The following is a 41,217-nucleotide window of genomic DNA, read 5'->3' on the forward strand; positions in this document are numbered from 1 at the left end:
GGTTCACCAGTGAGGGGAGGGTATAATACCAACCAGCATAAGTCTTTAATCATTCTTGCTGATTAAAATCGCTGATAACGTTGTTGCAGATTTTGTAATTAGAATAACTAGTTAGCGGCAATCTGCGCCTAGTTCTAAGCGATTTTCCTTGCGCAATTTTCTGACCACTTACTTATCCTGACGCATACCAGGTTGAGCACCTTCGTGTGGCTCAAGTAGCCATAGATCAGCGCCGCCAGGGCCTGCTGCTAGGATCATACCTTCAGACATACCAAACTTCATTTTACGAGGCTTAAGGTTTGCCACAACAACCGTTAGCTTACCTACTAGGTCTTCAGGGTTGTAAGCAGATTTGATGCCTGAGAATACTTGGCGCATTTCACCACCGATATCCAATTGGAATTTCAGTAGTTTGTCTGCTTTTGGTACGGCTTCACAAGAAACAATCTTAGCGATACGTAGGTCAACTTTTGCAAATGCATCAAACTCAATTTCTTCTGCAATTGGGTCTTTGCTTAGTTCAGTTTCACCTGCTGATTTTGCCGCTTCTGCTTTCTCTTTTGCTGCCATTTCAGCGGCTGCATCTTCTTTAGAGGCTTCGATCATCGCTTCGATGTTCTTAGGATCGATGCGGCTGAATAGCGCTTTAAATGCCGTGATTTCGTGAGCTGTTAGCGGAGCCGCGATGCCTTCCCAAGTCAGTTCTTGGTTTAGGAATGCTTCTGTACGCGCCGCAAGTGCAGGCATTACAGGCTTCAAGTAAGTCATCAGAACGCGGAACAGGTTGATACCTACAGAACAGATTTCTTGTAGTTCCTGATCTTTGCCTTCTTCTTTAGCAACTACCCAAGGTGCTTTTTCGTCCACGTATTGGTTTGCTTTGTCAGCAAGCGCTGTGATTTCACGGATTGCTCGACCAAATTCGCGAGTTTCGAAAAGCTCAGCAATACGATCAGCAGCCGATACAAATTCATTGTATAGCTCAGGCTCTGCGAAGTTTTCAGCCAGTTTGCCTTCAAAACGTTTAGTAATGAAGCCAGCGTTACGTGATGCTAGGTTAACAATCTTGTTTACTACGTCAGCGTTTACACGTTGAGAGAAGTCTTCAAGGTTAAGGTCTAGGTCATCAATACGGCTATTTAGTTTCGCCGCGTAGTAGTAACGTAGACATTCTGGGTCTAGGTGATTTAGGTATGTGCTTGCTTTAACAAACGTACCTTTTGACTTAGACATTTTCGCGCCGTTTACCGTTACGTAGCCGTGAACGAATACGTTGTTTGGTTTGCGGAAACCAGAGCCTTCTAGCATTGCTGGCCAGAATAGGCTGTGGAAGTAAACGATGTCTTTACCGATGAAGTGGTACAGCTCAGTTGTGCTGTCTTTTTTCCAGTATTCGTCGAAGTCTAGACCTTCTGTCTTATCACATAGGTTCTTGAATGAAGCCATGTAACCAACAGGTGCATCTAGCCAAACGTAGAAGAATTTGTTCTCTTCACCAGGGATCTCGAAACCGAAGTAAGGTGCATCACGTGAGATATCCCACTGTTGTAGACCTGACTCGAACCACTCTTGCATCTTGTTCGCTGTTTCAGATTGTAGCGAGCCAGAGCGAGTCCACTCTTTTAGCATGCTTTCAAACTGAGGTAGATCGAAGAAGAAATGCTCAGAATCTTTCATGATCGGTGTTGCGCCAGACACTGCTGATTTTGGATCAATCAGTTCAGTTGGGCTGTATGTTTCACCACAGTTGTCACAGTTGTCGCCATATTGATCTTCAGACTTACACTTAGGGCAAGTACCTTTAACAAAACGGTCAGGTAGGAACATCTCTTTTTCTGGGTCAAACAGCTGAGAGATAGTGCGGCTAGAAATAAAGCCATTTTTCTTCAGTTGTAGATAGATGTGAGATGCCAACTCGCGGTTCTCGTCAGAATGCGTGCTGTGGTAGTTATCAAAGCTGATATCGAAGCCAGCGAAGTCTTTCTGGTGTTCTTCACTTACTGCTGCGATCATCTCTTCAGGAGAGATACCCATCTGTTGAGCTTTAAGCATGATCGGTGTGCCGTGAGCGTCGTCAGCACAGATGAAGTTTACAGTGTTGCCACGTAGGCGTTGGTAACGAACCCAGATGTCAGCTTGGATATGCTCAAGCATATGACCTAGGTGGATCGAACCGTTAGCGTACGGAAGGGCACAAGTTACCAGCATTTTCCTTGCAGGAAAGTTTCTTGGATCGTTTGCCATACTTAATATTCGCTTTTCTCGATAGGTACAAAAAATAGAGACTAATACTACCCGATTCAAACAGCGACTCCAAGGTGTCAAATCGGCAATCCCCTAGTTTTTTCAGGGTTCTGTATCGGCGATTCGAGTGCTAGGATGGGAGGGATAAAGGAGGACCTATGCGTCAGTTCAATTCCAAACAAGATTTTTGCGATTGGTTAAGCCAATACGAGCACCATTCTGTGATTCAAAACTGGGCATCCACACCGGGTATTGTCAGTGTCGATGCGGAAGGTTTTTTTGATATTAAACTCCCGTACGCTGCGAATCAGCTGGTGGCTGATATCGACCAATGGATTCAAGCTCAGCAACAGAGTCAAGTAGTGGCTAAGTTTAACTACCGAGTGGGCGTGCAGGTGAAGACGCTAGTGAATCACCTTGGCAGTACAGTAAAAGGCGTGAAAAACATTATTGCTGTCACGTCAGCGAAAGGTGGCGTTGGTAAGTCGACAACCTCAGTCAACTTAGCGTTAGCCATCTCGCGCAGCGGTGCCAAAGTAGGCCTACTTGATGCCGATATCTATGGTCCTTCAGTGCCAATGATGATTGGTCAGGTTGAGGCGCAACCAACGGTACGTGATAATAAGTGGATGCAGCCAGTTGAAGCCCATGGTATCTACACCCACTCGATTGGTTATCTTGTGTCTAAAGATGAAGCCACCATTTGGCGTGGTCCGATGGCATCGAAAGCGCTGGCTCAATTACTCAATGAAACGGATTGGCCTGAATTGGATTATCTTGTGATTGATATGCCGCCAGGTACGGGTGATATTCAATTGAGTCTCGCGCAGCAAATTCCAGTTACAGGCGCCGTGATTGTCACTACTCCGCAAGATCTTGCTTTAGCTGATGCGCGCAAAGGTGCCGCGATGTTCGATAAAGTGGGGATCCCTTTGGTCGGTTTGGTTGAGAACATGAGTTATCACATCTGTAGCAATTGTGGTCACCAAGAACATATCTTTGGTACGGGTGGCGCGGAGAAGATGTCGGCGGAGTACAATTTGGACTTATTGGGACAAATTCCACTCGATATTCATGTTCGTGAAGATATCGATGCTGGTTGCCCAACCGTGGCCGCACGACCAGATTCTGAACATACCAAGCAGTACCTAGAACTGGCAGAGGCCGTCTGTGCACGCCTCTACTGGCGAGGTGATGTTCAACCAGATGCTATAAACATCACCATGTTGTGAGTGCTGTTGTATATCTAGATTTAGCTGGTGTTATGCCAGCTAAACGTTTGCTTTGTCTTTTCTTATTCCATTTTGTATAGAAAGACGATTTAGTCTATTACTTTCTGGTATCTCACTAATGAACTCCCTATAATCAGGCAGTTTAATTTGGCTCTGCTAACCTTTCCATGCCACACTATTAGCAGGTCACAGCTCACCAATCAATTCATCGGGTGCAAGAATAATGTCTGATAATAATCAATGTGTAATCGTCGGTATTGCTGGCGCGTCAGCTTCTGGTAAAAGCTTAATCGCAAGCACTATTTATAATGAACTTCGCGAGAAGGTAGGCGATCATCAAATTGGTGTAATTACGGAAGATTGCTACTACAACGACCAGACTCATCTGAGCATGGAAGAACGTGTAAAAACTAACTATGACCACCCGAGTGCACTAGATCACGATCTACTGTGTGATCACCTAGAGAAACTAGTTAAAGGTGAAGCGGTTGAAGTGCCTGAGTACAGCTACTCAGAGCATACTCGTACAGAGAACACCACAACAATGACACCAAAGAAAGTGATCATTCTTGAAGGTATTCTACTTCTAACAGATCCACGTCTACGTAAACTGTGTCATGCGACAGTATTTATGGATACTCCGCTTGATATCTGTCTATTGCGCCGTGTTAAGCGTGACGTAGAAGAGCGTGGTCGTACAATGGAATCGGTACTTAAACAGTACCAAGAGACTGTACGTCCAATGTTTATGCAGTTTATTGAACCATCAAAGCAATACGCAGACATCATCGTTCCTCGCGGTGGTAAAAACCGTATCGCGATCGATGTGCTTAAAGCGCACATTGCTAAGCTTCTGAAATCTTAACCTAATTCTGATTTTAGAGACTTTATTTTTTTCTCGATAAGTGGCACTTTAAGTGCCACTTTCTTTTTGCTGCAAGATAATCGTTTTTGTACTAATTTTGCGCTAAACCATTATACTTTCAGTAAACTTTTCCCACATCGCCGCTAGGCAGTTAAGCAAGGACTCTGCTGATGAAGAAAATCGCGTTAGTGCTCGCCATTCCTATCGTGGCAATCATCGCCGCCATCTTGGCATTGGTGTTGCTCGTAAATCCTAACCAATTTAAGCCCCTTATCGTTGAGCAAGCTAAACAGCAAACTGGTTTAGATCTTGTGATTGAAGGCGACATTGATTGGCAATTCTTCCCTTCGGTTGGTTTTACGTTAGGCAAAACTGAACTGAAGAACCCACAAGGTTTTAGTCAGCCTAATCTGTTTAAAGTCGAACAGGTCGGTATCGATGTTTCAGTGATGCCTCTGTTTAGTCAGCAGCTAGAAATTGGCAATGTGACGCTTGATGGCGCGGAGTTCTACCTTGAAACCCGTAAAGATGGCGTGAAAAACTTAGATGCGCTCCAAGCAAATAAACCACAAGCGGCTTCTGAGCCAGCATCATCTACGCCGGAAAATGCGCCAGCGACAGAGCAGAGTGAACAGCCAGCATCAGCTTGGACTATCAGCCTAGCGGGTATTTCGATTACCAATGCACTACTTGATATTCAAGATGATCAGGCGGGTACGCATACCAAATTGTACGACGTGTCGCTGACGTTAACCGAGTTCGCTCTGGATGCTTGGAGCAAAGCAGATTTTGCGATGAAAGGTGAAACCAATCAGCAAAAATTTGCAGCGCAAGGCACCGCAGAGTTGAAATTGATGACAGGTTTTACTCAATATGAGCTAAAAAACATCAGTTTTGATGCGAGTTATAGCGATGCAAGTAACAAGATAGAGTCTGCTTCAATTCAATTGGATACCTTTGCGTTCGATCAAGCCAACAACCTCAAGTATGCAGTTAAGGGAACCGTGGCAGATTTAGCGCTTGATCTTAAAGGCGGTGCACAGCTGACGGTAGATAAAGCGATCAGTAAAGTGACCATGAAGCAGCTGGGGCTCGATGCTACATTTGAAGGTGCAGCATTGCCGCAATCGCCAATGAAAGTGGATATGGCATCGGACTTAACGTTTGATTTAACTAAAAACCACTTAAGTTTTGTATTGGAAAAACTGACCGCCAATGCTTTGCAGTTTGATGGTAAGTTAGATGTGACACTCGCAGACATTCCAAAGATTATCTTTAATCTTCACAGTCCTGAAATTGATGTTGATGCATTCTTAGGCACAGACAAAGATACTCAAGAAAAATCGGGTAAACAAACGAGTGAAGGTGAAGCTAAGTCTGAACAACAGAGTCAAGTTGCCAAGGCTGAGAAAGAGCAGGAGCCAGATCTAACGGCGTTAAAAGCGCTGGATGTGACCGGTGCAATCACGATTGATAAGTTCAAGGCAGGCAATGCGAAAATGCAAAACGTTGCGGCTAAGTTCAGCGTTAATCGTGGCCTAGTCAAACTCACCTCATTTAGCTCAAATCTCTACGATGGTTCTATCAAAGCGACCGCAACGTTAGATGCACGTAAATCGCCAGCGACCTACAGTGCTAAAAAACAGATCAAAGGCGTGAAAGTGCTACCGTTACTGATTGATGTGGCGCAAAACGATAAGTTAGAAGGCACTGGCAATATTGATGTTGACGTTAAAGGTAAAGGTTTAGCGCCAACTACAATGAAGCAAAATCTTGCCGGTACAATTAAGATCAACTTTGCGGATGGTGCGGTTAATGGTATCAACGTCGCGCAGTTAATCCGAGAGAACTACGCGAAGTTTAAAGGCGAGTCTGTAGAAGGACAGGACCAAGCTAAGAAGACCGACTTCAGCGCGATGACAGCCACGCTAAACTTGAAAAATGGCGTGGTATCGACCAATAACCTTCATGCTCAATCGCCATTGCTGCGTGTTCGTGGTGAAGGTAGTGCTAATTACCTCAATGAGACCGCAGATTTTACTATTAGCACCTCGATCGTTGGTTCGCTAGAAGGGCAGGGTGGTAAGGACATCGACGAGCTAAAAGATCTCACCATTCCAATTAATGTGTCAGGCAAATGGTCTGATCCGAAGTTCAAATTGGTCTTTGATGATGTGTTGAAACAGAAAGCACAAAAAGAGATCGATCGTGGTCTTGAAAAGCTTGATGAAAAGTTGGGCGAAAAAATCAAAGATGAAAAAACCCGAGATGCGGTAAATAGCATTATTAAAGGTTTGTTTAACTAACATTATTGATATTGAAATGAAAGCCCTCAGTTTGAGGGCTTTTTTTATGATTCTATTTGCTTAGCTTGAAGTTGAAGAACTCACTGGTGCCATCGTCGTTGTCACTGGCAAGTACGCCTTCTAACTTGGTTGGCGTTTCGCTGGTAAAGGCGACTGACTCAACTTTGGTGATGACTCTTTGGTTGTTGTTCATCAATGGAATGAGATTGTCACTGAGATCGACTGTCTGGCTTTGTGATAACGTATTGAGTGGAACAACGCCGACATAACTTCCTAAGATTTCACCATCATTGTAAGCATCTCCTGTTGCTTCAATTGATGCCGTTACCACTAAGCTTTGTGTATCACTCCAATATTCAGCGCCTGATAGGCCAGCTTCAAAACCTTCTACGACCGTTAGGTTGACGTGGTAGGCTCTGATGTCTTCTAGCAGTTCATCTTCACCCGCAAGGTAGTCTTGGAAATCGTCTAGGTCAATTTCAAAAATGACGTTTGAACCACCATTGCCACGGTTGATAATGTACGCATAATCTTCAGATGAGGCTAAACCTTCGATATTAATTTCTTGATCCGCGCTATAACCTGCGGCCTGTCGCAGAGCGATGTACAATGGCTTTAAAGAGCGTTCAATTCTAAGTTGACGATCTTGGCTGATCACGATTGCCCACTCGCGGACATCAAGCTTACTGCCGGAACCTAACATAACAAAAGCAGGCTTATCACTGACTGTTAGGGCATCAAGCGCTTCAAAGTCGGGTTTGACTTTTTTAATGATACGGCCGTTATCGCCAACCGGATAGTCCTTGATGAGTTCTTTTTCTGCGATAGTGAAATCGGCATTCATCTGGTGGAACCAGGGTGAATCATCACCCACTGCGTAAATCTTATTCTGCTCGACGACAACACCGGATGCTGAAGGAAAGTTATAGTTAGTGGTACGATCTGAAAACTCAAGGGTGAGTGATTGAGCGGCTAGAGAGCCAGTAAATAGCGCACCGATACAAAGGGTTAAGATTGTTCGCTTCATGTGAGTATGTCCTTATATGTAACAAATTATTAAGACGCTAACACAGAGGAACATAACGAGAAGGTGCAATCGGAGGAAATTAGAGCTGACTTCCAGTGAAAGCCGTAACAATGAAGAGAGATTTTATAAATCTTGGGGTGACTTAGCAGTTTCACTACGCTTCAGGTATTGGGTGGTAATGAGAGCTATCAAGTAGATAGCTCTAAATACGATTAATTCTATCTACCAATCGACACCTTTGAGCGCTTTGACGCCGGATTCGAAAGCGTGTTTGACGTTTTTTACTTCAGATACGGTATCAGCCATCTCAATTAGAGTACGATGCGCCGCACGTCCGGTGATAACGACAGATTGCATTTTCGGACGATTATTGAGTGCTTCAACCACTTCATCAAGATCAATGTAGCCGTAAGTCACCATGTAAGTCAGTTCATCAAACAAAATGACATCAATAGACTCATCTTGCAGCATGCGTTTGCACTCTTGCCAAACCAACTGAGCCGCTTCAGTATCGGCTTGTTTATTTTGAGTTTCCCAAGTAAAACCGGTCGCCATGACTTGAAATTCAACCCCTAATTTTTCTAGCAGGTTGCGCTCACCGTTGTCCCAAGTACCTTTAATAAACTGAGCTACTGCGCATTTTTGACCATGACCAACAGCACGAGCGATAGTGCCAAAACCTGAAGTAGATTTGCCTTTACCGTTACCAGTGATGACCAAAATTAAACCTTTAACTTCGGTTGCAGCAGCAACTTTGGCATCTACCTGCTGTTTCACTTTCTCTTGTCGCGCTTTATGACGTTGTTGTTTGTCGTTTTCTGTCATGTTGCTAATTCCTTTTTTCGATTCGCTATTCTCGCTATGATAGACCAACCTAAGGTTAAGAAAAACCATTGATAATTCAGGGGAACGAATGAAAAGGATATTGGTTGTCTGCATGGGAAATATCTGCCGTTCACCAACGGGTGAAGCGGTATTGCGTGCGAAAGCAAAGCAAATGGGGATTGATGTGGAAGTAGACTCAGCGGGTACGATTGGTTATTACCAAGGTAACCCACCCGATGAACGTTCGCGACAAGCGGGCGAGCGTCGTGGTTATTCATTTAAAGGCATTCGTTCTCGCAAAGTCGAACTACAAGATTTCGCCTACTTTGATTTAATTCTGGCGGCGGATAATGACAATTTAAGTGATCTCCAAACAATCTGCCCTGCAGAGCATCAGTTTAAATTAAAACTCTATCTGAGTTTTGGCGATTCGGAGCATCAAGAAATACCGGACCCATATTATGGTGGTGAGCAAGGATTCGAATTGGTATTAGACTTGTTGGAAGACGCAGCGGAGAGCGTACTGCGTCAGTTATAACTGGGATAATTAGGCAGCCATGATCCGGCCATTGAAATAGTCATTCGTAACAATGTATTCAGTGTTACGGATGACTTCATCTTGTACTTCTGCCCAATTTTGTCCGTTTGCCTCGCCGCAAGGCACCACGCCACCAACGCGGATATTAAAAGGGCCGAGTTCTTTTGCCCAACTTTGGGTAAACCCGGATACAAATGAGGAAGCATTATCAAAACCTGCCATATCCTCATAGTTGGTGTAGCCAATCACATTTACAATCACACCGCACTTATTCTCTTGTCTCATTCTATCGGCAGATACCTGCCCAAAGCCAAACAATGTACTTGCCATTGAAGATAAATTCATAGCAAAAGTATCGTAAGCCGAATGCTCAAATATGTTCGGGATTGCTTTGGTAGTAAAAGTATTGATTAAAACATCAGGCGAGCGTCCTAATGAACTCTCTATAGATTGGAATAGGTGTCGAATAGATGAAATGGAGTAGTCTCTAACTTCAAATCTATGCACATTATCATTGGTAGTACGGCAACGTTTATAGGTTTCATCTAGCAGGCGTTTGTCACTATCACATAGAATAATGTGCGCACCAAGAGATGAAAAATGAGCGGCGAGCGTACTTCCAACTCTAGAACCAGCAGAGGTCACTAACACAACTGCATTGTCTACTTTCATACCTTTACTCTCCATCTATTGGTGACAAAAATTTCTGTCCACAAAGAATGGTTGATTTATTGTTATTTAGATGTGAATAACATCAAATAAGCTGTGAGTATGTTGTACGAGTTGTCGATTTTTTGCGTCCATTCACAAACTCGGAAACCTAAAGATAGAATGGATAAATATGTGCTAGAGGTCGCAATTAGTTAGGCTTGCGTTTGAATTTGAAAGGTTCTTTTTGCTTCAACTAATTGATTATAAAGATCAAAAGGCATGAGTTTTTTCGGCTCTTTCTCACCAAGTTGCCGCTGTTGATGTAAAGACAGGTTGTGGTAAACCTCTTCTGGGAGTGTGTGAGTTTGTTCCGGAAGGTAAACCAGAGCCTCTGGCATTAAATAGTGGGCAAGTTTTGCGCTCGCTAAGCCGCCTTGATGAAATTGGTGCGCTTGTTGTGCCGATATTTGATATGAGCTTTGATCGGCCTGTAGCTGCTGGGGAAGTTGTAAATCAAAACGTTGACGTAGGGCTTGGTCAGTAATCTCGATATTATCAATTTGTTCTACAGGTGTGTTATCACGCACATCACTTGAGAACATAGAAAGCAACAAAGCGAAGTCAGCACGACGCCCTTCGTGAACGGCATGGTTAATTCCCGTACCGAACTTAAGTTCGTTAATAGCACTGATGTTATTGATCGCGTCGATTTGCATTGCGTCCCTCACTTTCCAGTTAAGTTAACGGCTAAGTGTTGGGAAACTTTAAGTAAATTTTGCCTATAAACGAAAAAAGCCTGCTGGATGCAGGCTTTTGAAATTTTGCGTAACCGCTGGATTACTTAGCTAGGTTCTCTGCTACGAAATCCCAGTTAACTAGAGCCCAGAAACCGTTCATGTAGTCTGGACGAACGTTACGGTAGTCGATGTAGTACGCGTGTTCCCATAGGTCAACAGTTAGAAGCGGAGTTACGCCTTCTTCTGTTAGAGGAGTAGCCGCATTTGAAGTGTTAACGATTTCTAGAGAACCGTCAGCTTTCTTAACTAGCCAAGTCCAAGATGAACCAAAGTTGTTGATTGCTGAGTCAGTAAACTTAGCTTTGAACTCTTCGAAAGAACCAAATGCAGCGTTGATTGCATCTGCTACAGCACCTGTTGGCTCACCACCAGCATTTGGCGCAAGACAGTGCCAGTAGAACGTGTGGTTCCAGATTTGAGCTGCGTTGTTAAATACACCGCCAGTAGAAGTTTTAACGATCTCTTCTAGAGTCTTACCTTCAAACTCAGTACCTGGGATCAGGCCATTTAGTTTTACAACGTAAGTGTTGTGATGTTTGCCGTGGTGGAAATCTAGCGTTTCAGCTGAGATGTGTGGTTCTAATGCGTCTTTTGCATAAGGCAGAGCTGGTAGTTCAAATGCCATTGCTCGTTTCTCCATTGATATAGAAAGAGGTAACACTCTTTCAATTGCTTCCAGATGTTTATTGTTTTATCCGACCCGCGACCTTGCGTGTCGTTGTCAATTTGACTGACTTGTTGCTAGTTTATCAAGTTTTTACGTGATTAAAAGCACACGGGAGTAAATAGTTTTAGAAAAAATTCGTTTCTAACTGTTTATTTAAGCACATAAAAAACGTGGTTTTAGCGAAAATTCAGTGAAATCAGCTTGAGATTACTCATAGGTAGATAACGTGTTAAGATAGCGTGAAAACACCTTTAGTAATACCCGCAATAATTCTGTGCTTTTTATTCTTCGACAATGGTTTAAAATGTGCTGATATCTTGCAGTAACTCCATCAGAGGAAGCAATGGAAACTATTGAAAAAATCAAACAGCAAATCGCAGAGAACTCAATCCTACTTTACATGAAGGGTTCACCTAAACTACCTAGCTGCGGTTTCTCTTCACAAGCGGCTCAAGCACTAATGGCTTGTGGTGAAAAATTCGCTTACGTAGATATTCTACAAAACCCGGATATCCGTGCTGAGCTTCCAGCATACGCGCAATGGCCAACATTCCCACAACTTTGGGTTGAAGGCGAGCTAATTGGTGGTTGCGATATCATTATCGAGATGTTCCAAAAGGGCGAACTTCAGCCACTAGTTAAAGAAGCGGCTGCACGTGCGCAAGGCGACGCTGAATAATACTGTTTAAATTCACAGTTTTTCTTGATTTATAAGGGTCACATTCGATAATGTGGCCCTTATTTATTTGTGCGACTGATAGAGATCGCTAGGTACGTTATGTCACGTTTATTTATTGCTGAGAAACCAAGTTTAGGGCGAGCAATTGCTGCGGCACTTCCAGGGCCGAAAAAGAACGAACAAGGGTTTATTCGCTGTGGCAATGGTGATGTAGTGACTTGGTGTATCGGACATCTGCTTGAACAGGTAGAACCTGATGTCTATGACGAGCGCTATAAGAAATGGAATCTCAATGATTTACCGATTGTGCCAGAGCAGTGGCAGTTAAGACCGCGTAAATCAGCCAGTAAGCAATTGACGGTCGTTCGCAAATTACTCAAAGAGAGTGCGCAAATCATTCATGCCGGTGATCCAGATAGAGAAGGACAACTCTTAGTCGATGAGGTGCTGGATTACTGCAAGGTCTCTCAAAGTAAAAAGCAGAGCGCTCAGCGCCTGCTGATCAGTGACCTTAACTTACCCGCAGTGAAACGAGCAATTAGCTCAATGCGTAGCAATCGTGATTTTATTCCGTTATCTGTATCGGCATTAGCGCGCTCACGCGCAGACTGGCTTTACGGAATGAATATGTCCCGTGCTTATACTCTTTTAGGTCAGAAGGCCGGTTATCAAGGCGTGTTATCAGTGGGACGTGTGCAAACCCCCGTCTTAGGCTTAGTGGTCCGTCGCGATGAAGAAATCGAAAATTTTGTCCCACGTGACTATTTCAGTCTCCATGCACTGATCCCTTATCAAGGAGAATTTGGTGCGTTTGATATCCGTGCGAAATGGCAACCAAGTGATGCTTGTAAGCCTTGGCAAGATGAAGAAGGGCGAGTACAGAATCGTAAGCTGGTGGAAAATGTTGCCAGTCGTATAGCCAATCAACCCGCTAAGGTAACGGAGTCACAGCAAAAACAAACGAAACAAGCTGCGCCACTGCCGTACTCGCTGTCTGCGCTGCAGATCGATGTTGCCAAACGCTATGGAATGAGTGCGCAACAAGTGCTGGACACGTGTCAGTCATTGTATGAAAAACACAAGTTGATTACCTATCCTCGTTCGGATTGTCGCTACTTGCCGCAAGAACATTACGCGCAAGCGGGTAGTGTTTGTCAGGCGATTGCCCATAACGCTAAAGAGATGAGTGCTGCGGTGAATGGTGCTGATTTAGCGCTTAAGTCAAAAGCATGGAATGATAAAAAAGTCGACGCTCACCACGCAATTATACCCACGCCAAAGCAGGCTTCAGTCAATGGGTTGTCGGGCAATGAAATGAAAGTGTATCAGATGATAGCTCGTCAGTATTTGATGCAATTTTATCCGCCAGCTGTCTATGCAGAAGCTAAATTGGTGTTTGATATTGCCGGTGGCATGTTTGTGGCAAAAGGTCGTCAATTGGTTGCCGCAGGTTGGAAAGCCTTGATGGGTAAAGCGGACGATGAAGATGCCGGTGTCGATAACGTGCCGCCTCTAGCGGAAGGGACAGTGCTGACTTGCCGTGAAGGGGAAATTAAGCAGCACCAAACTGAGCCGCCGAAACACTTTACCGAAGCAACGCTGCTGCAAGCGATGACGGGGATTGCTCGTTTTGTTGAAGATAAAGAGCTGAAAAAAATTCTACGCGAAACAGATGGCCTCGGTACGGAAGCGACGCGTGCAGGTATATTAGATACGCTATTTAAACGCCAACTTTTAACTAGACAAGGCAAGAGCATTCTTAGTTCGCCAGCAGGAAGAGGTTTAATTCATGCATTGCCGAATGAGTCTACTTACCCTGATATGACCGCTAATTGGGAACATCAACTGCAGGGTATGGCAGAGCGAAATCAAGCCTACCAGCCGTTTATGCAAGCATTGCATGATCGCATTAGTGGTTTGATGACCCAAGTGAAAAGTGGTGAAGTGCCAGAGTCATTACGTCATCTGCCAAAAGTTGAACGACCAGCATTTAAACGCAAGAAGCGAACATTTGCGAAATCAGGTGCAAAAAAGCCGTCGGCGACGAAAAGTAAAGCGAGTAAGTAACAGAGGCGGCTACGTCACAAAGCCGCGCTCGAACTAATCAAATAGGTTGCCATTATCAGCGATCGCTCCGCGTACGTCATTTTGCGTTAGTACACGTTTACCAAGCTCGCTTTTCACCTGCTTGCCCAAGTCAATCAAAGCATCTCGATTGGCTTGAGTTTGGCGTTTGCCAGCACTTCGTAGGCAGTAATTCAACTCATGCGCTTCACTGAAATTCACTAGATGTCTATCCGCCATCAATACTCTCCTTATTGAGTAAAACCTCTTTAATTTTGGAAGTCGGAAGCGAATTTTCAAGCGCGTTTGATAAGTTTATAAACTCGCTTGTATAGGGAATTTCATAGCTAATTGATCACCAAGGAATTTGGCTACCATCGAAATTGATAAACTGTCCGGATTGCGCTTGGGTAAAATTAGCAATTACCTGTGTTAAGCCGTTCACTGACGTTGCAACATCAATCAGCGCATTAGGTCCACCCATCTCGGTTTGTACCCAACCCGGGTGCAGTGCCACGACGGTAAACCCTTGTGGTGAAAGGTCATTGCTTAAGCTTTTGACCACCGAGTTTAGCGCCGCTTTCGATGAACGATAGATATAACCCCCGCCTGAGGTATTCTCGGTCATACTGCCGACTTTCGATGATAAACAAGCAATGGTTGGAGAATCGCTTTGAGTGAGATTGAAATGCAGTGCTTCGACTAATTTAAGTGGCGCTATTGCATTGATTTCAAATACCTTACGCCATTCGTTGATATCCGTATTGCCAAAACCATAGCCTTTAGGACCATAGTAGCCTGCATTATTGATCAGCAGATCGAGTCGTCCAATCGTCGCACTGAGCTGTTCGAACTTGTCATAGTCGGTGATGTCGAGACAATGGCAATGCAGATTAGTATGTTTATGGGCAAGTGCGAGCAGTGGTTCGGCACTGTTGATATTACGGTAAGTGGCGTGAACTGTCGCTCCTTGTGCTAGGTAGTGATGAACAAACCCTAAGCCAATACCGCGGTTTGCACCGGTGATCAGTATCGTTTTCATTGCCTCTCCTTGGAATAGTTAAAATGGTCTAGGTCATATTGTGTTAGGGCATAATAATAAAATCAATCATGAACCATGCGGTGAGTACCATCGTGATAAACGCCAACATTGCGCCCAAGGTTCCGGCGGCAATGCCCAGCCAAAAATAGAGAGTAGAAGAGTACATAAGATTTAATTGAAAATGATAATTAATATCAATTAAATCTTTTTTGCAGCACAATTTCAAGCTGTTAACATACAGAGATACTTTGTTATTGCGATTGTCTCTATGCTTCCTATTGTTTACCACTCTATCTATTCGCAGCTTGAGCTGCCAGCAGAACACCGCTACCCAATCAGTAAATATCAGCGTTTGTATCAAGCTCTAGTAGAGAAACAGCAACAGGACTCCAATTGGCTGAGCTTGTTTGAGATTGCCCAGCCTACACCGCTAACTATTGCTCAGGTACAGCAGGTACATCGCCCTGACTACATCGAGGCGCTGTTCAATAACCAATTGCCTGCAGCGAAAATGCGCCGAATTGGTTTTCCTTGGAGTGAGCAATTAATTGAACGTACGTTAACGTCCGCTGGTGGTACTTGCCTCAGTGCGGAGCTGGCGATAGAGCATGGCTTATCTATTCATTTAAGTGGCGGTTATCATCATGCCCACTATGATTTTGGCTCGGGATTTTGTTTGATTAACGACTTGGTCTTGGCGGCTAAACGCGCACTGGAATTTCCCCACATAGACAAAGTGCTGATTATTGACAGTGATGTTCACCATGGGGATGGCACCGCGACTTTGTGCGCAGGTGAGGAGGATATCATCACGCTTTCCTTCCATTGCGATAAAAACTTTCCAGCCAAGAAGCCGGATTCCGATATCGACATCGCGTTGAGCCGAGAAACGGGTGACCAAGAATTTCTCGACCATTTCTGTAGTGTGGTGCAAACCGCAGTCAATCTACATCGTCCTGATTTGATTGTTTATGATGCGGGTGTTGATATTCATCGTGACGATGAGTTGGGCTACTTTAACGTCTCGACACAAGCGCTATTTCAGAGAGACAGTTTTTTAATCCAGTTGGCGAAAGAGAAAAGCATTCCCATGGCTTGTGTGGTTGGAGGTGGGTATCGTAGCGATCACCAAACGTTGGTCCCACTGCATATGCAGTTATTGGAAGCCGCATTTGCAAACTATACCTAAGTTGAGCTGTGTGAATCTTTGACAAAAAAGCCAGTGACGAGAATCACTGGCTTGTGTCTGAGTAAGATTGGTATTAGTTGAGCATTGAGAACCCACAAATGGTAAATAGGACGGTAGCAATTAGCCCTGTTGTGATCGCGTATGGGAACTGAGTACGAATATGGTCAATATGGTCGTTCTTAGTGGCCATTGAAGAGACAATACTGGTATCGCTGATTGGCGAAGTCATGTCACCAAAAATTGCCCCTGAAATCGCTGCGCCAATCATAAGCTGAGGGTCAATGCCAACAGCTGCACCCACTTGAACACCAATAGGGATCATAATCGAAAACGTTCCCCATGAGGTTCCAGTCGAAATTGCCATCAGAACGGAAATCAAGAATACAAACGCTGCAGAAAAACCCGATGGAATAATGCCGTCAATCGATTGAGTGATAAATGCACCAGTGTTGAGCTCACCAGAAACGTTACCCATCAAAAACGCCAGCGTCATGATTGCGCTAAGAGGAATCATCGACGCATAGCCGGCAAATAAGTGCTTAAAAAACGCATCGACGTTTAGGATTTTTCGGCTAGTGAAGTAAACAAAAGAACAGGCAGTTCCGAGCATTACTCCCCAGAATACCGAGGTTGAACCAGAACCGTTAGCGAGATCACCATTACCAGTAATGTAGAGACCGACTGGCACCATGATCGTTGTCGGAACTAGTGGGATCAAAAAGTTAAGAATTGACTCTTTGTGGTGTGCACTTTCTACCACTTCAACGTCTTCTTCTGAAGTGATCGGAAACGCGCCTTCACGCAGTTCTTGTCCTGTGAGTGCTCGGCGCTCGGCTTCACCCATCGAACCCCATTTAACGCCACTAAAGATGTAGAACAACACCGAGGCGAGAGTGAGCCAAGCCATAAAGTTGTAAACCATCGAACCCGCCAAAATACTGAAAGGTTCGCCATCGATGAAACCTTTGCTCACTTGCACACCAATCACGCCCATCATTGCCGCACCCCAGCCGTTAATCATCACGCTAGAGCAGACTGAAACACAGGACGCTTGGATCACGTAAGCCATTTTCTCACGCGCAACACCATAGCGTTTGGCTAACTCATTGGTTGAGGTACCCGCCGCCATGATGGAGATTGAGGATTCAATAAAGATAATGCTAGTGATCAGCATTGCCAACAACTGAACCGCTTTCGGATTGTTGATAATATGCGCTTTTTCTGTCAGGTAACGGACCAGTGCTTTGGTACCACCGGTCACTTGGATTAAGCGAATTAGACCGCCCACCATAAAACAGAACAAAATGGTGCGGGTTGATCCTGCCGAAGAAAAGACATCGATGATGCCATCTAAGGTTGCCGCAATGCCAGAAAAAGGGTTGAAACTATGGATAACCGTAAAGCCAACAAAAATACCCGCAAGTAGCGATAGGATGACTTGACGAGTCCAAATAGCCAGACCGATTGTGACCAAAGGTGTAATGATGGTCCAAATACCATAATCAGTCATGGATTAAGCCTCTAATGCTTGCTTAAGATCGTCAATAAGATCATCAGCATCTTCAATGCCAATCGAAAGACGTAGAGTTTCAAAGTAGATCCCCATTGCTTCGCGTTCCTCTTTTGGTACCGAACCATGCGACATAGATGCGGTGTGATTAATCATGCTTTCTACACCACCTAATGATTCCGCCAGAACGAAATAACGCAACTTACCAATGAATTGACGAACCTCAGCCTCTCCGCCAGCAAGACGAATCGTTACCACCGCACCACCAGTCTTCATTTGACGTTGACACAGTTCGTGCTGTGGGTGTGAAGCTAAGCCAGGGTAGTGAACTTCGATGACTTTGTCGTGTGTCTCAAGAAATTGTGCCACTTTCAACGCATTGGCACAGTGGCGCTCCATGCGAACGTCTAGTGTTTTTAATCCACGTAGGGATAGATAGGAATCGAAAGGCGAGGCAATGGCTCCGACTGTGGTTTTAAATGCATTCAGTTGAGCCGCGAGCTCTGAGTTGTTGGTGATAAGCGCCCCCCCAATCACATCTGAGTGACCGCCAATGTACTTGCTGGTTGAAAGCATCACCATGTCAGCGCCCAGAGCGAGCGGGCGTTGGTTCCATGCAGTTGAGAACGTATTGTCCACGCACGTCGTGATGCCGTTTGTTTTGGCTAAATCACACACCGCTTTGATATCAACCAGTTCTAGAAGAGGGTTGGTTGGTGTTTCAATCCAAATCAACGCGGTTTGCGCGGTGATCGCTGCCTCAACAGCCGCCAAATCATTGAGGTTCACATAGCTAAATGTCAGCCCCGAAGTGCGTTTGCGCAGGCTTTCAAACAGTCGATAAGTCCCACCATAGACGCTCGACATCACAATCACGTGTGCATCTTGGTTTAGGATCTCCAAAGCGAGCGTAGTTGCCGCCATGCCAGAAGCCGTGGCAGTAGCGTAAATGCCACCTTCTAATTCGGCTAATGCGGTTTCGTAAGCATGACGAGTTGGGTTACCACAGCGAGAGTAAAAGAACTCACCACTTTCCCCTAAGTTTGGCTGGACAAAAGTGCTCGCAGTAACAATTGGTGGAAAGATCGCGTTATTGCCCTTATCAGTTTGATTGCCACCGTGGATGGCAATTGTGGCAATTTTATTGCTTTTCATAGGAGATCCTATTGGGTTTCGACGTTGAGGACGATGAATATCGCATAATGTAAAGCTGAGTGAGGGGGGAACTCAATCAATTTAGAGTCAAATTTGTGAAAAGGTATCGGGGCGAATGTTTCGTTATAAGAACTATCGTCGATTCGCTGAATAATTTCAGATGGTTACTTACGAGCATGCAGCTATATAGCTGCTGCTCGGTGTTTGTTGTTTTGTTGATATGACTGATGGAAAACTAGGTTTGGCTTGAATCATCGATACAATCGAGAATCACCACACAGCCTTTGCCCGCAGCTTTCGCTTGATACATGGCGATATCCGCTTTATGGATTAAATCATCACTATCGCAGCAGGAGTCTTGGCAGTAGTGTCCGCCAATACTGGTGCTGACTTGGATTTTGACGTCAGGTTCTACTTCAAATGGGCGCTTCACCACATCCAGTAACTCATCAGCATATTGCTGCGCTTGTTCAAAAATCAGCGATTGGTGCAACAGCACCGCAAACTCATCACCCCCAATTCGCCCAATGATCGCTTGTTCGCCATAAACGGATTGAATGGCTTTTGCTACGTGTTGCAAAGCGATATCCCCACCGCGGTGGCTATAGCTGTCATTAATTGATTTGAAATCATCCAGATCGATGAATACTAAGCACACTGGATTACCCTCTTTATTGGCTTTTTTCACCGCTTCAAGGGATTTTGCCTGGAATGCGCCGCGGTTATATAGGCCAGTTAAGTTGTCATAATGGGCTAAGTAGTGAATACGGCGATCGTCGCGATTCAGTCTCAGTTGATAGGTTGCAATGCAAAGTGCTAATACAATGCTGAGTAATACGCCCAGTTGGATCATCGAACCGTGGAATGCTGTCGGATGTTGTACATCAATACGTTTTTCAAAATCCGCATAAGAAACCAATTTCCACGAAGTGGTATCATTGTTTGATACATGGAAGTCTTGGAAACAGTAGGGATTGACTCTGTCTATCGCACCGACGGATTCAACCGTCATAATGCCAGTTTCAGATTCAAGTTGACCTGAAACAGTGGTTTTGATTCGCTCGGCTAATTCGGGAAACATGGTATAAACAGTTTGATCTTGTTTGTCTTCAAACATAAAGGCAAATTCAAGATCCGGTCTTTCATCATTAAATAGGAAGTAGCCACTGTTGTTGATCAGCATGTAGTTGGTGCCGCTGTCTAGGTTAAACAGACGCAGGCCATCCATAAGATATTTTGCTAAATAGTTGATGATCACGATACCGCGCTTCTGACCTTGTTCGTCTACAACAGGGGTGGCCATACGTATCATTGGCTTGTGCGGCACTTCGATCATGCCATGTTCCATGTTCAAATCGATAGGGGAGACATAGACTTGATTGCACCCTAGTGCCAATGCCTTTTGAAAGTAGTAGCGGTGGGCTTTGTTTTGCAGTTCATCTTTGGCAATAAGGTGTGCTTTGCCATCGTAGAAATTGACGCGCACAATTTCATTACCCTCAAGATCGAGATAACGAATCTGGTCATAGATCTCTTTACGTTGACTCATTGCCAAAAGGGCATTGCTGGTATGCTGCAGCAATTGACTTTTGGTTTGTTCATCCAGTTCAGTCCCGGATTTATAGATTTTTTGCTGGCCAAGAAGATCGGCCAATAGAGCTGTTTCCTTAACGACCGAACCAATTACCCATTCGATGTAGTTTTTCTTACCTTCAAGAAGCGCGTTTTGCTCCACTTTCATATTGCTTTTTACAGATGCAAGCTCTTGCTTAGAGTGATAAGTAAAAATGCCTAGAAACAACAAAATAAACACGCTGAATAAGACGAGAAATCGGGTAAAGAAAAACTTAAAGTCAGAGGAGTTCATGGCTGCGGACAAATCGAGATAATTCAAACGCGCGTATTATAGTGATACGTGTCACATATTGGTAGCAGTAAAGCGAATTGTTTTCACGACAAAAATCTATTGAGTGTTGAACGAAGTTTACACATTTTGTTTACGCGATCAGCGGATATTGCTTAAGGTCTAGATGATTGAATTTATGGGGAGTATGCGATGGACTTTTGGCGTAAAAAAAAACGCTCGGCAAAGATCCGAGCGCATTTCAAAGCCGTTGTTATGCACTTGCTTGGCTAGCAAGACGACCTAATTCGGTGAAGGTGGTGATGTTTTGTTTGGACTCAAAACGAGCGCGTTCACCATCGCCGCAGATGATCGCTTCGACAATGCCTTTATGGCTCACCGCACTCTGCGACAAGTCATAATCGGTGTGAGTAAGCTTGATATAGCTCTTAAGTAGATTCGCGATTTGGTCGTAAATCTTAAGAAACTTAGGGCTAGTACTGATCTCAACCACTTTTCGATGCAGTTCGAAGTCCTTTTGACAGACCATCACTAACTCTAATGGTCCATTTTGGCACAACTGGCAAAACTCATCATAAACCTGACGCAGAGCCAATTTGTCTTCAGCGGTTGCTTTTTCAGCCGCCATTACCGCCGCTTGCGACTCAATTGCCACACGAAGGTGGTACAACTCCCATAAATCTTCATCAGAAAGATCGAACACTTGCCAACCCACATAGGGTTTTTGCACCACTAAACCTTCATGGGCGAGGGTATTGAGTGCCATTCGTACCGTACTACGAGAAAGTTCTAGCTGTTTTGATAAAGAACTTTCAACGATCTTTTCTCCTAGCGAAAGCTCACCACTGACGATCATATGTTTAATAAATTCAGTAGCTTGGTCTTCTAGGCTTTGTTTATTTATTTTCATTTCCCAGACTCATTAGTCACACGCATTTCAGAATATTCAAAAATATTACACCAAGTTGTGACTTTAGTCATATTTTGTCGTTTGTTTAACTGTATAATGCCGATTGTCGGACAATGGACAATTAACTGTTTAACGATAAGACAGAGTACATACAATGAAAGCAATAAAACTTTCTTCTACAGACAACGTAGCAACGCTACTTGGTGATGTAGAAAAGCACGAATTAGTTGAGATCATTTCAGCAGATAACGAAGTAATCGCAGAAATCAAAGCGCTACAAAAGATCACTTTTGGCAACAAAATTGCGCTTGGCGATATCGCAAACGATGAGCACATTTTGAAATGTGGTCACTCTATCGGTAAATCGATTGTTGAAATTCCACTCGGTCAACTTGTTCATGTCCAAAACGTTCGCAGCGAACGCCTAGACATTCCAGAAGCAATTATTGAAGAAATCATTAAGCAAATGGGGATCGAAAAATAATGACTAGCACATTTAAAGGTTACCCACGTCCAAACGGTACATTTGGTATCCGTAACAGCGTAATGATTGTTGCTATTGATGAATGTTGTGAAGGTATCGCACGTAACATCAGTAAAGAGATTGATGACTCAGTTGTTGTAACTAACCACTACACCTGTATGTATGGTGGTAACGAAGAGATGATCGATACCATCATCCACACAGCAACTAACCCGAACATCGCAGGCGTACTGGTTATCGCAATGGGTTGTGGTTCAATCGACCCACAAATGGTTGCAGAACCAGTGCGTAAAGAAGGTCTACCGGTTCATACGCTAACGGTTATTAAGAACAAAGGTACTATCGAAACAATTAAAGATGGTATTGAACTAGCAAAAGAGCTAAAAGCATACGCGGATAGCGTAGAGCGTGTTGATGCACCAGTTTCTGCACTGCGCATTGGTATCAAATGTGGCGGTTCAGACACATCAAGCGGTCTAGCTTCTAACCCATCAGTTGGCGCGGCATCTGACAAGCTAATCGATATGGGTGCAACCACAATGGCAGGCGAACTGCTTGAGCTATTAGGTTGTGAAGAGATCTTGAAAGAACGTTCTGTGACACCTGAAGTCGGTGAGAAAATCGAACGTCTTATCGCTGAAGATCTAAAACGTTGGCACGTAATCGAAGGCACTGAAACCATGTCTATCGGTAACAGCGTTGGTGGTTTAACAACTATCGATGAAAAATCTCAAGGTGCAATGCACAAGACAGGTACTCGTCCGATTCAAGACTGTTTACGTATTAGCCATGTTCACCGTGAGAAGCCAACGACGCCAGGTTTCTACCTAACGGAAACAACCATGCTATGTGGTGGTGCAGCAATGCACTTTGCTTCTCTTGGTTGTCAGCTAATTCTATGGACTGCAGGTGCTGCAGGTTTCAACAACTCAATCGTTCCAGTAATTCGAGTGTCTGGTAACAGCTCTCTAATTACGGCTGATATGGATATCAACGCTTGTGGAATCATGGACGCAACAGACACTATCGACAATGTATCGAACAAGATCATTGAGCGTGTGTTTGATGTTGCAAATGGTGAGCCGACCAACCTAGAAGGTGTTGGTTTTGCTTACGCTTCTCTGTACCAAAAAGATCAACGTCTAGAACACGTTATCGGTATTTGCCCACAATAATCACTAAGTTGTTTACCCAAGTAAGTCTTGAGTTACACAACTTAAGATTACTTGGGGATATCCCAAAGGAGTTAGTACAACTCCTTTATATGAGAATAAAAAAATGAGTAAACCTGCTCCTAATAAATCACTTGGTTTGACCATCGCTCTTGTTTGTGCTGCTCTATGGGGTGCATCGTTCCCACTTGGCGGTGTACTAGCTGGTAAGCTAGATCCTGTTGTTCTAGCGGTTGCGCGTTACGCGATTGCTACGCTAGGTTTTGTTGTGCTATTCATGTTCTCTAAGAAGCATACGCTTAAGAAAATCCAAAACAAAAAAGACGGTTTTCTATTGGCAGCGGCAGGTGTTTCTGCGCAAGCGGTATTCTTCTACTTTACTATCCTAGCTTACGAATACACTTCATCTGGTGAGATCGGCGTTATTAACGGTATGGCTCCGTTCCTAACCATGCTAGCGGTATTTGTTATCGATAAAATTAAGCCATCTGCACCTAAAGTATTTGCAGTTGTGCTATCTCTAGTGGGTGCTGGCGTTATTGCTTACGACCCATCGAACAAAATTCAAGGTCTTAACCTAGGTCACCTGTTTGCACTATTCGGCGTACTTGGCTTCGTAACTTACAACTACATTCTTGGTAAGTTCGGTTCTGATCTAAACTCTCGTTACGACACATTCTCTAGCTGTTTCTACCAATTCGGTGCAGCAACAATTGCTCTACTTGTTCTTGGTGTAGTAACGGGTGCAGACTTCGCTTCAGCTTCAGTATTGGTTGAAAATGGCAAGCACATCGGCAGTATCCTAGCGCTTGGCCTGCTATGTTCTGGTATCGCATACGCTCTATGGGAAATTGCAACACTAAAAACTCAAGACGCAGTTATCACGACAATGGCTCTAAACGTTCTACCGTTATTCGCGATGATCGTAGCTTACTTCCTACTAGGTGAGCTAATGACTCTGCAAAAACTTGCTGGTGTTGTGACTGTAGTTATCGCGCTATGTATCTACACAGTGGGTGACCGTTTCACTAAGAAAAAACCAGCTGTTCAAGAAGAAAAAGCAGCGGCTTAATTCTTAACTCAACCACGAGTTATGGCTGTCGGCATCGGGACTGACAGCCAATTCCCCCAAGAAATCAAATCGCTCCACAATTTGATTAACCCTGAAAGAACTTATTTATCTGAGTCACCTCAATATCGCTGCGCCTAGAGCGTGAGGTGACTTGGCTATCAACTGAATTATTATCAATAGTAGAGAATTACCATGCTATTTAACGAATTAAAAATTACTGAAGTAGAAGTTATCCACCTACGCGTTCCAGCTGTTGATGAAGCGTGTGAATGGGGTGAAGATGGCGTACTAATCCGCGTTCACACTAACGCAGGTATTACGGGTGTCGGTGAATCTGACAGCTCACCAATGATGATCGAAGCTTGTATCAAAGCAACACAAAGTCACGGTTCTTCTCAAGGTCTTGAGCGTCTTCTAATTGGTGAAAACCCACTAGAAATCGAACGTCTATACACTAAGATGTACAACGGCACGCACTACGCAGGTCGTCGCTCTACAATGATCCACGCTATCTCAGCAATCGATATGGCGCTTTGGGATATCGCAGGTCAGTTTTACAAAGTACCAGTATGGCAACTTCTAGGCGGTAAATTCCGTGAGAAGATCCGTGCATACGGTACATTTATCCCGTCAGCAGTGAAAGAAGAGAACGTTGCTCGTACAACTGAGTTACTGGCTCAAGGTTTCACTTCGCTAAAATTCGGTGGTGGTCCTCTAGGTAAAAACGCAGAAACTGACTACGAAATCATCAAGACAGTGTGTGAAACTGCTCGCGCTATCAACAAAGACGTTGAAATCGCAATCGACCTAGCAAGCGCATGGCGCACAGCTGGCCACACGATTGAGATGGCTAAGAAGCTAGAAGAGTTCAACCTACTATGGATTGAAGAGCCAATCACAGATGACGTACTAGCGGGTTACCGTAAAGTGTCTCAATCTACTTCGCAAAAACTTGCTGGTGGTGAGACGCTAACAACGCGTTACGAGTTCGCTAACTTCATCGAAAAATCAGGCGCAGACTTTGTTCAACCAGACGTAACACGTTGTGGTGGTATCACTGAAATGGTGAAGATCTACGACATGGCACACATGGCTGGTATGAAGCTAGTTCCACACGGTTTCTCAACCGGTATCCTGATTGCAGCAACGGTACACTTCCTAGCTTCGCGTGAGCACGGCGACCTAATTGAGTACTCTCAAAGCACAAGCCCACTGTTTACTTCACTAGTGAAAAACCAAATCGCATTTGAAGACGGTTACGTAGCAGTACCAAACACTCCAGGATTGGGTGTTGAGCTTGACGAAGAGATCATCGCTAAGTACCGCGTAAACTAATTGACGCGTCAGGATAGGAATTTGGGTCTTATCCTGGTTTATCGTCATAGTCAGCTTTGACGAAAAATTGGAACAGAAATAACGACAAAGAGGCAGCCAATGGTTGCCTCTTTTTTATAACTGAAGTTAGTTGGCGTATTGTAGCAGCAAGTTAAGATAAGCCTGCTTAGCTTGCTCAAATTGGCCAAAGTTAAACTGAGTGACTTGTCTGTCTGCCTCTTTACTTGGCTTGTCATAAACCAGTGCCATTAGCTCACTATCAAAGCTCTCTTGCTCGAGGCATAACTCCGCTTTTTGTCCTTGAGTGTTCTTATAAGAGATATAGGTTTGCAGGTAAACATCACCTCTTAGACGACCACCACCAGTCTTGACATGACTACCAAGCTTATTGCCTGAGAGGTCTAACTCACATTGTGTTAGCACTTGTTCAAGTAATGCAATCACCTCTTTATCTTTAGCGCCAAAGATGCGGTTTGCCGCTCTTGGAAATCTATCTCTTAGTTGCTGTTCGATAGCTCGAGTCAGCTCAGTTAACTCATCATCGCTGAACGTATCTTTAGCTGTTCTTAATTTATCGTAAAGCGAAATTAATTGTTTATCGGTTTTCGTTCCGCTTTTAATAATGGATAGGTACTTATCTTTCATATGCCTAGCTCTGACAAAAATGGCGATTTTAGAGGGTCTCAAGATGTGCCGCTAATCAAGAGTTTTTGTGGAGATGAACAACTAAATTAGGGCTATTAAACGAGAATGACACCGCTAAATTCAAAAGTCTGAACGTTAGTTGGATGGAAGGTTGAGGCTGCCTGACTCATCTATACTTATAAGGTAACAACAAGTATTAGGAGGGACAGAATATGGACTTTACTGAGAAACTCCGTTTACGTGGCAAAGTAGAAGAGGACCGCTATTTTGCAGAACTAGACCGCCAACTGATTAAAGCGATGCATGAACAGCATAAGATTGATGATGGCGAGTGGGAAGCCTTTCAATCCGACTCTGAAGGTATTGATGAACGAGATGGTGGAAAGTAAATAAGGCGCTTTCCAGATGTGTTTCAGTTAACTGAATCTGATGAAGTGCGAGGTCGCCTTCGACGAGGGATCTGAATCCTTCATGAGTTTTTAGCGTTTTAAAACGAGAAAACCCCAGTCTTTCGACTAGGGTTTTGAATGTGGCGGAGAGATAGGGATTTGAACCCTAGGTACGCTATTAACGTACGCCGGTTTTCAAGACCGGTGCTTTCAACCACTCAGCCATCTCTCCGTGTGGTGCGCATAATATAAGGCTCTGATCCGCTTGTAAACCCCTAGAATTACTGTTTGATTTATTTGTGAGCTATTTTGGCTGTTTTTTTTGTTTGGCACCAAATAAAGAGCATTTTTGAACAAAAAAAGCACTCGGAATGAGTGCTTTGAATGACTAACTCGGTATTAGTACTGAACTGGCGTACTTAAGTACAGAGTCTTATTAAGTGTGGTTGTGTTCGGCTCTAACTCAAAATTCCAGTTACCCACGATTGGCTTGTGATAGCCACCTTCAACAACGAACTCAACGGTTTTGTTGGTCTTCTTCCAAATGCGAACCATGCCTTCAATATTACTGGTGCGGATAATGCTGTGTGCGATAGGGTCTGCGCAACCTGGTAGGAACTCACCTTCGTTTAAGGTGATTTTGTAAAGAGTACGGTTTGAGTCCACTAGGAAGTCTTCTGCATGCACACCATCGACATTGAGTGTCGCAACCGTGTTTGCAAGTGCATGTGGGGTATCTGGTGGTGTTACATCGATATCAACTGGAATACGAATAGTTAAGTCGTGATCAGTTGAAAGTACGCTTTTATCTAGAGTGAAATCAATGAAGTTAACCGCGCGGTGGTCAAATTCACCAGAGATGCGGTAGCTAACTTTGTTTGCTGTTGCACGGTAAGGGCGAACAACGTTGTGAGTCGAAATTGTTGTCGCCGCTTTTAGTGTGTTGACGTTGGTTGTGTTTAACGTCGCGCCTTCAAGCTCAACGTGTAGCTGGAAGCCAAATAGGATGTGCTGGTAAGGAAGTACATCGTAGTTAACTTTGATTTTTGGCACTTCGATACCGTAGCGCTCTGCATCTTCAACTGAAAGCGTATATTCGTGAGCCATAGCAGGTTGAACTGCCAAACCTAGCGACAACGCAGAAGCCAAGAATAAGGCGGTAAGTGATTTATTGGTTTTCATTATTACACCGTTGTTTTTCATTGAAAAAAGAAATGAGAAATTGGAGGTGGAAATTGCTGGAAAAAGACAGTGTTGGCAATAAATAAGATAAACGTGGGTTTAGAATTGAGATCTTGGTGCAAGGTGTTGATTTATAAGTGATTATACTTTGCTCGCCTTTTGCTTAGGCGAGAAGGTTTACAGGTAGCGCCACGAGGATTTGGTAATAGCCGGATGATGGCTAATTCGTTATCAGAGGCTCACTCAAATACAGCTAGGGGATGGGGTAAGTTTTAGGTGCCTAAAACGACGAAAGCCCGCAAATTTCTTTGCGGGCTTTCTAAATGTGGCTGAGTGCGGGGACGCCTAGTCTGGGGTCGCACACGACTAGGGATTTAAATCCCTTCGCAAATTTTTTTGGTATTTTAAAACGAGAAAACTCGGGGGCGCCCAGTCGGGGACGCCTAGTCCAGTCTTGCGACTCAATAATTTATAGGCTTAGAAACGACGAAAGCCCGCAAATTTCTTTGCAGGCTTTCTAAATGTGGCGGAGAGATAGGGATTTGAACCCTAGGTACGCTATTAACGTACGCCGGTTTTCAAGACCGGTGCTTTCAACCACTCAGCCATCTCTCCGTGTGGTGCGCATAATATAAGGGAAGGGGAGGCTTGTAAACCCCTGTTTTTACTGTTTGATTTAATTGTGAGCGTTTTTAGCGTTATTTCTTGTAAAACGAATGGTTTCTAACTCTTTGCTCATTTTCAGGTAACAAAAAAGAGAGCCGAAGCTCTCTTTTTTTAGGTGTATGGTCGGACTGAGAGGATTTGAACCTCCGACCCCCGACACCCCATGACGGTGCGCTACCAAGCTGCGCTACAGTCCGATGTGGATAATTTATCGTCAATTTTTGTGTCGGTCAAACATAACATTATGATTTATTGGCTTTTTGTGTAGAAGCGTTGCAATTCAGTTAATCCTTGCATGATTACAGGCAAAGCTGGGTTCTCATCACGCAGTCGCTTGTACTCGCTATCATAAAGCTTGTAGTTACCGTATTTATCAATAACGGTTGTATTGTCGTTGGTAATAAGCGCTAATTCGTGATAATCACCGGCCAAAATCCACTTACGTGAACGCTCATCAAATAGGTTGCGACCGCTACTGTAGTCTGTTGGATTTGAAGATACACCCATTAAGTCTTGTAAGATGGTAACGGATAAATCAAGGTGACTGGTACGGTGGCTGTATTGACCTGCAACCTTACCAGGCCAGTGGATAACCATAGGTACTTCAAGTTGATATCGGCTGTAATTAGAGCTAGAACCCCAGCTATTAGTGCGGGTTTCGTTAAATTCAGTTCCGTGATTTGACGTAATAACCACAACGGTTGAGTCGGACAAATTAAGCTCGGTGATCTGTTTATAGAGCAGTGCCAGTTCGTTGTCCGCAGACATGACAGATTGCTCATAATTGCTCTTGAGATCAGCAACCGTATTACCAGATTTCGTGTTGTACTGAGTAAAATCGTCAAGCGTTGTCAACTCGATAAAGCCAAACCAAGGTTGTTTACCTTGCGCTTGCACCCAGTTACTCCACGCATTAATCGCTTTCTGATCGCCAGTGTCACCTTCATCTTCAGTAACCGCCGTCACTTCTAGACCATTGAAAACGATATCGCTGTATAGTGGGTCACTAAAATTGTCGCCACTAAATAGACCAATTTGATAATCGTTGTCTTTCAGCGTTTTCAGCATGATTGGCAATGATTCTTGTGTCTTGATGCTGCTAGCATAGCTAGTCGGTAGACCATAAAACAAACCAAATACACCATTACTATCATTGCTTGAGCTGAAGTGATTATTAAAGCTCAAATTATCCAGAGAGTATTGGAAGGTGTTTGGCATGTTGGTTGAATTCAACGCATCAGCTCGTAGGTTGTTTACACTGACAACCAGTACGTTAAGAGGGTTAGAGCGGCGGCTAAACTCAAGTTTCTCGAGAGGGTAGCGTACAAGTTCCGCTTCACCTAAGTTCTCTTGTTGGCGTTTTAAGTATTCTTCACGATCAAGTAGCCCGTGCTTTTCCATAAATGACTTCGCAGTCATTGGGTATGACAGTGGGAAGTTGGATTGCTGTGACGTGATCGGATTATAAAAGTACGCGTCTGCCCAAACATAAATTAAGTGGCTTGAGATAAAGCAGAGGAAAAATACCCCAGCAATTGGTCGACCGATGTGTTTATGAGAAAGCTTACGTTGTTTACGCCAAACCCACTCTGAGAGAGCCAATTCGACGAAGAAAATCAATGGAAGTACAACAAAGAGGTGTTGTAAGTCAGCACTTACCCCAGAGATATTTTTGCTGTTATCAGTAAACAGCACTTCCCATACAACAGGGTTGAGGTGCAAGTTGATCGACTGATACGCCTGAGTATCAATCAGAAGTAGAGTCAAACCTAAGGTCGTTAAACATACCGTCACTAAGCGGAACAGCTTACGTGACGGTATCACGAAGGTTAACGGGAAAAGAACCAGCAGATAGACAGCAAAAACCAAAAAGCCGAAATGGCCAACCCAAGAAACTGCAAGGTACAGTTGCCCAAGTAGCGTTTCAGGCCACGGTGATTGAGTAATATATCGTGTACCGATAAGCATGGCTGCGATAATGTTGAAAAAGGCGAACCAGTGTCCCCAACCAACTAGACGCGAAACTCTCTCAGCGTATGTATTTCCGTTATCTACCATGAACAGTTCTATTATCCGGTTAAATTAGTGTGCTTTGTCGTCGATTGAAGACAGCAGCGCTTGCGCAAACTTCTCCGCGATTGCTTTGCGTTGAGTAACACCCACACGCTCGTTGATCACGTTAGTTGCAATGTTGCCAGCGATCATTAGTGATAGATCAGGACCAGCACCATGCTTTTCGAGCACGGCAGCAACTTCCGTCAAAATGTTTTCGTATTTTTCGTCGCTGTATTTAGATGTAATCGGCATAAAGACTCTAATGAACAATAGTAAAGCGGCTTATGATAACCTACAATGCCGAGCAACTGAATCCTAGAAAGACGATAAATTTAACATGAGCCTACACCTTTCAAACGTAATTTTACATCAATTGCAAAAAAACGATTCTGATGAGCTTGTGGTTAACTTTCGCGCCGAAGCATTAGCGAACGATAGCTCAACAGAAAACCTTGTCGCTGAACTACATAGAGTTTTCAACTCCAAAGCAGGCAAAGGGTTCGGATCATTTAAGTCTGACAGTGAATTCCAAATCTGGTTGCAAGAGTTACGTAAAAATGAGCGTGACTTCTACGATTTCTCACAAGTGAGCGCCAATCGTTTAAAAGATGAACTGGCGAAATACCCATTTGCGGATGAAGGTATTTTGGTTCTGGCTGAGTATCAATCACTGGCGACGGATTACCTGTTCGTAGGTATTATCCCATCAAATCAAAGCCTAAAAGTCACCGAAGGTTTAGACATCAGTGCGACGGAATACCTTGATTTAAGTAAGATGGATATCGTGGCGCGTATCGATCTTTCGAGCTACGAAACAGACAAAGATTCAAATCGTTACCTTACATACATTAAAGGTCGCGTTGGCCGCAAGGTTGCTGACTTCTTCCTGGATTTTCTGCAGGCAGAAATTGGCCTTGATACTAAACAGCAAAACCAAGTGCTAATGCAGGCAGTAGAAGACTTCTGTACAGATTCTAAGCTTGAGAAAGATGAAGCAATTAGTTACAAAAAGCAGGTCTACGATTACTGCAATGACCAGCTGAAATCGGGTGATGAAGTTTATATTAAAGAGCTGTCAGGCGAACTACCGGCAGCGCAAGATGGCACTAGCTTCTTAGATTACACACAAGACCATGGCTATGAGCTTGAAGAGAGCTTCCCAGCCGATCGTTCTACCGTACGTAAGTTGACCAAATACGTTGGTGCAGGTGGTGGTATGACTATCAATTTCGATAGTCTGCTACTGGGTGAGCGTGTGTTCTATGATCCAGAAACCGACACGTTAACTATTAAAGGCACACCGCCAAACTTACGTGATCAGCTAACACGTAATCGTTAATTCCTTTTGGGATTATTAAGCCTCGCTCTGACAGCGGGGCTTTTTTGTAGGTTGTCGACAAAATAGTCAATCAGTTCTACCGTTCTGCTTTTTTCCGTATATGCTTGTATAGTGGACAATAAAGGTGAATAGACAGCATATGGATAAGCGTCAGTTGAAGCTAGGTTGGTCTCTAGTATTGGTTTGGTTTTTCGTCATCGCCGCTACTGCATTTAATTATCAAAATGCTGAAAAACGCGTGCAAAAAATAGAGCAGATGGGTGACCATATTCAAGAGTTTCGTAACTCACTCTATTTTGATAAGTCTTATCAAGCGGGGATGACTGAGCAGCAAACGCAATTGTTGAATCAAATTGCCATTTTATGCGGAGAGCTGAAAAGCCCGCTTAAACTTGCGTGGTTCCAACCAGACGTACAACATCTGCTGTTTACCACTGAGCGATTTGTTGAACTCAGCAATGCTTATGTGGGCACTGAATTGGAGTTAAAAGAGCTCATCACTGATATTCAAGATAAAAGACAGCAGTTTACCGAAGATTTGGCAGTGCAAACCTACTACTATCGATTAAGCGCTTATATCTTTGAAGCGCTGTTCTCTCCTCAAGCTTCCAATGCCGTCGCTTATCGTTCATTGGATGATCTTTATAGTCAATCTCTTGCACTAGAAGACCAGTCGCGCACTTACTTACAATCGACCCTTGCACAGACTTCGAGTGTTATGGGGAGTTTTGCTAAAGGTGGGTATTTAGTCGAGCAGCTGGTTAATCACTCGGTACATACCGAGTTGCATCAAGTCAAAGTTCAGTACCATTCTAGTTTAGAGAAGATTCTTATTTTTGGCGCGCTGGTAAGTGGCGCATTGATTGTGTACTTAATGGGTACGTTACATCGCAATCTAGTCACTCACAGCCCGCAACCAAGCAATGAGCAGAATGAGGATCCATCAGTAACGACTTTTCGAGAGAGCATTCATCCTGCAAAAGAGCAGGAAGTTCACGATACAGTCGAACCATCCTCCCAGCCAGAGTCAAAGCCTCAAGTGGATTTTAATGTCATGCTCGACTCTTTAGATGGCGATAAAGAGTCACTGTGCATGTTGCTAGAAGTGTTTATCGAAGATCATCAAAATGATGTTACTCAATTGACGCAATTATTAAACGACGCTCCGGATGAAGCGATGCGTAAAGCACACAGTTTAAAAGGCGTGGGTGGCAATCTCGGCGCATTTCAATTGCGTGACATCGCGTCGAAAATTGAAATTGCTATTCAACAAGATATTACCCAAGTCCCCGACTTGTTGCCGGAGCTTGACTGTGAGCTGAATATCGCAATAACAGAGGCAAAAGCGTTTATCGAAAACGCCCAACAGACTGATCAGGAAAAAGCGTCGTAATCTATCGGACTTACTTTCTGATAAATTGCTCAGAACATTGAAAATTCTCTGACCAAAATAGTGATAACTTGATGTATAAATAGACGTTTGTACCAGTTGTTTTGTCTTATGCGATGATTAATTCATCAAGACAAGCCTCTCGGCAGACTAAATCGATCTATTGTGTTGTCAGGTTGGATTATGTTTATTTCTCGCTATATTTCTATGGTTGCGATATTTATCGCTCTTTCGCTCTCAGGTTGTTCACTTCTTGAAGTGAAAATTGATAGCCAAACCGTTCCCCTTACCAAGCAAGAACTCAATATGCGTATCATGACTCGAGAATACGCACAGCAGTTTTTTGCTCAAGTCGAGCAAGCGGCTGATGTGTTGCACGCTCAATATGACTCACGTGATCAAATCAATCAGTCATATGTCTTACTTTGGAAAATAAATGCTGAAGAAGGGCTACAAGCGGCGGCTTATCAAGTCTCGCCAATGGCAGGCTTGATTGACTCTTGGGTATTTACCGAGCAGATGAATCAATTCTACTCACAAGGCAGTGGGAAAAGCCTGTTTAGCCATAATGCAGCCCAATTGGTGTCTGCTCATCTAGCTAATGAGATTGATGAACTCGCCAGAGCACTGTTAAAAGGGAATTCCTATCAAACATCGCGTCAGTTTGTGATGGAATTTGCCAAGCAGCATCCATTCAGTGATTTAAGCTTTATTCGTACGCCCGCTTATCGTGCATGGCTAGCGGCCAATCAGATCAGCGAAGAAGATGCGGTAACGACTTTAGGTACTATGCCTGAAGCGATCGGTGATGTATCTGACCGTTTAAGCTTGGTCTCAGAGCAGACGCCAAAGATCATGACATGGAAAGCACAACTACTGGCAATTAACAGCACCGCAAGCATCGAGCAAGTGAATCAAGCCTTAGACAGTTTGAAAGTGACCTCAGATGCACTGAATGATTTCATCATTAATAACCCGCAATATATGAGTGACTTGGCTGAAAAGATGGCGATTGAGTTACAGCCGCTAGTCGAAGATATCGATAGCAAAACTGAGCTGCGCCTAAATCAGTTAAGTGAAGAGCGTAAAGCTTTAGAAGCGATGGTGGCAAGAGAGCGGCAAGAGGTTGCGGCGATTATTTCCCATGAGCGCGAGCAACTGACCCGAGATTTAGACCATGTGTCGCAGCAAGTGGTTAATCTTGCAATGGATAAGCTGATTGAGCTGATCAAAAGTACCGTTTTGTATTTTGTATTGTTTATCCTAGTGATCTTCTTTGCGCCATTAGGGCTTGGCTACATGCTGGGTAAACGCTCGGCGGTAAGAAACAAGACCGCAGCTTAATCCAATAGGCTAATTTTATTAGATAGCAAAAGATAGATATAAAAAGAGCGCCCCACTGTTTGTATATAGTCACTTACAGTGGGGTGCTCTTCTATTTCTAATGAACTTTTTCTAAAGCTTGTTTACGCTGTTTGCTGATTCAACTCAGCTTGCTCATCACCCGTGGTTTGAGCTTGTGGCTCGCATGGGTCAACAAACCAACCCATGTATGAACAGGTGATGGTAACGATAATACACACGAAGCTTAACCACATAAACGGCGCGTACGATAGGGTAGCAACACCAAGGATGCTCGCCATGTAGATACCGTTATCACTCCAAGGCACCATACCAGATGTCAAAGTACCGCCGAACTCGGCGTTACGTGATAGATTTTTACGTTTGAAGCCCAAACGGTCGTAGTTCTTCGCGCAGATTTTTGGCGTTAAGATCAGTGATACATACATCGCTGAGCCAAATACGTTACCCATAAAGGCGGTTGCGATAGTTGATGTCGCAAGAGAGCCTGCGCTCTTAACACGGCGCTCGAACAGTTTTGCAATCGTTTCTAAAACACCGACTTTGTCGAGTAGACCACCAAAACCTAAACCAAACACGATGACCGCAACTGAGCCAAGCATTGAAGACATACCGCCACGGTTTAGAATTGAGTCAATAAAGTCGACACCCGATGAAATCGCAAATGGTGCCCATGCGGTGTTAAATGCGGTTAGGAAGTCAACGTCTTGAACCGTCACCGCCCAGATAATGCCGAGTAGTGAGCCAAAGCTGATCACTGGGAATGAAGGCATACGCATCGCCAGTAGCACCAGCACAACCACGACAGGCACAAATGAAAGTGGAGTGATGTAGAACTGGTTGTCCATCGCCGCAATGACGTTTTGTACCTGTGACATATCCACATTACCTGCGTAGTGGAAGCCAAACAGAGTGAAAAGAATCCCGGTAATGATGTAACTGATCAGCGCGATTGGTAGCATACCTTTAATATGCTCCATCACTTCAACGTTAGACATTGAAGATGCCAGAATCACTGAGTCTGATAGCGGTGACATTTTGTCACCAAAGTAACAACCCGAAAGTACTGCACCAGCCGTAATCGGTGCAGGAACACCAAGACCTTGACCAATCCCCATCATCGCAATACCGGCAGTACCAGCTGCGCCCCAAGAGGTGCCAGTTGCAAGCGCCGTTAGCGAGCAGATTACCATGGTAGCCAAAAGGAAGATTGAAGGGTGGATAGCTTTAAGACCATAGTAGATGATGGTTGGTACGATGCCGCCAGAAATCCAGGTACCGACTAGAGCACCGACCGCAAGCAGGATCAATACTGCACCGAGGCCGTTTGAAATACCGTTTAAGGCTGCTTGTTCAAGATCTTTATATTTGTGACCAAGTCTTAGACCTAAGGTAATGATGATGAACCAACCGATATAAAGTGCTAGCTGAATTGGTAGATTTAACTGGGCAGTAAATGAAAATGCCATCAGTAGAAATAAACCAAGTGAAACAATAACTTGTGTCAGGCTTGGCAATCGAGGGGTAAGTTGCGTCATAGCGAGCCTCTTTGCTATTAAAATCGAACTCTTCACGCGGTTTAACCCGATTATTCTGTGAATAATCATAGGTTGAGCTGTTTCTACTCATTAGTGCGGGTTTTTTATAAGAAATCTCGCTGTAGAGTATGAAATTAGGTGAAGAACTTGAGTGTTAACTCCTTTTTATTCGGCGAAACCATACATTAGCTGGGTGAATATTTCGAGATTTTGTCTCTCTTTTGTAGGAAAAAACTTCAAACCAGTAAATGTCTGGTTAATTTGGTTAATGGCGTGTGATGGCGGGGTGGTTTTAGGGTGTTCTTGATGTGCTACAAATGTTTTTTTTGAGCTGATGGTTGTTTGTTCGCTTAACAACGCTTGTTTAGCAAAAATGTCGCTTAAAAATGCCCTTTAACAACATTAATTTAAAAATAACCAATTAAAATTCAATTTTAGCTTGAGATTTTTGTACGAAAAATGAAAGATGATGGGAATACCTTTTTAATTGAATACATGGAGAGTTGATGATGAGAGTAGGTTTAGTTGGGTGGCGCGGCATGGTTGGTTCCGTGCTGATGCAACGAATGGTAGAAGAAGGCGATTTCGACCTTATTGAACCCGTATTTTACAGCACATCACAAATTGGTATTCCAGCCCCTTTCTTAGGTAAAGATGCCGGTGATTTACAAGATGCTTTTGATATTGAAAGTTTAAAACAGCTTGATGCGGTGATTACCTGTCAAGGTGGCAGCTACACCGAAAAAGTTTACCCAGCGCTTCGCCAAGCAGGTTGGAAAGGTTATTGGATTGATGCAGCATCAACGCTGCGTATGGCAGAAGACTCAATTATTACCCTTGATCCAGTGAACCACCTGCAAATTCAGCAGGGCATTCATGGTGGTACTAATACCTTTGTTGGTGGTAACTGTACCGTAAGCTTGATGCTAATGGGTCTAGGTGGCCTATTTGAAAAAGGCCTAGTGGAATGGACCAGCGCTATGACTTACCAAGCTGCATCAGGTGCAGGCGCGCAAAACATGCGTGAATTGATCTCACAAATGGGTGTGATTAATGACGCAGTAAGTTCAGAGCTTGCGAACCCAGCCAGTTCAATCCTTGATATTGATAAAAAAGTTGCCGACACAATGCGCAGCAGCTCGTTCCCAACCGATAAATTCGGTGTACCACTTGCCGGTTCTTTGATCCCATGGATCGACGTTAAGCGTGATAATGGACAGAGCAAAGAAGAATGGAAAGCGGGCGTTGAAGCGAACAAGATCCTTGGTTTCCAAAATGCACCAGTACCAATTGATGGGACTTGTGTCCGTATCGGCGCAATGCGTTGTCACTCTCAAGCATTAACCATCAAGCTAAAACAAAATGTGCCAATGGATGAGATTGAAGAGATCATCGCAACTCATAATGATTGGGTTAAAGTGATCCCGAACGATCGTGACATTACCGCGCAAGAACTGACGCCAGCGAAAGTAACAGGCACGCTATCAATTCCAGTCGGTCGTCTACGTAAGATGGCAATGGGTGATGACTTCCTTAACGCTTTCACTGTTGGTGATCAATTGCTTTGGGGCGCGGCAGAGCCACTACGTCGCACACTGCGCATCATCCTAGCTGAAAAGAAATAAGCTTAAATAAGCGATTATTTGAAGGCTACAGCACATGCTGTAGCCTTTTGCGTTTATTCTGGTTGAATTTAATGCAATGCTGAGCATATTTAGAGCATACAGTTGTTAATGCGACGTTATTAGTTCGGTGCTCCGATAGAATTTGGTATGATGGACCAAACATGGAAGGGATGTCGCAATCGGAACCGAGCGACGTATGCAAAAAACAAACACTATTCGTAACAATGAAAATCAATAAACAGAGCTTAGAAGAACAAGCAGCAGACTACCTGAGAGACAAAATCGTTAAAGGCGAGATGGATCAGGGTGAGAAAATTGTCGAAAGCACACTAGCAAAAGACTTAGATCTTTCGCGCAGTACGGTGCGGATGGCATTAAACACACTGTCTCATGAAGGTCTGGTTGTGCAGAAACCTTATGCTGGCTGGCACATCTTCTCTTTAGATGATGAAGATTTGTGGGAGTTGTATAACCTACGCGTGGCATTAGAAAGCCAAGCGGCAGCGATGGCAGCAGAAAAAGCGACTGAAGAAGATAAGCAAAAGCTACGCACAGTATTTCAAGAGTATTGCGATTTTTGTTCTCGTCCTGATAGTGATATTCAAATCATTAGTGAGGCTGATTTCAATTTGCACCGCTGTATTATTGAAATTAGTGGCAGTAAGCGCATGGAAAAAGCGTTTAGCCAGATAGCCAATCAACTGCAAGGCTACTTGTGCATGACTCATGAAGACTATGATTTGGCTCAGAGTGCGCTAAGTCATGCGCCAATGATTGAGGCGATTTGTGCTGGTGACGCAGATAAAGCATGGACTGAAGCGAAAGCGAACATCACACCTGTCACGCAGCAGTGTCAGTCATTAAAAGACAGCCAATAAGTCACGCTTAATTAGATTTGTTACAGATACCCACTTCTCGTGGGTATTTTTGTATCTGCCAAGCGGAAAATTGAAAGAATGACTGTAACCCTGATCAAAAAGAGCGCCATGCGGCGCTCTTTTCAGTATTAATCCACCGGAACCACTCGTTCGTCTGGTTCGGCTAAATCACTACCACAGTGTTTGCAGTACATCGCATCCGATTCATGCCCAGCTTTGGAGCAGTTAGGGCATTTGACTAATGTGCGGTGCGACTTCATCTCATTATTCAGCTCGGCGGTAATGATGCCAGTGGGTACCGCAAGAATTGAGTAACCCAGCAGCATAGTCAAAGATGCAATACCTTTACCCAGTGCTGTTTGTGGCACCAAATCCCCATATCCAACCGTAGTAATGGTGACGATGGCCCAGTAAATACTTTGGGGAATACTGGTAAAACCATTCGCAGGTCCTTCGATTACATAAATCAATGACCCTAATATCGTGACGAGAATTGCGACGGTATTGAAGAAGATAAAAATCTTACGTTTTGCCATCAATAGAGAGCGTAGCAAGATATTCGAATCTTGAAGGTAACGCACCAATTTGAGTACGCGGAAAATACGCATCACACGCAGCAAGCGCACCACACCCATAAAGGCAACCGATGGGAAGAATATCGCGATGTAGGTTGGCAAGATCGCCAGTAAATCAATAACGCCGTAGAAGCTGGTGGCGTAAGAGCGAGGCTTTGGTGAGCAATAAAGTCTTAATAGGTATTCAATCGTAAATAGCGCAGTAAAGAAATACTCGCAGTAACGCAGCTGAGTGCTCCATTCAACCATCACCGATGGCAGCGACTCTAACACCAGAATTACAAGTGAGGTGAGGATGGCAAAAATCAGCGCGATATCAAAGGCGCGCCCGGCTTTGGTGTGGGTGCCGAAGATAACAACATATAGCTGATGCTTTAAGGATGTTTTAGGCATGATGTATCAAAGTGATTTTATATATCTGACATCATACCAGAAAGGGGAGGCGAGGCTAACCGCCCTAAAGCGGTTAGCTTATAATTAGCCAGTTAGCCCATCAGTGCCGGGAATAATCCGCGCAGACCGTTGGCAATAAATTCGATGCCAAGTGCACCAAGGATAAGACCCATGATACGCGTGATGATGTTGATCCCGGTTTGACCAAGGAAGCGCACGATAAATGGCGCTGAACGGTATAAAAGCCAAGAGCAGAAACAGAATGCCACGATCGTTAGTGCAATACCGACGGTATCCACCATGTTTGGATAACGCGCACCGTAAACAATGGTCGAACTTATTGCACCAGGGCCCGCCAGTAGAGGCATTGCCAGTGGCACGACACCGATTTGTTCGCGGCTGATTGATTCGGTTCTTTCTTGGTTGTTTTGCTTATCTTCACCAAGCTTACCGCTCATCATCGAAAATGCGATGCTTAGGATCAGCAAACCACCCACCACGCGGAATGAATCAAGCGAGATACTGAACATATCGAGCAGTACCTGACCACCAATCAAAGAGATGATCAAAATACTCGCAATCGCAATGTGCGCCGTCAGTGCGGTTTTACGCTTTTCTTCTAAGGTCATGTGACCCGTTAAAGAAACGAAGATTGGCATGATGCCAAGCGGGTTCACCGCAGCAACCAGTCCTAAAAAGAACTGTAGGAAAATAGCGAGCTCGATAGTCTGCATAGGGCACTCAAAGATTCACAGAGTTGAAAAACAGTAGGGGTAAAATTGCGCGCATAATGTAGTGCAAAACGGCTAAGTAAACGAATGAAAAAAACTAACGTATAAAGGTCGCTACGAGTGAGAAAATCTTATCCTTGGAGAATGTTGTAACGACAGGGGAGGTTAAATGTTAACCAGAATGCTGTTTTGACACTTGGCGAGCTTCACAAACGTTAACATTCGCACACTTTCAACAAAATTTATGTCGAATTATAGAGAGATAATGTGGTTGAGATATACTCCTAGTAGCACAATTTTCAGGAGCTACATGAAAGTGTGTGGCGAAAAAATGAAACTTTTTTACAGATTATTGTCGTTTTTTATGTTTCTTGGTTCGATTGCTACTTTTTTGTTCAGTTTTTGTTTTGAGTGAAATTATATATTTTTCAATTGTTTATGTGAAAATTCCCGAGCAAGGCACCACTTTAGGGTTAATTAAATTGCGAGAACTGATCCAGGTCAATTTTTTTCACAACTTGAAATAATATACTCAGCCCTGAAAGCAATTTACTAAGCTTGTTGGAAGTCGGACCACGAGATGTGATTTGAAGCAACACAGAGCAACAGACTTAATAAAAAGTTTTTAATATTTATTAAATTTAGGAGATTCCCTATGCCTGTAACTAACTTAGCTGAACTAGATGCTCTAGTAGAACGCGTAAAAGCGGCTCAAGCTGAATTTGCTACTTACTCTCAAGAGCAAGTAGACAAAATCTTCCGCGCAGCATCTTTAGCAGCTAACCAAGCTCGTATCCCGCTAGCACAACAAGCGGTTGCTG

At 44.0% G+C, this 41,217-nt stretch carries 37 protein-coding genes and 3 tRNA genes; 17 read left to right on the forward strand and 23 right to left on the reverse strand.

The window, feature by feature from the left end; all coding sequences use genetic code 11:
- Positions 1 to 168: 168 nt before the first annotated feature.
- Complete coding sequence (gene metG, locus IRQ95_RS18775; protein WP_194438754.1) at positions 169 to 2,244, reverse strand: methionine--tRNA ligase; 2,076 nt, start codon at positions 2,242 to 2,244, stop codon at positions 169 to 171.
- Between the two features lie 158 nt (positions 2,245 to 2,402).
- Between metG and apbC the strand changes: the two genes are divergently transcribed.
- From apbC to IRQ95_RS18790, 3 genes are all read left to right on the forward strand, one after another.
- Entirely contained in the window at positions 2,403 to 3,476 is a 1,074-nt protein-coding gene (gene apbC, locus IRQ95_RS18780) for an iron-sulfur cluster carrier protein ApbC (protein WP_194438757.1), read from the forward strand.
- 223 nt (positions 3,477 to 3,699) lie between these two features.
- Complete coding sequence (gene udk, locus IRQ95_RS18785; RefSeq protein ID WP_075650370.1) at positions 3,700 to 4,341, forward strand: uridine kinase; 642 nt, start codon at positions 3,700 to 3,702, stop codon at positions 4,339 to 4,341.
- Between the two features lie 170 nt (positions 4,342 to 4,511).
- Complete coding sequence (locus IRQ95_RS18790) at positions 4,512 to 6,647, forward strand: AsmA family protein (protein WP_194438759.1); 2,136 nt, start codon at positions 4,512 to 4,514, stop codon at positions 6,645 to 6,647.
- Positions 6,648 to 6,699: 52 nt separating this feature from the next.
- Here the strand turns inward: IRQ95_RS18790 and IRQ95_RS18795 are convergent, their stop codons facing one another.
- Both IRQ95_RS18795 and cobO read right to left on the reverse strand, forming a co-directional pair.
- A complete protein-coding gene (locus IRQ95_RS18795) occupies positions 6,700 to 7,674 on the reverse strand; it encodes a DUF6929 family protein (RefSeq protein ID WP_194438761.1) in 975 nt (324 codons plus the stop codon).
- Between the two features lie 222 nt (positions 7,675 to 7,896).
- On the reverse strand, positions 7,897 to 8,568 hold the full coding sequence (gene cobO / locus IRQ95_RS18800) for a cob(I)yrinic acid a,c-diamide adenosyltransferase (RefSeq protein WP_194438763.1): 672 nt from the start codon (positions 8,566 to 8,568) through the stop codon (positions 7,897 to 7,899).
- 19 nt (positions 8,569 to 8,587) lie between these two features.
- Here cobO and IRQ95_RS18805 point away from each other — a divergent pair, with 19 nt between their 5' ends.
- A complete protein-coding gene (locus IRQ95_RS18805; RefSeq protein WP_194438765.1) occupies positions 8,588 to 9,037 on the forward strand; it encodes a low molecular weight protein-tyrosine-phosphatase in 450 nt (149 codons plus the stop codon).
- A 9-nt stretch (positions 9,038 to 9,046) separates the two neighbouring features.
- Here the strand turns inward: IRQ95_RS18805 and IRQ95_RS18810 are convergent, their stop codons facing one another.
- The 3 genes from IRQ95_RS18810 to sodB all read right to left on the reverse strand — a co-directional run bounded on the left by IRQ95_RS18810 (position 9,047) and on the right by sodB (position 11,110).
- Complete coding sequence (locus tag IRQ95_RS18810) at positions 9,047 to 9,709, reverse strand: SDR family oxidoreductase (RefSeq protein ID WP_194438767.1); 663 nt, start codon at positions 9,707 to 9,709, stop codon at positions 9,047 to 9,049.
- A 191-nt stretch (positions 9,710 to 9,900) separates the two neighbouring features.
- Positions 9,901 to 10,404, reverse strand: a complete 504-nt coding sequence (locus IRQ95_RS18815) for a VC2046/SO_2500 family protein (RefSeq protein WP_194438790.1) — start codon at positions 10,402 to 10,404, stop codon at positions 9,901 to 9,903.
- Positions 10,405 to 10,525: 121 nt separating this feature from the next.
- Positions 10,526 to 11,110, reverse strand: a complete 585-nt coding sequence (gene sodB / locus IRQ95_RS18820; RefSeq protein WP_075650358.1) for a superoxide dismutase [Fe] — start codon at positions 11,108 to 11,110, stop codon at positions 10,526 to 10,528.
- Between the two features lie 385 nt (positions 11,111 to 11,495).
- Between sodB and IRQ95_RS18825 the strand changes: the two genes are divergently transcribed.
- The gene (locus IRQ95_RS18825) at positions 11,496 to 11,831 is read left to right on the forward strand and encodes a Grx4 family monothiol glutaredoxin (RefSeq protein ID WP_075650356.1); all 336 of its coding nucleotides are present in this window, start codon (positions 11,496 to 11,498) and stop codon (positions 11,829 to 11,831) included.
- A gap of 99 nt (positions 11,832 to 11,930) precedes the next feature.
- Complete coding sequence (locus IRQ95_RS18830; protein WP_194438792.1) at positions 11,931 to 13,898, forward strand: DNA topoisomerase III; 1,968 nt, start codon at positions 11,931 to 11,933, stop codon at positions 13,896 to 13,898.
- 33 nt (positions 13,899 to 13,931) lie between these two features.
- Here the strand turns inward: IRQ95_RS18830 and IRQ95_RS18835 are convergent, their stop codons facing one another.
- The 3 genes from IRQ95_RS18835 to IRQ95_RS22315 form a co-directional block, all read right to left on the reverse strand.
- On the reverse strand, positions 13,932 to 14,138 hold the full coding sequence (locus IRQ95_RS18835) for a hypothetical protein (protein WP_194438795.1): 207 nt from the start codon (positions 14,136 to 14,138) through the stop codon (positions 13,932 to 13,934).
- Positions 14,139 to 14,250: 112 nt separating this feature from the next.
- Positions 14,251 to 14,937, reverse strand: coding sequence for an SDR family oxidoreductase (locus IRQ95_RS18840; protein WP_194438797.1), 687 nt, complete (start codon positions 14,935 to 14,937; stop codon positions 14,251 to 14,253).
- Positions 14,938 to 14,980: 43 nt separating this feature from the next.
- A complete protein-coding gene (locus tag IRQ95_RS22315; RefSeq protein ID WP_267254620.1) occupies positions 14,981 to 15,103 on the reverse strand; it encodes a hypothetical protein in 123 nt (40 codons plus the stop codon).
- 102 nt (positions 15,104 to 15,205) lie between these two features.
- Here IRQ95_RS22315 and IRQ95_RS18845 point away from each other — a divergent pair, with 102 nt between their 5' ends.
- Entirely contained in the window at positions 15,206 to 16,126 is a 921-nt protein-coding gene (locus tag IRQ95_RS18845) for a histone deacetylase family protein (protein ID WP_194438799.1), read from the forward strand.
- A 73-nt stretch (positions 16,127 to 16,199) separates the two neighbouring features.
- Here the strand turns inward: IRQ95_RS18845 and IRQ95_RS18850 are convergent, their stop codons facing one another.
- The 4 genes from IRQ95_RS18850 to IRQ95_RS18865 form a co-directional block, all read right to left on the reverse strand.
- Positions 16,200 to 17,636 carry a Na+/H+ antiporter NhaC family protein gene (locus tag IRQ95_RS18850; RefSeq protein ID WP_194438801.1) on the reverse strand — a complete coding sequence of 479 codons (1,437 nt, stop codon included), beginning with the start codon at positions 17,634 to 17,636 and terminating at the stop codon, positions 16,200 to 16,202.
- Positions 17,637 to 17,639: 3 nt separating this feature from the next.
- Positions 17,640 to 18,791: a trans-sulfuration enzyme family protein gene (locus IRQ95_RS18855; RefSeq protein ID WP_194438802.1), complete on the reverse strand. Its 1,152-nt coding sequence runs from the start codon at positions 18,789 to 18,791 to the stop codon at positions 17,640 to 17,642.
- 235 nt (positions 18,792 to 19,026) lie between these two features.
- A complete protein-coding gene (locus IRQ95_RS18860) occupies positions 19,027 to 20,532 on the reverse strand; it encodes a sensor domain-containing diguanylate cyclase (protein WP_348541631.1) in 1,506 nt (501 codons plus the stop codon).
- Positions 20,533 to 20,908: 376 nt separating this feature from the next.
- A complete protein-coding gene (locus IRQ95_RS18865; RefSeq protein WP_194438806.1) occupies positions 20,909 to 21,565 on the reverse strand; it encodes a GntR family transcriptional regulator in 657 nt (218 codons plus the stop codon).
- Positions 21,566 to 21,719: 154 nt separating this feature from the next.
- Between IRQ95_RS18865 and IRQ95_RS18870 the strand changes: the two genes are divergently transcribed.
- From IRQ95_RS18870 to IRQ95_RS18885, 4 genes are all read left to right on the forward strand, one after another.
- On the forward strand, positions 21,720 to 22,049 hold the full coding sequence (locus tag IRQ95_RS18870) for a UxaA family hydrolase (protein WP_194438808.1): 330 nt from the start codon (positions 21,720 to 21,722) through the stop codon (positions 22,047 to 22,049).
- Positions 22,049 to 23,224 (forward strand): UxaA family hydrolase, encoded by a 1,176-nt coding sequence (locus IRQ95_RS18875; protein ID WP_194438818.1) that lies wholly within the window; start codon positions 22,049 to 22,051, stop codon positions 23,222 to 23,224. The genes IRQ95_RS18870 and IRQ95_RS18875 overlap by 1 nt, the downstream gene beginning before the upstream one ends.
- A gap of 103 nt (positions 23,225 to 23,327) precedes the next feature.
- Entirely contained in the window at positions 23,328 to 24,293 is a 966-nt protein-coding gene (locus IRQ95_RS18880) for a DMT family transporter (RefSeq protein WP_194438820.1), read from the forward strand.
- A 192-nt stretch (positions 24,294 to 24,485) separates the two neighbouring features.
- Positions 24,486 to 25,628: a mandelate racemase/muconate lactonizing enzyme family protein gene (locus tag IRQ95_RS18885; protein WP_075650332.1), complete on the forward strand. Its 1,143-nt coding sequence runs from the start codon at positions 24,486 to 24,488 to the stop codon at positions 25,626 to 25,628.
- Between the two features lie 126 nt (positions 25,629 to 25,754).
- On the opposite strand, the gene IRQ95_RS18890 is transcribed toward IRQ95_RS18885, so the two are convergent.
- Positions 25,755 to 26,273: a hypothetical protein gene (locus tag IRQ95_RS18890; RefSeq protein ID WP_194438822.1), complete on the reverse strand. Its 519-nt coding sequence runs from the start codon at positions 26,271 to 26,273 to the stop codon at positions 25,755 to 25,757.
- Positions 26,274 to 26,485: 212 nt separating this feature from the next.
- Between IRQ95_RS18890 and IRQ95_RS18895 the strand changes: the two genes are divergently transcribed.
- Positions 26,486 to 26,662: a hypothetical protein gene (locus IRQ95_RS18895; RefSeq protein ID WP_194438824.1), complete on the forward strand. Its 177-nt coding sequence runs from the start codon at positions 26,486 to 26,488 to the stop codon at positions 26,660 to 26,662.
- Between the two features lie 141 nt (positions 26,663 to 26,803).
- Here the strand turns inward: IRQ95_RS18895 and IRQ95_RS18900 are convergent.
- The 6 genes from IRQ95_RS18900 to IRQ95_RS18925 form a co-directional block, all read right to left on the reverse strand.
- Positions 26,804 to 26,894, reverse strand: a tRNA-Ser gene (locus tag IRQ95_RS18900).
- A 167-nt stretch (positions 26,895 to 27,061) separates the two neighbouring features.
- Entirely contained in the window at positions 27,062 to 27,844 is a 783-nt protein-coding gene (locus IRQ95_RS18905; RefSeq protein WP_194438826.1) for a hypothetical protein, read from the reverse strand.
- 524 nt (positions 27,845 to 28,368) lie between these two features.
- Positions 28,369 to 28,459: transfer RNA gene (locus IRQ95_RS18910), tRNA-Ser, on the reverse strand.
- A 171-nt stretch (positions 28,460 to 28,630) separates the two neighbouring features.
- A tRNA-Pro gene (locus IRQ95_RS18915) sits at positions 28,631 to 28,707 on the reverse strand.
- Positions 28,708 to 28,759: 52 nt separating this feature from the next.
- The gene (locus tag IRQ95_RS18920; RefSeq protein WP_194438834.1) at positions 28,760 to 30,568 is read right to left on the reverse strand and encodes a DUF3413 domain-containing protein; all 1,809 of its coding nucleotides are present in this window, start codon (positions 30,566 to 30,568) and stop codon (positions 28,760 to 28,762) included.
- Positions 30,569 to 30,592: 24 nt separating this feature from the next.
- The gene (locus tag IRQ95_RS18925) at positions 30,593 to 30,817 is read right to left on the reverse strand and encodes a YejL family protein (protein WP_075708441.1); all 225 of its coding nucleotides are present in this window, start codon (positions 30,815 to 30,817) and stop codon (positions 30,593 to 30,595) included.
- Between the two features lie 85 nt (positions 30,818 to 30,902).
- On the opposite strand from IRQ95_RS18925, the gene yejK reads away from it, so the two are divergent.
- The 3 genes from yejK (at position 30,903) to IRQ95_RS18940 (ending at position 34,638) form a co-directional block, all read left to right on the forward strand.
- Positions 30,903 to 31,904 (forward strand): nucleoid-associated protein YejK, encoded by a 1,002-nt coding sequence (gene yejK / locus IRQ95_RS18930; protein WP_194438836.1) that lies wholly within the window; start codon positions 30,903 to 30,905, stop codon positions 31,902 to 31,904.
- A gap of 124 nt (positions 31,905 to 32,028) precedes the next feature.
- Positions 32,029 to 33,297, forward strand: coding sequence for an Hpt domain-containing protein (locus IRQ95_RS18935; protein ID WP_348541632.1), 1,269 nt, complete (start codon positions 32,029 to 32,031; stop codon positions 33,295 to 33,297).
- Between the two features lie 180 nt (positions 33,298 to 33,477).
- A complete protein-coding gene (locus tag IRQ95_RS18940) occupies positions 33,478 to 34,638 on the forward strand; it encodes a chemotaxis protein (RefSeq protein WP_228481496.1) in 1,161 nt (386 codons plus the stop codon).
- A 122-nt stretch (positions 34,639 to 34,760) separates the two neighbouring features.
- On the opposite strand, the gene nhaC is transcribed toward IRQ95_RS18940, so the two are convergent.
- The gene (gene nhaC / locus IRQ95_RS18945; RefSeq protein ID WP_194438838.1) at positions 34,761 to 36,194 is read right to left on the reverse strand and encodes a Na+/H+ antiporter NhaC; all 1,434 of its coding nucleotides are present in this window, start codon (positions 36,192 to 36,194) and stop codon (positions 34,761 to 34,763) included.
- Between the two features lie 509 nt (positions 36,195 to 36,703).
- Here nhaC and asd point away from each other — a divergent pair.
- Both asd and IRQ95_RS18955 read left to right on the forward strand, forming a co-directional pair.
- Positions 36,704 to 37,819, forward strand: a complete 1,116-nt coding sequence (asd, locus tag IRQ95_RS18950) for an aspartate-semialdehyde dehydrogenase (protein ID WP_194438852.1) — start codon at positions 36,704 to 36,706, stop codon at positions 37,817 to 37,819.
- 224 nt (positions 37,820 to 38,043) lie between these two features.
- A complete protein-coding gene (locus tag IRQ95_RS18955; RefSeq protein WP_194438840.1) occupies positions 38,044 to 38,697 on the forward strand; it encodes a GntR family transcriptional regulator in 654 nt (217 codons plus the stop codon).
- Between the two features lie 128 nt (positions 38,698 to 38,825).
- On the opposite strand, the gene IRQ95_RS18960 is transcribed toward IRQ95_RS18955, so the two are convergent.
- Entirely contained in the window at positions 38,826 to 39,665 is an 840-nt protein-coding gene (locus IRQ95_RS18960; RefSeq protein ID WP_194438842.1) for an ion transporter, read from the reverse strand.
- Between the two features lie 92 nt (positions 39,666 to 39,757).
- A complete protein-coding gene (locus tag IRQ95_RS18965; protein ID WP_075650316.1) occupies positions 39,758 to 40,399 on the reverse strand; it encodes a YchE family NAAT transporter in 642 nt (213 codons plus the stop codon).
- Positions 40,400 to 41,217 lie beyond the last annotated feature (818 nt).

Origin of the sequence: Vibrio fluminensis (assembly GCF_015278125.1) — a bacterium.
In the GTDB taxonomy this organism is placed as follows: domain Bacteria; phylum Pseudomonadota; class Gammaproteobacteria; order Enterobacterales; family Vibrionaceae; genus Vibrio; species Vibrio fluminensis.

Coding starts and splice junctions, on each gene's coding strand:
- IRQ95_RS18955 (WP_194438840.1), top strand. CDS start 38,044: ATGAAAATCAATAAACAGAGCTTAGAAGAACAAGCAGCAGACTACCTG.
- IRQ95_RS18840 (WP_194438797.1), bottom strand. CDS start 14,937: ATGAAAACGATACTGATCACCGGTGCAAACCGCGGTATTGGCTTAGGG.
- IRQ95_RS18795 (WP_194438761.1), bottom strand. CDS start 7,674: ATGAAGCGAACAATCTTAACCCTTTGTATCGGTGCGCTATTTACTGGC.
- IRQ95_RS18830 (WP_194438792.1), top strand. CDS start 11,931: ATGTCACGTTTATTTATTGCTGAGAAACCAAGTTTAGGGCGAGCAATT.
- IRQ95_RS18870 (WP_194438808.1), top strand. CDS start 21,720: ATGAAAGCAATAAAACTTTCTTCTACAGACAACGTAGCAACGCTACTT.
- IRQ95_RS18850 (WP_194438801.1), bottom strand. CDS start 17,636: ATGACTGATTATGGTATTTGGACCATCATTACACCTTTGGTCACAATC.
- IRQ95_RS18885 (WP_075650332.1), top strand. CDS start 24,486: ATGCTATTTAACGAATTAAAAATTACTGAAGTAGAAGTTATCCACCTA.
- IRQ95_RS22315 (WP_267254620.1), bottom strand. CDS start 15,103: ATGTACTCTTCTACTCTCTATTTTTGGCTGGGCATTGCCGCCGGAACC.
- asd (WP_194438852.1), top strand. CDS start 36,704: ATGAGAGTAGGTTTAGTTGGGTGGCGCGGCATGGTTGGTTCCGTGCTG.
- IRQ95_RS18860 (WP_348541631.1), bottom strand. CDS start 20,532: ATGAAAGTGGAGCAAAACGCGCTTCTTGAAGGTAAGAAAAACTACATC.
- IRQ95_RS18940 (WP_228481496.1), top strand. CDS start 33,478: ATGTTTATTTCTCGCTATATTTCTATGGTTGCGATATTTATCGCTCTT.
- IRQ95_RS18875 (WP_194438818.1), top strand. CDS start 22,049: ATGACTAGCACATTTAAAGGTTACCCACGTCCAAACGGTACATTTGGT.
- IRQ95_RS18905 (WP_194438826.1), bottom strand. CDS start 27,844: ATGAAAACCAATAAATCACTTACCGCCTTATTCTTGGCTTCTGCGTTG.
- IRQ95_RS18855 (WP_194438802.1), bottom strand. CDS start 18,791: ATGAAAAGCAATAAAATTGCCACAATTGCCATCCACGGTGGCAATCAA.
- IRQ95_RS18865 (WP_194438806.1), bottom strand. CDS start 21,565: ATGAAAATAAATAAACAAAGCCTAGAAGACCAAGCTACTGAATTTATT.
- cobO (WP_194438763.1), bottom strand. CDS start 8,568: ATGGTTTTTCTTAACCTTAGGTTGGTCTATCATAGCGAGAATAGCGAA.
- IRQ95_RS18925 (WP_075708441.1), bottom strand. CDS start 30,817: ATGCCGATTACATCTAAATACAGCGACGAAAAATACGAAAACATTTTG.
- IRQ95_RS18880 (WP_194438820.1), top strand. CDS start 23,328: ATGAGTAAACCTGCTCCTAATAAATCACTTGGTTTGACCATCGCTCTT.
- udk (WP_075650370.1), top strand. CDS start 3,700: ATGTCTGATAATAATCAATGTGTAATCGTCGGTATTGCTGGCGCGTCA.
- IRQ95_RS18920 (WP_194438834.1), bottom strand. CDS start 30,568: ATGGTAGATAACGGAAATACATACGCTGAGAGAGTTTCGCGTCTAGTT.
- IRQ95_RS18845 (WP_194438799.1), top strand. CDS start 15,206: ATGCTTCCTATTGTTTACCACTCTATCTATTCGCAGCTTGAGCTGCCA.
- IRQ95_RS18805 (WP_194438765.1), top strand. CDS start 8,588: ATGAAAAGGATATTGGTTGTCTGCATGGGAAATATCTGCCGTTCACCA.
- nhaC (WP_194438838.1), bottom strand. CDS start 36,194: ATGACGCAACTTACCCCTCGATTGCCAAGCCTGACACAAGTTATTGTT.
- IRQ95_RS18790 (WP_194438759.1), top strand. CDS start 4,512: ATGAAGAAAATCGCGTTAGTGCTCGCCATTCCTATCGTGGCAATCATC.
- IRQ95_RS18810 (WP_194438767.1), bottom strand. CDS start 9,709: ATGAAAGTAGACAATGCAGTTGTGTTAGTGACCTCTGCTGGTTCTAGA.
- IRQ95_RS18965 (WP_075650316.1), bottom strand. CDS start 40,399: ATGCAGACTATCGAGCTCGCTATTTTCCTACAGTTCTTTTTAGGACTG.
- yejK (WP_194438836.1), top strand. CDS start 30,903: ATGAGCCTACACCTTTCAAACGTAATTTTACATCAATTGCAAAAAAAC.
- metG (WP_194438754.1), bottom strand. CDS start 2,244: ATGGCAAACGATCCAAGAAACTTTCCTGCAAGGAAAATGCTGGTAACT.
- IRQ95_RS18960 (WP_194438842.1), bottom strand. CDS start 39,665: ATGCCTAAAACATCCTTAAAGCATCAGCTATATGTTGTTATCTTCGGC.
- sodB (WP_075650358.1), bottom strand. CDS start 11,110: ATGGCATTTGAACTACCAGCTCTGCCTTATGCAAAAGACGCATTAGAA.
- IRQ95_RS18825 (WP_075650356.1), top strand. CDS start 11,496: ATGGAAACTATTGAAAAAATCAAACAGCAAATCGCAGAGAACTCAATC.
- apbC (WP_194438757.1), top strand. CDS start 2,403: ATGCGTCAGTTCAATTCCAAACAAGATTTTTGCGATTGGTTAAGCCAA.
- IRQ95_RS18890 (WP_194438822.1), bottom strand. CDS start 26,273: ATGAAAGATAAGTACCTATCCATTATTAAAAGCGGAACGAAAACCGAT.
- IRQ95_RS18895 (WP_194438824.1), top strand. CDS start 26,486: ATGGACTTTACTGAGAAACTCCGTTTACGTGGCAAAGTAGAAGAGGAC.
- IRQ95_RS18815 (WP_194438790.1), bottom strand. CDS start 10,404: ATGCAAATCGACGCGATCAATAACATCAGTGCTATTAACGAACTTAAG.